Below are 57,404 nucleotides of genomic sequence, written 5' to 3'. Positions count from 1 at the left end.
TATTGCTGGCGACCTGCCGCAAGGCCTGCTTGGTCCGTATTTCAACGATGAGTTCGGCGACACCTTCATCACGCTGCATTCGATCAGCGGCGATGGCTTCAGCTATCCCGAGCTGAAGAAGTTCGCCATCCAGGCGCGCGACATGCTTTTGACCACGCCCGGCGTCGAGAAGGCCGTCATCATCGGCGACCAGCCGGAAAAGCTCTATATCGACATCTCCTCCAAGGCGCTCGCCGAACGCGGTCTGACGCTGACCGATCTGCAGAACGCGATCAAGGGACAGAACAATGTCGACCCGGCCGGCTCCGTCGACACCGGCACCAACTCGGTGCGCATTTCGGTCGAGGGCGACGTCAGCAAGGTCGAGGATATCCGCAACCTGCGCTTGCGCGCCGGCGGCCAGGTCACCCGGCTCGGCGACATCGCCACGGTGACGTCGGGGCTGGAAGATCCTTTCCAGCGCAAATACCGCTTCAACGGTCATGACAGCGTGCAGCTTGGCGTCGTCATGGCCAAGGGCTTCAAGGTCACCGATGTCGGCAAGGAGGTCGAGGCGACCTACAAGCGCTTTGAAGAGGCGCTGCCCTATGGCGTTTCGGTCGACCAGATCTCCGACCAGCCGGGCGTCGTCACCGATGCGGTCGCCGAATTCATGCACGCGCTCGGCGAAGCGCTGCTGATCGTGCTCGTCGTCTCGTTCCTGTCGATCGGCTGGCGTTCCGGCCTTGTCATCGCCATCGCGATCCCACTGGTGCTGGCCGCCACTTTCGCCATCATGTACGAACTCGGCATCGACCTGCAGCGCATCTCGCTCGGCGCGCTGATCATCGCGCTCGGCCTGCTCGTCGACGACGCGATGATCGTCGTCGAGATGATGGAGCGCAAGCTGGAGGAGGGGCTGGTCAAGATCGAGGCGGCGAGCTTCGCCTATTCCTCGACCGCCTTCCCGATGCTGACCGGCACGCTCATCACCACCGCCGGCTTCATCCCGGTCGGCTTCGCCGCCTCGACGGCCGGCGAATATGTGCGCACGCTGTTTTATGTCGTCGGCATCGCGTTGATCGTCTCGTGGTTCGTCGCGGTCTATTTCACGCCGTGGCTCGGCTACATGATCCTCAAGCAGCGCAAGCATGCCGGTAGCCATCACGACGTCTTCGACACGCGCTTTTATCGCCGGCTGCGCTCGACCGTCGGCTGGGCCGTGCGCCACCGCATCATCGTGCTTGTCATGACCCTGGTGACCTTCGGCACCAGCCTGTGGGCGTTCCAGTTCATCCCGCAGAATTTCTTCCCGCAATCGTCGCGACCGGAGATCCTCGTCGATCTCTGGCTGCCGGAGGGCACCAGCATCAAGGAAGTCGAGGTGCAGGCCAAGGCGCTTGAAGCCAAGATGATGGACGACAAGGACAAGCGTTTCATCGCCACCTATATCGGCGAAGGCGCGCCGCGCTTCTTCCTGCCGCTCGACCAGCAGCTGAGCAATCCGAACTTCGCCCAGCTTCTGGTGATGGCCAATGACGAGCCGGCCCGCGAACGGCTGATCGTCAAGCTGCGCACCGTCCTGGCCGAGGACTTCCCGTCCATCCGCGCCAAAGTCGACCGCCTGTTCCTCGGCCCGCCGACCGGCTGGCCGGTGCAGATGCGTGTCATGGGCCCGGACCGCCAGGAGGTGCGCCGCATCGCCGACCAGGTGAAGGCCAAGTTCCGCGAAGATCCGCTGCTTGGCGCCGTCCATGACGATTGGCTCGAACCGGTGCCGGCGATGAAGCTGGTCATAGACCAGGATCGCGCCCGTGCGCTTGGCGTGACCTCGCAGCGCATCCGCCAGATGCTGCAGGCGACCATGTCCGGCGCGCCGCTCGACGACTTCCGCGACGGCGAGGAGACTGTGTCCATCGTCGCCCGCGAGCCGGATACCAGCCGCAGCCTGCTGTCTTCGGTCGACTCCGTCTATATCCCGACCGATTTCGGCGGCTTCGTGCCGCTGTCGCAGGTCGCAAAGGTGGTGCCGGTGCTGGAGCAAGGCATCGAATGGCGGCGTAACCGCTTGCCGACCATCAGCGTGCGGGCAACGCTGCCCGACGGCGTGCAGTCCAACGACGTCGTCACCAAGTTGTACAAGGACATGCAGGGTCTGCGCGATGGGCTGGCACCTGGCTACAAGATCGAGATCCAGGGCGGTGCCGAGGATTCGGCCGAAAGCCAGGCTTCGATCGCCGCCAAGGCGCCGATCATGCTGGCCATCATCGTCGTGCTCTTGATGATCCAGCTGCAGAATTTCGGCAAGGCGATGCTGGTGCTGGCGACCGGCCCGCTCGGCATCATCGGTGCTGCAGCGGCCCTTCTGATCAGCGGTGCGCCGTTCGGCTTCGTCGCCATCCTCGGCGTCATCGCGCTGCTCGGCATCATCATGCGCAACTCGATCATCCTGGTCGACCAGATCGACCAGGACATAGCGGCGGGCATGGAGCGATCCGAAGCGATCATCGGCTCGGCCGTGCGCCGTTTCCGGCCGATCACGCTGACCGCCTTGACGGCGGTGCTGGCGCTGATCCCGATCTCGCGCGCCGTCTTCTGGGGGCCGCTCGCCTACGCCATGATGGGCGGCATTCTCGTTGCCACCGTGCTGACCATCCTGGTGCTGCCGGCGGGCTACGCCCTGTTCTTCGGCCGCGAGCCCAAGAAGCACCAGGCCGCGGAGCAGACGGACGATCTGGAACTGATCCCGGAAGCCGAGAAGCCACAACTGGCGCTGGCCGCCGAATAGATCGACTACGCCAGTTGAAAAGGATCGGGCGCGCCGAAGCGCGCCCGATCCTTTTCATTTCCGAGGTCAGATGACGAAATACCAGTTGGCGAGCAGCATCACCACCACGCCGGCGATCAGCGTCAGGTAGGGCAGCATGCCCGCCTTCTTGACCGCCAGATCGGACGAACTCATGCCGAGGTCGGCCAGCATATGGTCCGGGAACTTGCCGCCGTCCTGGATGTAGTGGCGGTAGCAGAACACCGGGATGATCAAGGCCGCGGTGATCAATCCGGCCCACAGCGCCATCGGATTCCACACCTTGGCGCCGGCGCCCATGAAGATCGCGTTGACATAGGCGAAGATGGCGCCGACGCCGAGCAGCCAGCTCGGCGCCTTCCATGGCCGCGCGATATGGCCGTTGTCGATGCGGTGGATCCAGCCGGCGTTGAGGTTGAGGAAGTTGAAGATGATGTAGCCGCAGTTCGACACGGCGAGGATGAAGAAGAAGCTCGTCGCGTCGGCCGAAGCGATGGCCAGCACGATCAGGTTGAAGCAAAGGTCGGTCCACATGGCCCGTGTCGGTGCGCCATGCTCGTTGACGTGGCTGAGATAGCGCGGCAACCAGCCGTCGACCGAGCCCTGGTAGAGCGTGCGCGAAGAACCCGCCATCGCCGTCATGATGCACAGCACAAGAGCCAGGATCATCAGCATCACCAGCAGGCTGTGGATCAGCGCGCCGCCACCGACCATGCCGGCCAGGGCGTCGGCGACACCGGAGCCGTCGACGATCGGCGTGGCCAGCATGCCGTTCAAGCCGAGCACGCCCTGGAAGGTGAATGGCACCAGGATGAACAGCAGCATGCAGAGCAGGCCGGAATAGAAGATGGCCTTGAATGTGTCGGTGCCCGGGTTCTTGAATTCGGATGTGTAGCAGACGGCGGTCTCGAAACCGTAGGTCGACCATGCGGCGATGAACATGCCGCCGAGCACGAGCGTCCAGCCGGCAATGTTCCACGCGCCGGGCTCAGGCGCGTAGGCGGCGGCCAGCGGCACCAGCGGCGAAAAATTCGCCCAGTTGATCTGGCCGGTGAAAATCGGCACGACGCCGACGATCAACATCGGGATGATGACCAGCAGGCCGATATATTTCTGCACATTGGCGGTGCCCAGAATGCCGCGATGCTGGATCGAGAAGATGATCAGCATCAGCACCGCGCCGATGAAGAAGGTGGCATTGAAGGTGAAGGAGACCGGGCCGAGCGTGTGGCTGTACAACGTCCAGTTGCGGATCGCCGGCGTCGCGGCAGCGGTCACCGCCGTGATCGCATCGGCGGCGCTCGTGCCGGCATGGGCTGCGATATAGGCGACGACATCGGGCGAGGTTTCGGTGAACAGCGGCACCGGCGCCAGCGCGTTGAGGATATAGGCGGCGGCGATCGAGCAGCCGAGCGACAGCACCGGCGACCAGGCGAACCAGTTGCACCACACCGACAGCGGCGCGATGAACTTGGAGTAGCGCAGCCAGGCAGTGGCGCCATAGATCGAGGCGCCGCCCGACTTGTTCGGGAACAGGCCGGCGATCTCGGCATAGGTGAAGGATTGCAGGAAGCCCATGATCATGGAGGCGATCCAGATCGCGAAGGCCAGCGTGCCGGTCGTACCGGCGATGCCGCCGATCGAGAACAGGACGAGGGCAGGGACGCCGCTGGCCACCCAGAAGGCGCCGCGCCAGTCGATATTCCGGTGCAGCTTGCTCTCGGCAAGCGGCTCCAGCGTAGTGCTTATCGTGCTCATGTGTGTGGGTTCCCCTTTTTGATGTTCCCCGTCCGTGACGGCCGCGACTTCGCGAGGCTTCGTCATCGACGCATGCGTTGGGCGGCTGCCGGTGTTTCCACTCAGTCGCATTTTTTTCTTAGCAGTGAAGATTGATCCGGCGCGCTTTCACGTCAAGCGTTTTGTGAAACCATACACATCACGCTTGCGAAACATGTCAGCTTCGCACTGCTGCGGGGGGAATTGTTCGAAAGGACCAGAGGCCTGAAATGAAAAAACCCGCCTGAAGCGGGTCACGGCGCAAATCAGCACCATCCCCAAACCAATAGCACAACTGCCGGCACTTGTCGATCGGGTAGTGTCTCGCAAAGGTCTTCCATCGACCAGAGCGTCTTAGACACGCCGACGGCCGGTAATGTCTCAGTTTGAATTTTCCCCTAGCTTTCTCAAGAACCAACTGGCTGCGATCACTGTCCCGAATCCCAATGCGGCGACGACGGCAGCGAAAGACGTCACGCCAATCGTCATGTAGGCGAATGCTCCAATCGCAAAGCCGAGTGTTGTAACCCAATTGGGCAACGATTGGCCTAGGTGATTTTCAAGGATGATTTCACTGCCGAATAAAACGCCATATTGAAAGACAAACAGCCAGAATAGAACTGCAAAGAACCAAAATTTTCTCGCAAAATAGAGTCGTTCAAGGCCATACGGGATGGCGACTGCTACAAAGGACAAGATCAGAAAAACATCTAACTGAATTAGCATGACGAAACAAAATGTCCAATGCCGCCCTATTCTCCAAGACGCCTTTTGTAAGGGCCGCGCACCATTGGCTTCTCGGCTTCCTTCAACTGACCCACAACCCCCAACCACGGCGATCGCTCAGACTGCCCGGCGCAGCTTTCAATGTCTTGTGGGTGAAGCGCGGTCAGGAGCGGGGTCTGGTCTTCTGGCGATCGTAATGGGCAAAGGCGACGACGCGCGCCGGCAGCCGCTTGGCATGGCCGTCGAGCTTGCCGATCTCGACCTCGGTACCAACAGCCGCGTGGGTGACGTCGAGCCGCGCCAGCGCGATGGTCTTGTTCAGCACCGGCGAGCGCATGCCTGACGTGACCACGCCGATCTGGGCGCGGCCGACATGCACGCAATCGCCATGGCCGACATCGACATTGGCGTCGATGTCGAGGCCGACCAGTTTTGTCTGCGGGTTGTCCTTGCGCCGGATCAGCGCCTCGCGGCCGATGAAGTCATCGGTCTTGGTCTTCAATGGCACGGTGAAGCCGATGCCGGCCTCGAAGGGGTCGGTCTGGTCCGAAAATTCGTAACCGGCGAAGATCAGCCCGGCCTCGATGCGCACCATGTCGAGCGCCTGCAGCCCCATCGGCTTCAGCCCGTGCGGCTGGCCGGCCTCCCAGATGGCGTCGAAGACTTTTTCGGCGTCGCGTGGGTGGCACCAGATCTCGTAGCCAAGCTCGCCGGTGTAGCCGGTGCGCGAGACGACGACCGGGATGCCGTTGCCGCCACCGATGCGGGCGACGGCGAAACGGAACCATTCGAGCTCCTCGATCGACGGCTGCAGCGGCGAGGTCCAGATGACCTCCCTCAGGATGTCGCGGCTCTTCGGGCCCTGCACTGCGATATTGTGCATCTGGTCGGTCGACGAGCGGACCAGCACGTTGAGGCCGAGCTTTTTCGCCGTTTCGCGCAGCCATTCGCCGGACAGATCGTCGCCGCCGACCCAGCGGAAATTGTCCTTGCCGAGCCGCAGCAGCGTGCCGTCGTCGATCATGCCGCCATGCTCGTAGCACATGGCGGAATAGACGACCTGGCCGACGCCAAGCTTCTTGACGTCGCGGGTCAGCGTGTATTGCAGCAGCGCCTCCGAGTCCGGCCCGGTGACCTCGAACTTGCGCAGCGGCGACAGGTCCATGATCACGGCATCCTGCCGGCAGGCCCAGTATTCGTCGATGGGGCCTTGCTTGGCGAAGGAATTGGCCAGCCAGTAGCCCCTGTACTCGACGAAGTTGCGGGTGTGCTTGGCAAAGCTCGAATGAAAGGAGGTCTCGCGGGTCATTTTCGGTTCCGAATCAGGCGTCATGCGTCTGGCGATCGCTCGCGAAAATTTGTGCTGGCCGGAATAGGTGCGCACATGGATGTCGGTCAGGTTCCAGCCATTGGCCGGCGTCGTGTCGTCGGGGCAGGCTGAGGAAACGCAGACGATGTCGGTCAGCGCCTTGAGCAGCACATAGTCGCCCGGCCGCGACCACGGCTCGTCCGACACCATGACGCCATGCGCGTCGATCGCCGTATTGAAGAAGAAGTTGATCGCCATCCAGCCGGCACGTGGCGTGACACCTTTGTCCGACAGCGCGCGATTGAAATTCTCGGAGCAGTTGGTGTGACCGGGATAGCCGATGTCGTCGTAATATTTGGCCGCACAGGCGAGCGCGAAGGCATCGTGCCGGCCGCACGTGTCCTGCACCACCTCGACCAGCGGCTCCATGTCCTGGTCGTAGTATTTCGAATGCAGGCCAGGCATCGGATAGCTCGCGCCCATCAAGGTGCGGGTCGTCGTCACGTCGAGCGGATGGTCGCGACCCTTATCCAGCTTGCGTGCCGAAAAGCACTGGAAGTCGGTGCATTGGCGCCCCTCGACATCGATGATCTGCAGATAGTTGCCGGCCTTGACGAAGTAGGATTCCGCCGTCGCCGAGTGGACGCGCAGGTCAAGCACCGGATCGGCGAGCGGGTCAGCCAATTGCGAGTTCGCCGCAGGACGGATCGTGGCGCGCCGGACGATGACGCTGAGCGGCGTCGCCGTGTCGTGGCCATCGACCAGCATCGGCCCGCCGGGCGCGGCGATGACCATCGCGCCGTCGCGTGCAACGGTGAAAGCCTGTTCCGTACCGGCCGGCGTAGCGCCGCCGAAAACACGCACTGCCTTGGCCTGATCAATCTGAACCTGCCGGCGCGCAAGCCCGCGCCGAAGTGCTGCGAGACTGTCGTCGCCCTCGGCCAAAAGCGCCTTGATGCCGGCGGCATTGTTGTTCCATGTTTCGCCAAAAATGCCGGGATCGGTCACGCCGGCCTTGTCCCACGCCAGCAGCTCGCAGGCCTGGCCGCCTTCGACATTGCGAACCGTCAGGGTATCGCCGGCTTCGACTTCGATGAGAACGGCGCCGTTGCCCTGGATGGTATAGCGCTCCATGCCCGACGGCAGCGCGATCTGGCCGGGCCTCAGGATGAGGCTTGGCCGGGGCGGTCCGGCGGCGACGGCAGGGTAGGGCGACTGGCTCATCTCAGCCTTGCGTTTCGAGACATCGGTTCGAGAAACAAGTTTGCCTGTGTGTAAAATTATTTTAGCAGGAAGAATAGGCGGCAAGGCCGGATTTGGCAAGCGAAGGTGGCCCTTCTTGTCTGTTCCGCGCTACGCCAACTCCTCCGAATGCGCGATCGTCACGCCGTACTCAGCCGCCGCGTCGAGCATCGTGTGCCACAGGCTTTCGGCGAAGGTCGCAAAAACCAGCAGATTGAACACGCCCTGCCCGTCCGGCCCGTCACCGCCGCGCCAGAGCGTGACGCTGGTGTGATCGATCGAAGTTGCGGCGGCGGCGCCAATCGGGAATGCCGACGGGTGCAGATCGATCGACGACAGCTTGGCCAGCATGGTGCGGGCCCTGGCCCCGGAAATGCTGACCAGGGCGCGCGCATGCGACTGGTCGGACAGGGAGGCAGGGCCGGACAATGCCGGCGCCAGCGTGTCCATCGTGTGCTTGCCGCCCTTAGACAGGACGAAGAACTGATCCGGCCCGGACCAGATCAGCGTGGCGTCCTGGCTTTGCACCGCCTTCGGCGTATTCTGAGCCGCCACGCCGAAACGGCCGTTGGCAGCCCGCGCCAGTTCGGCCGCTTTGCCGCGCCGCGCCATCACCTGGATCAGGTCGAAATTGCGGACTTCCGTCAGCGAGACGCCGGCTTCGACGCCGCGTGCGCCATGCGCACCGGTGACAAGTGCATGCTCGAGCGGACTGCGGGGAGACCAGGAAAACTCAGCCACGCTGGCGCCCTCCATCCGGATCGTAGAAGACGGGATTGCACAGTTCGACGTCATAGTCCTCACCGCGCAGCGGATCGTGCGCATGGACGATCTCGCCGATGCGTTCGCGGCCGCGCTCGACCAGTCCGAGCCCGATCCACTGGTCTGATGTCGGCGAGAAGCAGACCGAGGTGACATAGCCCTGGTCGTTGCCCGGGCCAGGTGTCTGCCCCTTCGGAATGATATGCGCGCCGGAGCGCAGCCTGCGCGCCTTGTCCACCGGCTTGATGCCGACCACGACCTGACGGTTCGGTGCAACCAGCGCCTCGCGCCCGGCCATGACGCGGCCAATGAAATCCTTTTTGGTCGACATCATCTTGCCGAGACCAAGATCCGCCGCCGTCGTCGTGCCGCTCAGTTCCGGTCCGGCGATGTGACCCTTTTCGACGCGCATGACGCCGAGCGCCTCGGTGCCGTAGGGCGTGACGCCGAATGGCGCGCCGGCCAGCATCAGATTGCGTGCCATGGCATCGCCGAAGCGTGCCGGCACCGAAATCTCGAACGCCATCTCGCCGGAGAACGAGATGCGGAACAGCCGCGCCCTGATGCCGCCGCGCAAGCGGACTTCGCGCGCGCCCATGAACGGAAAGCCTTCGTTGGACAGGTCATCTGCCGGATCGACAATCTCCTTGAGCAGGTCGCGGGTCTTCGGCCCGGCGATAGAGAACTGGGCCCACTGGTCCGAGACCGAAGTCAGTTGCACGTCGAGTTCGGGAAACAGCACCTGCCGGCAGAATTCGAGATGCTGCATCACCAGCCCGGCCTTGGCCGTCGTGGTGGTCAGGAAATAATGATCCTCGGCAAGCCGCGACGTGGTGCCGTCGTCATAGACCATGCCGTCCTCGCGCAGCATCAATCCGTAGCGGGCCTTGCCGACGGCGAGATTGGAGAAGGTGTTGATATAGACGCGGTCGAGGAAAGCGCCGGCATCCGGGCCGTGCACGTCGATCTTGCCGAGCGTCGAGACATCGCAGAAACCGACGCCGCCGCGCACCGCCTTGACCTCGCGGGTCACCGATTCAAGCCAGTCCTTCTCGCCGGCGCGCGGATACCACTGCGCGCGCTTCCACAGTCCGGTGTCGACGAAAACAGCGCCCTGTTCGGCGGCCCAATGATGCGACGGCGTCAGCCGCGTCGCATGGAACGTCTCGTCGCGGTGATGGCCGGCAAAGGCGCCGATGGCGACGGGCACGTAAGGAGGACGGTAGATCGTCGTGCCGGTATCGGGAATGGACCGGCCGCTGACCGCGGCCATGATGGCGAGGCCGGCGACATTGGAGGTCTTGCCCTGGTCGGTCGCCATGCCGAGCGTCGTGTAGCGCTTCAGATGCTCGACCGATTCAAAGCCCTCGCGTTGCGCCAGTTCGATGTCGGAGGCGGTGACGTCGTGCTGGTAGTCAACAAAGGCCTTGCCCTTGCCGGCAACGTGCCAGAGCGGCGTAAGCGAGAACGCCTCGTCGTCGGCGACAGGGGCCGTGCCTGCCTTGCCGCTGTGCCCGGTGTCATGCGCGGCTGCGTTACCCGCGGCAAAGCCCTGAGCCAGGCAGGCGCCGAGCCCGAAGGCGCCGTTGGCGGCGCCCACGGCCACCATTCCGGGAGGCGCGCCATCCGGCACGAAGGCGGCGATGTTATCCAGCCATTTCGGCCGGCCGCGATGATAGGAGGTCAGCCCGACAGCCGGGTTCCAGCCGCCGGAAACGGCAAGCCCGTCGGCTTCGACCTCGGCGCGCGCGCCACCGGTGAGTGACGCAGCGATCTTTTTGACGCCATCCTTGCCGCCATCGACCCCACTGACGGAACCGTGCAGCACGGGGAAGCCACCCTTGGACGCCAGCGAACGATGGGCGGGCGATACGTCAGGCCGCGCGTCGATGACCGCCGCGATCTGCAACCCGGCACCGAGTGCGGTCTCGACCGTGCGCCAGCCATCCTCATTGTTGGTGAACAGCGCGATGCGTTTTGCCGGCGTCGCCGCATAGCGCGCGACATAGGTCCGCATGGCGGACGCCATCATCACGCCGGGGGTGTCGTTGCCGGCAAAGACGATCGGCCGTTCGATGGCGCCGGCCGCGACCACGCAGCGCCTGGCCACGATCCGCCACAGCCGCTGCCGCACCTGATGCTCCGGCGGCGAGGGCAGGTGGTCGTTGACCCGCTCGATGGTGCCATAGGTGCCGCCGTCATAGACCCCGAACAGCGTCGTGCGGGTCATGATGCGGACGTCTGGCAGGGTAGCGAGCTCAGCCAGCGTCCGCGAAAGCCATTCGGCTGCCGGCAGGCCATCGATCGTGCCGCCATCCGACAAAAGACGCCCGCCCGGCGAAAAATCCTCCTCGCACAGGATGACACGGGCCCCCGAGCGTCCGGCTGCCAAGGCCGCGGCCAGTCCGGCCGGGCCCGAGCCGGCGATCAGCACATCGCAATGGGCCCACGCTTTGTCGTAACGGTCGGGATCGGCAACGCCCGCAGCACGACCAAGTCCGGCGGCACGGCGGATCGCCGGTTCGTAGATTGCTTCCCAGAATTTCGCCGGCCACATGAAGGTCTTGTAGTAGAAGCCGGCGACGAAGATCGGCGCGAACAGCTGGTTGACCGACATCACATCGTGGCGCAGCGATGGCCAGCGGTTCTGGCTGGCGGCCTCTAGCCCTTCATAGAGCTCGGCCGTGGTCGCCTTGGTGTTCGGTTCGCGCCGCGCGCCAGTGCGCAATTCGACCAGCGCGTTGGGCTCTTCCGAGCCAGCGGTGAGGATGCCGCGCGGGCGGTGGTATTTGAACGAGCGGCCGACAAGCTTGACGCCATTGGCGATCAGCGCCGAGGCGAGCGTGTCGCCTTGGAAGCCTGAGAAAGTCTTGCCGTCGAAACGAAAATTCAGCGGCGCAGAGCGGTCGATAAGGCCGCCCTTGTCCAGCCGGTTTGTCTGCGCGCCGGCCATCACGCACCAACCTTCGCAGCACCGGCACCCGCGGCCGGCTCAACCGAAGAAATCTCGTGCGTCAGCGTGTTGCGCGTGACCTTCAGCCAGGCTCGGCAGCCGCCGCCATGGTACCAGTATTCGCTAGTCTGGCCGGCGACATTGTCGCGCAGATAGACATAGTCGAAGACCTCGTCTTCCGAAGCGCCGGCCGCCGGCCGCACCGGCTTGGCGTCGCCCAGATAGGTGAACTCGCCGAGTTCGCGTTCGCCGCAGAAGGGACAGACAATGCGCATGGTTTCCTGTCCGTCCTCAGTGCAGGTTCGGTTGGGCGCCCTGGCCCTTTTCGTCGATCATCGCGCCAGTCCGGAAGCGGTCGAGGCGGAACCGCGCGGCTTCTTCGTGCGGCGTGTCGCGGGCTAGCAGATGGGCAAAGACAAAGCCCGATCCCGGCGTCGCCTTGAAGCCGCCATAACACCAGCCAGCGTTGAGATAGAGTCCGTCGACCGGCGTCTTGTCGATGATCGGCGATCCGTCCATCGACATGTCCATGATGCCGCCCCACTGGCGCAGCAGGCGCACACGGCCGATCATCGGCATCAGCGCCATGCCGCCCTCGCAGACATCCTCCATCACAGGCATGTTGCCGCGCTGGGCGTAGGAATTGTAGCCGTCGATGTCGCCGCCGAAGACCAGCCCGCCCTTGTCCGACTGGCTGACGTAGAAATGGCCGGCACCGAAGGTCATGACACCGGGGATCAGCGGCTTGATCGCTTCGGAGACGAAGGCCTGCAGCACATGGCTTTCGATCGGCAGGCGCAGGCCCGCCATCGCCGCGACTCGCGACGAACTGCCGGCGACCGCCATGCCGACCTTGCCGGCGCCGATCTTGCCGCGCGAGGTCTCGACGCCGGTCACCTTGCCGTTGGCGTCGCGGGTAAAGCCGGTCACCTCGCAGTTCTGGATGATGTCGACGCCGAGCGCGCTCGCCGCATGGGCATAGCCCCAGACCACGGCATCGTGGCGCGCCGTGCCGCCACGCCGCTGCAAGAGCCCGCCTTGCACGGGAAAGCGCGCATTGTCGAAGTTCAGGAACGGGATCATCTTCTTGACCGCGGCGAGGTCGAGCAGTTCCGCATCGATGCCATTGATGCGCATGGTGTTGCCGCGCCGCGCATAGGCGTCGCGCTGTGCGTCGGAATGGTAGAGGTTGATGACGCCGCGCTGGCTGACCATCGTGTTGTAGTTGAGGTCCTGCTCCATTCGCTCCCACAGCTTCATCGACAATTCGTAGAAGCCGGTGTTGCCGGGCAGGCCGTAATTGGAGCGGATGATGGTGGTGTTGCGGCCGGCATTGCCGGAGCCGATCCAGCCCTTTTCCAGCACGGCGACATTCTTGATTCCGTACTCGCTGGCGAGGAACCAGGCGGTCGCCAGGCCATGGCCGCCACCGCCGATGATCACCACGTCGTAGCGATCCTTCGGCGTGGCGTCGCGCCAGGTGCGCTGCCAGTTCTTGTGGCCGGACAGGGCGGCGCGGGCGAGCGAGAAGATCGAGTATTTCATCAGTTCATTCCGAGGTCGCTCGCATTCGCTGGGAGTTAGATATCCAGCGTGTGGTCGCGCTCCCATTGCGTGAAGTGCGAAGCATAGGAATTCCATTCCTGGTGCTTCAGCTTTAGGTAGGCCGACGAGAATTCCTCACCCAGCGCCGCCTTCAGCGATTTGTCCTTGTCGAACTCGCGCAGCGCGTCGAGCAGGTTGAGCGGCAGCTTCGGCGCGCCCTTCACGGTATGGCCGTGCTGGTACATGTCGATGTCGTAGCGCTTGCCGGGATCGGCCTTCGAGCGGATGCCGTCGAGGCCGGCGGCGATGATGACCGCCTGCAGCAGATAGGGGTTGGCCGCGCCGTCGGGCAGGCGCAGTTCGAAACGGCCGGGGCCGGGCACGCGCACCATGTGGGTGCGGTTGTTGCCGGTCCAGGTCACCGTGTTCGGTGCCCAGGTCGCGCCCGAAATGGTGCGCGGTGCGTTGATGCGCTTGTAGGAATTGACCGTCGGGTTGGTGATCGCGGCAAGCGCGGAAGCATGCTTCATGATGCCGCCGAGGAAATTCTTGCCCTTGGCCGACAGGCCGAGTTCCATCGCATTGTCGGCAAAGACGTTGGTCTTGCCGGCCTTGTCCCACACCGAGATATGAGCGTGGCAGCCATTGCCGGTCAGGCCCTGGAAGGGTTTCGGCATGAAAGTCGCGCGCAGGCCATGCTTTTCCGCGATCGACTTGACCATGAATTTGAAGAAGGAATGCTTGTCGGCGGTCGCCAGCGCATCGTCGAAGGCCCAGTTCATCTCGAACTGGCCGTTGGCATCCTCATGGTCGTTCTGGTAGGCGCCCCAGCCGAGCGCCAGCATATGGTCGCAGATCTCGGCGATGACATCGTAGCGGCGCATCACTGCTTGCTGGTCGTAGCAGGGCTTCGACGCCGTGTCGTATTCGTCGGAAATCGTCTTGCCGTCCGGCGAGATCAGGAAGAACTCGGCCTCGACGCCGGTCTTGACGTGCATGCCGTCGCTCGCCGCCTCGGCGATCAGCCGCTTCAGCGTGTTGCGCGGCGCCTGGTCGACCTCCTTGTCGTCCATGATGCAGTTGGCGGCGACCCACGCGACTTCCGGCTTCCACGGCAACTGGATGACGGAGTCTGGATCCGGTACCGCCAGCATGTCGGGATGTGCCGGTGTCAGATCAAGCCAGGTGGCGAACCCGGCAAAGCCGGCGCCGTCCTTCTGCATGTCGGCGATGGCCTGCGCCGGAACCAGCTTGGCACGCTGGCCACCGAACAGGTCGGTGTAGGAAATCATGAAATATTTGACGTTTTTCGCCCTTGCGAATTCTGCAAGATCAGCTGTCACGGAAGTTCCCCATTTTTTGTCGATTGGTGGCCCCAGAGCGTGTGGGCTTCGGCCCTTCGTTGATTAGAAGCCGTTCTTTCCCGGTATCCAGTTGGTGCCGGCCAGCGGCACGCCGGCCATGGCGGCGGCCTCGATCGTCAGCGCGACGAGGTCCTCGGGTTCGAGATTGTGCAGGCTGTTCTTGCCGCACGCGCGCGCGATAGTCTGAGCTTCCAGTGTCATCACCTTGAGATAGTTCGCCAGCCGGCGCCCGGCGGCGACCGGGTCGACGCGCTTCATCAGTTCCGGGTCCTGGGTGGTGATGCCGGCCGGGTCGCGGCCCTCGTGCCAGTCGTCATAGGCGCCCGCCGTGGTGCCGAGCTCGTTGTACTCGGCCTCCCAGCGTGGATCGTTGTCGCCGAGCGCGACAAGGGCAGCCGTGCCGATCGAGACCGCATCGACGCCCAGCGCCAGCGCCTTGGCGACATCGGCGCCGTTGCGGATGCCGCCGGAGACGATCAGCTGCACCTTGCGGTGCATGCCGAGATCCTGCAGTGCCTGCACCGCCGGCCTGATGCAGGCAAGCGTCGGCTGGCCGACATTTTCGATGAACACTTCCTGCGTGGCCGCCGTGCCGCCCTGCATGCCGTCGACGACGACGACATCGGCGCCGGCTTTCACGGCAAGCGCCGTATCGTAATAGGGGCGGGCGCCGCCGACCTTGACGTAGATCGGCTTTTCCCAGTCAGTGATTTCGCGCAGTTCGAGGATCTTGATCTCGAGATCGTCGGGCCCGGTCCAGTCGGGGTGGCGCGAGGCCGAGCGCTGGTCGATGCCTTTCGGCAGCGTGCGCATTTCGGCGACGCGGTCGGAAATCTTCTGGCCGAGCAGCATGCCGCCGCCGCCGGGCTTGGCGCCCTGGCCGACGACGACTTCGATGGCATCGGCACGGCGCAGGTCGCGCAGGTTCATGCCGTAGCGCGACGGCAGGTATTGGTAGACCAGCGTCTTCGAATGGCCGCGCTCTTCCTCGGTCATGCCGCCATCGCCCGTCGTGGTCGAGGTGCCCGACAGGGTCGCGCCGCGTCCGAGCGCTTCCTTGGCCGGGCCGGATAGCGAGCCGAAGCTCATGCCGGCGACGGTGATCGGGATCTTGAGTTCGATCGGCTTCTTGGCATGGCGCGAGCCGAGCACGACGCTGGTGTCGCAGCGCTCGCGATAGCCTTCCAGCGGATAGCGCGAAATCGAGGCGCCGAGGAACAGCAGGTCGTCGAAATGCGGCAGCTTGCGCTTGGCGCCGGCGCCACGGATATCGTAGATCCCCGTCGCCGCGGCGCGGCGGATCTCGGAAAGCGTGTAGTCGTCGAAGGTCGCGGATTTGCGCGGCGTCGTCGGCGGGTTCCTGTAGGTCATGCTGCCTCAATACGCATCGGCGTTGTCGATATTGAAATTGTAGAGCGTGCGCGCCGAGCCGTAGCGTTTGAAGTCCGACGGCTTGACGCCGGTTACGCCGGCGCGGTCGAGCAGGCCTTGCAGCAACTCCAGGTGTTCGGCCCGCATCTCCTTGGCGATGCAGTCGGCACCGAGGCTGTCGACCTTGCCGCGCACGAACAGTCGCGCCTCGTAGATGGAATCGCCCAGCGCATCGCCCGCATCGCCCAGCACCACCAGATTGCCGGACTGCGCCATGAAGGCCGACATGTGGCCGATATTGCCGTGCACGACGATGTCGATGCCTTTCATCGAAATGCCGCAACGCGACGAGGCATTGCCTTCGATGACCAGCAGGCCACCCTTGCCGGTGGCGCCGGCATACTGGCTGGCATCGCCCTTGACGGTGATCGAACCCGACATCATGTTCTCGCCGACGCCGGGCCCGGCCGAGCCATGCACGGTGATGGCGCTGCCGGAATTCATGCCACCGCAATAATAGCCGACGCTGCCGCGCACATCGATGGTAACAGGCTGGTCGACGCCGACGGCGACCGAATGGTTGCCTTTCGGGTTGAGCACTTCCCACGCCGTCTCGTTCGAGCCGGGCGCCAGATTGTGCAGCGCCTGGTTGAGCTCGCGCAACGACATCTGGTCGAGGTCGAAGACCCGGGAAGCGTGGTCGTGCGCCGCCGTCTTTGAAAGCTTGGTTGCCGGCATGAACTCAATGCTCCCAGAAATAGACGGTTGCGGGCTCGGGTTCCCAGACCCTCGCATTGTCTATGCCGGGCAGTTTGGTCAGCGCGCGATACTCCGAGCCGAAGGCGACATACTGGTCGGTCTCGGCCATCACGGCGGGCTTGCAGGCGATCGGATCGCGCACGACGCCAAAGCCGTTCTTGGTGCCGACGACGAAGGTGAAGAAGCCGTCGAGGTCGGAGAGCGTGCCCGCCAGCGCTTCGCCGAGATTCTTGCCATGCGCCATCTGCGAGGAGAGATAGGCGGCCGCGACCTCGGTGTCGTTCTCGGTCTCGAAGGTCATGCCTTCGCGGATCAGTTCGCGGCGGACATTGTTGTGGTTGGACAGCGAACCATTGTGCACCAGGCACTGGTCGGCGCCGGTCGAGAACGGATGCGCGCCCATCGTCGTCACCGCCGATTCCGTCGCCATGCGGGTATGGCCGATGCCATGCGTGCCGGTCATGCTGCGGACATCGAAGCGGTCGACCACCGCCTCCGGCAGGCCGACCTCCTTGTAGATTTCGACCACGTCGCCGGCGCCCATGATGCGGATGTCGGGGCGCAGCGCCTGGATCGCCTCGCGCGCCTCGTCGATCTTGGCAGGCGTGGTCCTGACGACCGCATGGGTCGATTTGACAGTGATCGTCACCGGCGTGCCGATGGCCTTGGCGAGTTCGGCCTCGAGGCCGCGGAAATCGCGCTCCGGCTTGGCCGACTGGATGGTGATCTTGGCCTCATTCCTGGAAGGCGCGCCATAGATGGCGATGCCGGCGCTGTCCGGACCGCGATCGCTGAGCGAGATCAGCATCTGCGACAGCATCGAGCCAAGCTGGGGTTCCAGCGACTTGTCCTTCAAAAACAGTCCGACAATTCCACACATGTCAGCCTCCCGGTGTTTGCAGCTCTGAGATGATGTACCGAATGAGTCTCCCGAATTCAATCGTATGAAAAAAATATTCCTCCAGTTACGTATGTGTCTCAATGCCGCTCTGCGCACCATCATTGTCTCGCCGAACCTTGTGAACCCATTTGGCGGTGCGGATGCGGGCTATTCTGTAGGCGTCGAGGATCGACAGCGCATAGATCAGGAAGCCGCCGGCATGACGGCCGACGAAGCTGGCGTCCGGCGGCGCGATCTTGGCGGTGACCCATGCCAGGATCACCATGAAGAAAAGAAATTGCAGGCCGCGCACCGGCACGCCCAGAATGACATGTCCGCTTGCCGGCAGCACGATTGCCGCGCCGAGCACCAGATACGGGTTGGGTGGGGCGGGTACAGTGACGGAACTGCTCATGCGGCCTGCCGATCGCTTTTGTTGATGGCGTCGCGAAGCGCCGACACCGATACCAGCAGTCTTTCGATCAGCGTTGCATCGAGTGTCGAATCCCCAAATTCGGCTTGCCGGAACACGCCGTAGCGTGCCCGCTCGGCCTCCGCGAGCAGCCAGACGATGCGTATGCCCTTGGGCGTGATCAGCAGCTCCTTGGCGCGCCCTTCGGAGAAGATCTCGACATGGCTGGCGATGATAGCTTGGGGAAAACGCGCGCCCCTGCGGTCGGTGCGCAGCACTGCTTCGGCCGGAAATCCAGGAGCCTTCGGCAGCGTATGGTCGAGATGATCGAAATTGGAGAAGGTCGTCGGCGAGCCGGGCCGCATCATCATGTCGAAGGTGCCGGGCACCGACACGGCCTCGGTGATCGAGACGCTCAGCCAGCGTGCCGGAAGTTTTCGTGTTGCCAGCGTATCGACGATCGTGCGCACCTGGACGTGTCGGCCCTTCCAGGAACCTTCCCATGTGATGACACCGGCGGTGCCGTCCGAAACATCGGCAGCGTCGGCAATGACGGTACGAACGCTGGCATGGCCGATGGCGAGCGCCACTGACGCCCTGTTGCGGCTGGCGCGTGCCAGCCAGGCAAGATGAAGGACGAGGGCCAGGACAATTGCCCCGGCAAAGAGTGCTGACGTCACCTCGGACATTTTGTCATGCCTGGCCCGTCCAGGTTCCGGACGGGCCTACTCCCATCAATAACCCTGCGGCTTCGGCCACGGCATGGTGAACTGATCGCCACGCCGCACGAACTTGTAGCGGTAGAAATGGAACCATAGCGAGATCAGGAAATAGAAGGCGACCATGGCGATCAGCTGCGAGCCGAAGCCGAGGAAAATGGCGAAGAAGGTCACCACACACAGGCAGAACAGCACGATCGCCGGCAGCGGATGGAACGGATGCGTGTAGCCGCGGCGGATCGAGCCGAGCGGCCATTTCTTCCTGAACATGATGATGTTGATGCTCATGAACGTGTATTGCAGCACGCCCGACAGGATCGAGAAGGTGATCGCCTGGTTGAGGTCGGCGATGAAGGCGAAGGCGAGCGCGATCGGCAACAGGAACAGGATCGAGCGATAGGGCGTGCGATATTTCGGATGCACGGCCGAGAACCATGTCGGCAGATAGCGGTCGCGGCCGAGCGAGAACCAGGCGCGCGCCGCGTCGTTGATGCAGCCATTGGCGGAGGCAAGTGCTGCAAGCAGCGTCGCGATGAACAACAGGTTCTCGAGCAACGGGCTGCCGGTCAGCTTGCCGGCGTCCCACAGCGGGTAATAAGTGATGCCCAGATATTCCCACGGCATCATCGAGGCGCAGACATACCAGGTCATGGCGGCGGCGATCAAAAGCGTGATCATGCCGGCCATCGTGCCGTAGGGCAGCGAGCGGGCCGGCGAGCGCACTTCCTCGGCGGCCTGCGTCGTGCCCTCGATGCCGAGATAGTACCAGATGCCGAACTGGAAGGCGGCGATGACGCCGATCCAGCCATAGGGCAGGGCATTGGCGGGCGTGACCAGTTCGTTGAGCTTCAGCACGGCGCCCTGCGTCCACGGGCTGACCGAAAAGAACAGGATGACGATAGAGATGTAGGCGATTGCGGTGATGACGAAGTTGACGTTCAGCGTCATCAGCACGCCGCGATAGTTCAGCCACGCCAGCACCACGATGGTGGCGGCGATGAAGGAATTGTGGGTGAGCCCTTCGACCCCCGCCTTGGCGACGATGGTGTCGCCGAGCAGGATGGCGTCGGACACTTCGAGCATGGTGTAGGCAAAGACCAGGAACAGCGCGACATTGAAGGCCATCAGCGGCCCGACAATGTGCTTTGCCTGCGCATACTGGCCGCCGGCGGCGGCGACGGTCGATGTCACTTCGGAATCGATCATCGCGACCGAGGTGTAGAGCAGTCCGACGAGCCAGCAGACGATCAGCGCGGCGAGTGCGCCGCCCTTGTCGGCGGCAAAATTCCAGCCGGTGAATTCGCCGACCAGCACGATGCCGACTCCGAGCGCCCAGACATGGGCCGGGCCGAGCACCCGCAGCAGTGAGACCCTGTCCCCGTGGATTACCGGTTCAAGTGTGATCGTCATTGTTCAATCCCCACTCATATCCGGTGTTTTTCGGAAACGGCTTCCAATTCGCCTTCGCGCGACGAGGTCAGCACCTCTTCTGAGAAGGTCGTGTCGACCTTGAACCAGTCGTAGAGCATCCACAGGGCAAGCACGATCGAGATGCCCCAGCATGCGTAGGAGAGTGCCATCCACATGATCGTGTCCCCCGATTGTTTTTGGAAAGTTTTTACTTGTCGTCGAACTTTTCGTTGATGACTTCGCGATATTCGCGGTCGGAGGCGCGGAACAGGAAGACGAAATAACCGACAAGCACCGCGGCCATGATGATCAGCGTCGGCCAGTCGATGACATAGTGGAAGCGGTTCTGGATGATGTCGTGCGCGGTCTCGGGCGTGTAGCCGAGCTTTTCCCAGATCGAGGCCATGGTCGCGTTCTGGCCGAGCGCCTCCCAGGTCTTGGTATCGAGTGCGTCGATCGATTTCGCCGCACCCGCCAGCCCGAGTTTCAGCGGCAGCCACAGGGCGACGAAGATGGCGACGACAACGACGACGATATCGAAAATCTGTCCGGCCTTGCTCTGCTCCGGCGGTTTGTAGCGCGACATATCTTCTACCCCTTCAGGACTTGCGGTTGCGGAACGCGTCGGCGTTCTTGATGTCGAGCCCGTAGATGAAGTCCTTGTCTTCCTTGTAGTGCTTGACCATCGCCAGGATGGCGGCCGTGTTGAAGATCAGCACGGCGGCCGCCGCGATCGCGACGACGACCTTGATGCCGCTGTCGGGGATGTATGGCCACGTCATGAGGAGGACGAAGAGGATCGTCGCCCACAGGCAGACGATCAGGAGCACGGATCCGCGCACATCGGAACGGTACAGCGCTTCAATGCGCTGCTGCATGTCTGACATCGGTTTTCCCCTTTTTCCGACGCCCGGTTCCGAATCCACCGCGCGTCGCCATCTTTCAAGAGAGTGAAATTTTTTTCATAAATTCCGTCCGATTTCAGCAATTGTCAAGCCGATTTTACGTTGGGTTAACCGTTTGCTGCGTGCGACCGATTTTGCCTGACAATGAAATTAATTGCTTATGGGTATTGCGGCGCCCGAATGTTTGCGGTCAATATTCGGCCAAAGCCCCCGCCACTGCGCAGGGGGCAGGGAACAGCAAACGATTTTTCGAAACGGAGGACGAGCGGATGACGGCATCCTGGAGATTTTCAACCCTGGCGGATCGCCATCGCGCCCTTGGTTCGAAGCTCGAAGACTGGAGCGGCATGGGGACTGCCTGGACCTACGACAAGGACGCCGACGAAGAGTACGTCGCCATCCGCACCAAGGCCGGGCTGATGGATGTTTCGGGCCTCAAGAAGGTCCACATCATCGGGCCGCACGCCTCGCACCTGATCGATCTGGCCACCACGCGTGACGTCGAGAAGATCTATCCCGGCAAGTCGGCCTATGCCTGCATGCTGAACGAGGCGGGAAAGTTCACCGACGACTGCATCCTCTACCGCACCGGACCGAATTCCTGGATGGTCGTGCATGGCTCCGGCACCGGCCATGAGGAGTTGCAGCGCGCTTCCGTCGGGCGCGACGTCTCCTTGCGCTTCGATGACAATCTGCATGACCTGTCGCTGCAGGGGCCGACCGCTGTCGACTATCTGGCCAAGCATGTGCCTGCTATTCGCGATCTCAACTATTTCCATCACATGCAGACGCAGCTGTTCGGCTTTCCGGTGATGATTTCACGCACCGGCTACACCGGCGAGCGCGGCTACGAGATCTTCTGCCGTGGCCAGGATGCCGGCACGATCTGGGACAGGATTCTCGACGAGGGCAAGAGTGCCGGCATCATTCCGTGCCGCTTCACCACGCTCGATATGCTGCGCGTCGAGAGCTACCTCTTGTTCTATCCCTACGACAATTCGCAGAAATACCCGTTCGACAACGAAGGTCCCGGCGACACGCTGTGGGAGCTCGGCCTCGACTTCACCGTCAGCCCCGGCAAGACTGGCTTCCGTGGCGCCGAGGAGCACTACCGCCTCAAGGGCAAGGAACGCTTCAAGATTTATGGCGTTCTGCTCGACGGCAAGGAGCCGGCCGACGAGGGCGCGCCGGTCTATCGCGACGGCAAGAAGGTCGGCGTGGTGACCTGCGCCATGTATTCGCCACTGGTGAAGAAATCCATGGGCATCGCCCGGCTCGACGTCGACTGCGCGGTCAAGGACACCAAGCTCGAGATCCGCAACAAAAGCGGTTCGATCAAGGCGACGGCGCAGCCGCTCCCCTTCGACGATCCCAAGAAGACCAAGCGCACGGCCAAAGGTTGAGGCATAATCAACAGCGAGGGGTTCGAGGCACGAAGACTTAAATGGCAGCCAAAAGCATCATCAGCCGGCCCGTTTACGGAACGCTGTCTCCACAGCCCGGCAAGCACCATCTTTTCGTTGCAGATGCGGAGGGCGCGCTGGCGATAGGGAAGATGGCCGAGCGGACCCCGCCAGGGTTTTTCGACGGGGCCGAAATCGTCTTCATCCCTGGCCCTGACCGCAAACACGTTGCCGCGCTCGAAGCGCTTAAGCCGGCGCAGTTTCATGAGGCGCCGTCCTTTGCCAGCCTGCTGCCGCGGCTCAGGCAGACGCTGGCCAATGCGCATATGGGCCTGCGCCTCTATCTCTCCGGCACCGAAGGCCTGATCGGCCAGGCAATGCAGGCCGCCCTTGAAGACGGCATCGATCACACCTCGATCCAGACCGAGCATCGCGGTTCGCTGGCACGGCGCATGCAGTGCGTGCATTGCAAGGGCATCACCGAGAACGTGACGACGCAGCCGGCGACCTGCGCGCATTGCGGCCTGCTGCTCCTGGTGCGCGACCATTATTCCAGGCGCATCGCGGCGTTCCAGGGTGTCTGCATCAACGCCGAGGATCGCAGCGAGATTCCTCCGATGGAGGAGATTTTTCGATGAGCACCGGAACAACAAAACTCGATGTCGTGGTCAGCGATGTGGTCCCGGTCAACGACCTCGTCACCCGCTTCCATTTCCGCCGCCGCGACGGCCAGCTCTTGCCGACCTTTTCCGGCGGCGCCCATGTCGTGGTCGAGATGCGCGACGGCGAGCGCACCCGGCTCAATCCCTATTCGCTGATGGGCTCGCCGCTCGACACGCGCGAATATACGATTAGCGTGCGCCGCGACGATGTCGGCCGCGGTGGCTCGCTGTTCATGCACAGGAATGTCAAGCCTGGCCATGAAATGGTAGTCAGCTATCCGGTCAATTTGTTCTCGCTCGACCTGCGCGCCAAAAAGCACCTGATGCTGGCCGGCGGCATCGGCATCACGCCGTTCATGGCGCAGACCGCGCAGCTGGCGGCGGAAGGCGGCAATTTCGAACTGCACTACACCTGCCGCACCGCCTCGCTCGGCACTTATGCCGAACTGCTGCGCGAGCGTTACGACCGGCGGATAAGGCTCTATCATGACGACCTTGACGAGCGCATCGAGCTCGACCGGCTGTTGTCGTCGCAACCGCTCGGCACGCATCTCTATGTCTGCGGTCCTGCCGGCATGATCAACTGGGTGCGTGAGCGCGCCGCCACCCTGGGCTGGCCGTCGGAGACCGTGCATTTCGAGCATTTCGCGGCACCCCAGCCCGGGCTGCCGTTCGACGTGACGCTTGCCGTCAGCGACAAGACGATCAGGGTCGATGAACAGCAGAGCCTGCTCGAAGCGATCGAGGCAGCCGGCGTCGATCCGCCTTATCTCTGCCGTGGCGGCGTCTGCGGCCAGTGCGAAACCAATGTCATCTCGTATGACGGCAAGTTCATCCACAACGACCACTGGCTGAGTGAGGAAGACCACCGCTCGGGCTGCAAGATCATGCCGTGCGTGTCGCGCTTCGAGGGCCGGTCGCTGGTGCTGGAAAGATAGGAGGCGAGCTTGGGAATCACCTTTCGCAAGGAAACGTTCCGCGACGATTTCACCTTCAAGAACAGCCCGGAGCACATCCGGCGGTTCCCGTTCCCGTTCCACGAAGACGCCTACATGTATGCGGTCAACATCGAGCCGCATGTCGTTGGACCCAAGGGCAGCGTGCTGGAAAACCTGATCGACGTCGACGAGCACTATGTTGCCGAGATGCAGGACCGTGCGCTGGTGCTGGCCGAGGATCCGCTGCGCTGCCAGTCGCTGCCGCACATGACGCTGGCCGGCTGGGACCTGCTGGAACTCCTGATGGAGCAGCAGGCGCTGGGTTATCCCGAGCATTTCACGCTGACGCGCGACGGCGATCGCTGGCGCTGGATCAACCGGCCGCTCGGCATCGACGACACCTTCACCTTCGGCGACACCTCGACGCTGCCCTACGGGCCGATGGAGTACATCACCCGGCAGAGCCAGGGCGATTTCTGCATCCTCGACCAGCGCGACGGCAATCTGTGGATGGATGCCGGCATGGTCACCACCCAGGCCGACTGGTCGCTCGACTTCGACATCGGCATGAACTTCTTCGAATGGCACGCGCCGGTGCCGCTGGCGCATGAAAAGGGGATTTTCACCCGGGCGCTGAAATTCCTCACCAACATCCAGCAAGGCAAGCCGGCGCGGCGCCTGAATTGGACGATGACCATCAATCCGCGCCTCGATACCAGCCCGGAAAATTATCACAAATGGGGTCCGGACCGGACGACGGTGACGCCGGAGAATGTCGGCGACAAGGTGCACCTGCGCGTCGAGTTGCAGAGTTTCTGGCGGCTGCCGCGCTCGAACGGCATCGTCTTTCCGATTCGTTGCTATCTGATCAAGATGGACGAACTGGTGACGCAGCCGAAATGGGCACGGCGCCTGCACCGCGTCATCCGAGACCTTCCGGACGAACTCGCCAACTACAAGGGCCTGACGCGGTATCGCCCGACACTGGTCGAGTGGCTGTCGAAGCTCGACGACGGCAGTCCGACATCGCCGGGCTTCGGGCCGGACTAACCCGCGCTGTTCTGCGGATAGCAGATGATCGAGAGGTAGCGCATCGGGAGCTGCGTCAGCTGTTCGGGCCCGTGCGGCGCGTCTGCGTCGAAGAACAGGCTGTCGCCGGGCTTCATCGGATAGAGGTTGCTGCCATGCCGGTAGACGACCTCGCCTTCGAGCATATAGAGAAACTCCATGCCCTCATGCTGGAAGGTCGGGAACACGTCCGAATCCTCGGTCAGCGTGATCAAATAGGGTTCGACGACGACGCCGCTGGTGTTGGAGCCGATATGGCCGAGCAGATTGTACTGGTGACCGGCGCGCGTGCCGCGACGCTCGACGTCTAGCCCTTCGCCGGCCTTGACGAAGACGGCGCTGCGCTCTTCCTCGAAGCGGCGGAAGAAGGCGGTGACCGGAACGCCGAGCGCCCGCGACAGCGCCTGCAAGGTGGTCAGCGACGGCGAGGTGATGCCGTTCTCGATCTTCGACAGCATGCCCAGCGAAATGTCGGTGGCGACCGCCAGATCGGCGACGGTGATGCCGAGCTTCTTGCGGAACGCCCGCACCTCGCGGCCGATCGCGACCTCCAGCACTTTTTCGCGGGTGTCGCGAATGGCGTGCGGGTTCTGCGTCAGCGGCGCCCGGATGGTCTTGCCGTCCGACGAAACCTTGGGCAGCGGCTTGGCCTTTGCGCCGGCATGGCCGGCACCAGGCTTGGGATCGGAAATCTTGTTCGCCATGTCGCCCTCGGACTCTGCGGATTTATTTCACTCTAGGTGAACATGTCAGGTGCCGATACATGAGCGCAACCGCGACGGCAAGTCGCCTGAAGGCGCATGCACCCGATCCCGTGTTTGGTCGCGCGAGGTTTTGCGCGAAATCCTCACAGCTGAAACGCTGTTTCGACACAGGAACTGTTGACAGCACGAACGGGCCAATTACTGTCCTGTGAGTGAAATTTGTTTCGTAAGAGCAATTCCAGGAAAAGTGTGAAACGGTTTTCCGTCCGGGATTGCGTCAAACAAAAAGTCGAAATCAGATCGGGAGGCCTGCAATGAAAAGTCGCGTTGCCGTTATCGGAGCCGGGCCGTCCGGCCTGGCACAGCTCAGGGCCTTCAAGTCGGCCGCCGACAAGGGCGCCGACATTCCCGAGATCGTCTGCTTCGAAAAGCAGTCCGACTGGGGCGGCCTGTGGAACTACACCTGGCGCACCGGCCTCGACGAGCATGGCGATCCCGTGCACGGCTCGATGTACCGCTACCTCTGGTCGAACGGACCGAAGGAATGCCTGGAATTCGCCGACTACACCTTCGAGGAGCATTTCGGCCGGCCGATCGGCTCCTATCCGCCGCGCGCCGTGCTGTGGGATTACATCAAGGGCCGCGTCGAGAAATCCGGCGTGCGCAAATGGGTGCGCTTCAACAGCCCGGTGCGCATGGTGACCTTCTCCGAGACGACGAAGAAATTCACCGTCACCGCGCATGACCGCACCAACGACATCACCTATTCGGAAGAGTTCGACAATGTCGTCGTCGCCTCCGGGCATTTCTCGGTGCCCAACGTGCCCTATTTCGAGGGGTTTTCGACCTTCAACGGCCGCATCCTGCACAGCCATGATTTCCGCGACGCCATGGAATTCAAGGGCAAGGACATCCTGATCATCGGCCGCTCCTATTCGGCCGAGGACATTGGTTCGCAGTGCTACAAATACGGCGCCAAATCGATCACCTCCAGCTATCGTTCGAAGCCGATGGGTTTCAAATGGCCGGAGAACTGGAAAGAGGTGCCGCTGCTGCAAAAGGTCGTCGGCAAGACCGCCCATTTCAAGGACGGCAGCACCAAGGATGTCGATGCCATCATCCTGTGCACCGGCTATCTCCACTCCTTCCCTTTCCTCACCGAGGATCTGAAGCTCAAGACCGCCAACCGCATGTGGCCGGACGGGCTCTATGAGGGCATCGTCTGGGAGAAGAACCCGAAGCTGTCCTTCATCGGCATGCAGGATCAGTTCTACACCTTCAACATGTTCGACGCGCAGGCCTGGTTCGCCCGCGACGTCATCATAGGCCGTATCAAATTGCCGTCGGCCGAGGCGATGGCCGCGCACGGCGCAAAATGGCGGGCGCGCGAGGAAACGCTGGAAGACGCCGAGCAGATGATCTGGTTCCAGGGCGACTACACCAAGGAATTGATGGACCAAACCGATTATCCAGGCTTCGACGTCGAGGCGGTCAACAAGACCTTCATGGAGTGGGAGCACCACAAGGGGGAAGACATCATGAGCTTCCGCGACCACGCCTATCGCTCGCTGATGACCGGCACCATGGCGCCGCTGCACCATACGCCCTGGCTTCAGGCGCTGGATGATTCCATGGAGAGCTATCTCGAGGTGAAAGGCGTCGCGGCGGAGTAGCGAGGCGCGCCGGCTTCAATCCAGCGGATAGTCGGGCGGAGCGTCGGTCTCCGTCACCTTGAGCGACAGCACGTCGCTGGTGTTCGCAAAGTTGGGGCCATCGCCGCGCAGTGCCAGCGTGTCTGCCATCAGCAGGAATGTCATCGCGGCTAGGGCAGGTCCGCCCGGCTCTTCGGGCCATGCGAAGATGCCGTTGGCGTTGGCGCCGAATTTCACATCGTGGCAGACAAATTCGATCTCGATCTTCCAGCATCGCAGCGGCCTGATATCGCCTGGCAGTGGATGTGGCGGGTCGGGAAGCTCGAAATGATTGGCGACAAGGATTTTGGTCGGCACCGCCGGCACGATGCCCTTGCGATTGAAGGCGGCGATGGCGTCGTCACGGAACCGGTCGAGCAGGCCTTGCCCCGACAGCCTGTACGGCTCGCGGAAAAAGCCTCCGGCCCAGACCGACTCGTCATTGTCGTTGGAGATCAACAGGGTGGCACGGAAGCGGCGCAGCCTTGGCGCCAGCGCCTGCCAGTCGCATTCGGCAGGCGTCGCCGGCGTTGCGATGAATTCGTCGAGAAGATCGCCGCCGCGCACCGGATTGCCCAACACCGAGCAGTCTTCGCCGTAGAGATGCCATAGCTGGCGCAGCTCAGCGGCCGCGATGCCGGGTTTGCGCAGCTCCTCCACCGAGGCGCGAACCCGCGCGACGGCGAAGGCCGTCGCCGCCTCCAGCGTGTCGAAGCCCAGGACGAGATGTTCGCCGTCCGGCTCGCCGGTTCTGGCCATGTCGAAAACGAGGACGGTAAAGGGCGGCTCGCCTGGCTCAGACATTCGGCACCAAATTGGACTAACCCAGCCTTGCCCGCGCCTTCGCCGTCCAGGCGTTGAACAGCCGGTCGGCGACGATGCCGATGAAGGCGATGGCGAGGCCGGCGACGATGCCGCGGCCGGAATCGGCCTTGGACAGCGCGATGAACACTTCCTGGCCGAGGTCGCGGGTGCCAACCATGGCGCAGATGATGATCATCGCCAGCGCCATCAGGATCGTCTGATTCACGCCCAGCATAATTTCGGGCAGCGCCAGCGGCAGCTGCACACGAAAGAAGGTCTGGCGCGGCGTGCAACCCGACACTTTTGCCGCCTCGATCAGCGCTGGCGGCACCTGGCGGATGCCGTGATTGGTGTAACGGATGGCCGGCACCACGGCGAAGGCGACCGTTGCGATCATCGCGGTGACGTCGCCGACCCGGAACAGCATCACCACCGGGATGATGAAGCAGAAGGATGGCAGCACCTGCAGCGTGTCGATGATCGGCGTGACGATCTTCTCGAAACGGTCGCTGCGCGAGGCCATCAGGCCAATGGGGATGCCGATCAGGCAAGCGATGAAGGCCGAGATGCCACAGAGATAGACCGTCGCCATGGTCTTTTCCCACAGCCCGGTGATGGCGCAGAAAGCGGTGAGGGCGGCAACCAGGGCCGCGAGCCGCAGGCCGGAGAGCTGATAGCCGGCAAGGGCGAGCAGGCACACCGCGCCCAGCCACGGAAAGCCTTCGCAAAAGGCGCGCAGCGGGTTCAGCACGTTGAGGATCAGCGCCACGCGAAACGCCTCGATCGCGTCGAAGAAGTTGATGGTGATCCAGTTCACCGCTGCCTTCCACAGCGGCGCGGTGGTGAAGGTGATCGCCTTCGGCACGGCCGCGAAGGCGGGCACGAACAGGCCGAGCAGCGTGGTGACTACAAGGATGGCGATAGCCAGCGTCAAATTGGGATAGCGCCGCCAAAAGCTGGGGCTCACTTCCCGGTGGACATGGCCCTTTGCCTGCTTGTGCGCGATCGCCTGGCTCAGCCGGTCGAGTGCAATCGCCAGCGCGACGATGGCGAGACCGGCTTCCATCGCCTCGCCGACCTTCAGCGCGCGTAGCGCCAAGAGCACGTCGTAGCCGAGCCCGCCGGCGCCGATCATCGAAGCGATGATCACCATGTTCAGCGCCAGCATGATCACCTGGTTGACGCCGACCATCAGCGTCGGCCGCGCCGAGGGCAAAAGCACCCGCCACAGTTTCTGCCGCGCCGTGCAGCCGGCCATCTCGCTGAAATCGTCGATCTCGGAGGGCACCCGCGACAGCCCAAGCATCGTCGCCCGCACCATAGGCGGCGTGGCGAAGATGGCGGTCGCGATCATCGCCGAAACCGGGCTGTTGCCGAACAGGAGCAGCATCGGGATCAGATAGGCGAAGGTCGGGATCGTCTGCATCAGGTCAAGGGCAGGGGAGACGATGAGCCTTTCCGCCCATGGTTTGCGCCATGCCCAGATGCCGGCGAACAGGCCGGTGACGATGCAGAAAGGCACGGCGATGGAGATCAGCGCCAGCGTCAGCATGGCGCTGGTCCATTGGCCGAACAGCGCGATGTAGAGGAAACAGCCGCCGACCAGCATGCCGAGATTCCGGCCACCGGCGGCATGCCCGGCAAGGAAGGCAGCAGCGCAGACGCCGACCCAGGACAGGCGCGGCAAGACATAGGCGTCGGCGCCGTGACCGATCTTGAAGTTCTTGGCCAGCAGGTTGAGCGCGAAGTCGAGCGGCACGCCGAGCACCGCGGTGATCGAGCGCGTCAGCCATGACAGGTTCGACTTGATCCAGCCCATCAAGGCGCTGACCCAGTCGGCGACCGGCACGATTGCGCTGGCGGGATAATTGACAGCCCAGGGCAGGCTGTCCTGCAGCAGGAACACGACAAGCACGGCGGCAAGCGCCGAGGCCCAGACGATCAGCCAGATCTGAACCGGACGCGCCCTTGCCTCGCTGGCGCCAGCCGTCACCGTCATGCGCCGGCCCTCGAACGATCGATGCCGGCCAGCAGGTCGATCACCGCTTGCGGCGTGACTTCGCCGATCGGCTTGCCGGTGCCGTTGACCACCGCGAACGGCTTGCCGGCCGAGACGATGCTGGCCGAAAAGCTTGCGATCTTGGCATCCGGCGCAACGGTGCCGCCATGCTCGGCGCCGTCGCAGGCGCGCATCAGGCTACGCGCCGAGATCACCTTGGCGCGGTCGACATCGCGGGTGAACTCGGCGACATAGTCGGTCGCCGGGTTGACCACCAGCTCTTCCGGCGTGCCGATCTGGATGACCTCGCCGTCCTTCATGATGGCGATGCGGTCGGCCAGCCGGATCGCTTCGTCGAAATCATGGGTGATGAAGACGATGGTCTTGTGCAGCATGGTCTGCAGCCGCATCAACTCGTCCTGCATCTCGCGGCGGATCAATGGGTCGAGCGCCGAGAACGGCTCATCGAGAAACCAGATTTCCGGTTTGGTCGCGAGGCTGCGGGCGATGCCGACACGCTGCTGCTGGCCGCCGGAAAGCTCGCGCGGGTAGAAATGTTCGCGGCCACGCAATCCGACGAGCTCGATGACCTCACGCGCCCGCGCTTCGCGCGTCGGCCGGTCTTGTCCCTGGATGCTGAGCGGAAAGGCGATGTTTTCCAGCACGTTGAGATGCGGCAAGAGCGCAAAATTCTGGAACACCATGCCCATCCGGTGGCGCCGCAATTCGATAAGTGCCGCATCCGAGATTTTCAGCAGGTCGTTGCCTTCGAATTCGACCTTGCCGTGCGTCGGCTCGACCAGCCGCGACATGCAGCGCACCAGCGTCGACTTGCCGGAGCCTGAAAGGCCCATGATGATGAAGATCTCGCCCTGGCGGATTTCAAGGTCGACTGCCCGCACGGCCCCAACCAGCCCGGCGGCAGTGACGTCGGCCATGCTGGCCTTGCCATCGCGCTCGCGGATGAAATTAGCCGCGTTCGATCCGAACAATTTCCAGACATTGCGGCAGGCGAGCTTTATCGGGCGGGCATCCTTGCCCGGCTGTGTCGGTGCCTGTTCAGTCCTATCCGTCATCCAATCGTCCTTCTGGAATATCAGGAATCGAGACCCGGCCGATCAACAGCCGGGTCTCATCTCTCCAGTCGGAACAATCACTGCGCCCAGGCTTTCCAATCTGCCTCGTGGGCAGCGATCCAGGCGGCCGCGACGTCTTCCGGCGTCTTGCCGCCGAGGTCGATCTCGCCGCTCATCTTGTTGAGCTCATCGGTGTCGATCGTATACGCCTTCGCCACCTTGTAGGCGACCGGCCATTTGTCCTTCATGCCGGACCAGGAGTACTTCCAGATCTCGCCATGCGGCTTGCCGCAATCATATTTGGCGTCCGGGTTCACGCCCCATTTCGGGTCATTGTAGCATTCGGGTGTGTATTCGGGGAACTGCACCCATTCGCCCTTGTACTTGGCCGGTGCCCAATGCGGCGAATAGATCCACAGCATGATCGGCGCCTTGCGCTGGTAGGCCGAGTCCAGCTCGGCGAACATCGCCGCGTCGGTGCCGGCATGGATGACGGTGAAGGGCAGTTTCAGCGCCTCGACACGCTCGTCGTCAAAGCCTTCCCAGGTCACCGGGCCGCCGAGATAGCGACCCTTGGGTGCGGTCTCCGCCGTCGAAAATGCTTCGGCGCATTTCGGGTCCTTCAGCGCTTCCCAATTGGGCAAGCCCGGGCACTTTTCCTTCATGTAGTCGGGAAACCACCACTCTTCCTTGGCCTTGGGCCCGAGCTTGCCGAGCCGTTCGGTCTGGCCGGTCGCGTCTGAGGCTTTCATGGCTTCGCCGGCGGTCGTGTCCCAGAACTCCAGGCCGACATCGAGGTCGCCATTGGTGAGGCCGGTGGTCAGGCTGGAGAGGTAGTCCGCGGTCGGGTATTCGACGGTATAGCCGAGCTTTTCCAGGATGCCGCCGAGGATCTTGGCGTTCAGGTTGACACTGGTCCAGTCGAACAGCGCGATCTTGATCGGGTCGTTGGATTCGGGTGCTGCGGCTTGGGCGGAAGGTGTCAGCAGGCTTAGGGACGCGAGCGCGACCGCGCCCATCGACAGTTTCGAGATCTGGCTGCGAAATGACATGCTTGTTCTCCTTCAAGCTGTGAAAATTATCGTTCGTTCCCTTCTTGCGGCTTTTCTTGATTGTGTTGGAAAGGCTGGTCGTTGCGCAAGGCCGTCGGCGCCGAATTGTCGCCCTGGCTTTGGCCAAGGCAGGCAAGACAGTGCTCAATTCTGCTGATGGTCGAATAGGACTGGAGGGTCAGCGTCATGGCTACCGACGGATCGCTGCGGAAGCGATCACCTGCGGATCAATTTCCAGTCTTGCGGCGCCCTGCAAGGTGCGAGCCATCAAGGTCCCATGATCTCGGCTGTCGGCCCGGCAAGCCCCATCTCGCCAGGACCGTTTCATAGGATGAAAGTATATATACCAACGTTCATGTCGTGCAACGACTAACGCCCGCGAGTTGCAAAATTTCAGACCCCAAGCGAAGTCGAGCCCGGTCGCCGATCTTCCATCTTACCAGCAGACATAGCCGCCATCGACAATCAGGTCGAGGCCGGTGACGAAGCTCGACGCGCGGCTGGCCAGGAACACCGTCGGTCCGACCATTTCCTCCGGCGCCGCCATGCGCCCCATCGGTGTGTCGCGCTTGAAGATCTTGACCTCTTCCGCCACCTCCGGCCGCTTGTTCATCGGCGTCAGCGTGTAGCCAGGGCTGACGACATTGACCCGCAGCCCGCGGTCGGCCCACTCCATGGCGAGGCTCTTCGACATGTGGATGACGGCGGCTTTCGAGGAGTTGTAGTGCGCTTGCGTCAGGCCCCGGTTGACGATGGTGCCCGACATCGAGGCGATGTTGATGATCGAGCCCTTGCGCCGCGCCAGCATCTTGCGGGCTTCGGCCTGGCAGGACAGGAACACGCCGGCGACATTGACCTCGTGCACCTTCTGCCATGTCTCCAGCGACAGCGTCTCGGCCGGTTCCGAACCGGCGATGCCGGCATTGTTGACGGCGACGGTCAGCGCACCGAGTTCACTCTCAAGGCGATCGATCGCCGTCGCGAGATCGCTCTGCGATGTCACCGTGCCGGTCAGCACCAGCGCCTTGCGGCCGAGCGCCGTGATCCGGTGAGCGGTTTCGTCCAACCCGCCTTTCGAAGCATGGCCGAAACAGGCGACGTCGGCGCCTGCCTCGGCCAGTCCGATCGCGATTGCCTGGCCGATGCCGCTGCCGGCGCCGGTGACCAGCGCGACATCGCCGTCCAGTTTGAAAAGATCCATCGATAGCCCTCCCTGCCTCGGAGAGGGTACGCGCTGAGCCGTGCTCCGATCAAGCGCTCTGCATCGTTCAGAAATAGCCGTCCGACGCGGCCGTGGCTTCCTTCGGGATTTCGACGCCGTCGACGAGGATCTTGTCGACCAGTTCGTGGTGGAAGCAGACCAGCCCCTTGATCCGCTCCGCCTCGTGCACCGGCTCTGGATAGTACCAGACGAGGTTCTCGTGGCGCTTGGCCTTGGTCGTCACGTGATAGTAGTTGGAGATGCCCTTGTAGGGGCAGCGTGAGATGTAGCGGCTGGGCGCAAACATATCGAGCCGCGTATCGGAGATCGGCAGATAGTGGCGCACCGGATGTCCGGTTTCGAACAGGAACACGCCACGGCGTGAATCGGCGACCTGCTCACCGTCGAGAATGACCTGCACGCGCCGTGACGACGGCAGGCAGTCGACGCGGCGGAACGGATCGCGGGCATGCACGAAGATCTCCTCGTCCTCCTCGAACCAGTGGCCCATCTTGCTCCAGTAGAACGACATGTAGTCGGCGAGCGGCGGGCTGCCCTTCACCGGATCGGCGTAGCGCCAGGCTGCGTCCTCGACCAGCGTCACGCCGGTGTTGAGTGAGTAGTGGGTCGCCACGCCCTTGAACGGGCTCTCGGTCGTCGTTGTGCTCGGCAACAGAAACTCTTCGCGCACGTCGCTCATCGGGAAATAATAGACCGGCAGGTGGTCGGACTCGTAGAGCACCAGCGCGTTGACCGTGTCGGCGACAATCATCGACCCGACCTGCACCCGCAGCCGCTTCTGCGTCGGCATGGTGAAGGCGACATAACCCGGCTCGAAATCATATTGGGTGATGCTGTCGAGCAGCGGAAAATGCGGCCCGCGGCCGCGCAGATGACGCTTGCGAATGGTACTCTCCCGGTTCTTGGTCTTGGTGATCACGTTCATGATCAGCCTATGGATACGCGATCGAGCAGCAGCCCGGCGGCGATCGGCGGCAGTCCGCTGACATTCTTGCGCACTGGTACCAGCAGGTCGGGGAAATAGCTGAAAATGACCGGCGTCTCGTCGAGCAGCAGTTTCTGGATGTCGGAAGCGGCGCTGCGCTGTGCGCCGATGTCGAGCGCCTTCAGATAGCTGGTGACCATGCCGTCATAGGCCGGGCTCTTGAAATGCGCCGCGTTCCAGGGGCCGTCGCTGACCAGCGGGCTTTTGAGGAAGACATTGGGCACGCTGCGATGCGCGTAGTCGGTGATGCCGAGCGGGCTGTCCAGCCAGTCCGACTGGCCGAATACCGCCTTGCCGTAGTACTTGTCCTGGTCCTCGATGTTGAGCGCGATGCGGGCGCCGATTTCCTTGGCGAAGTTCTGGAACAGCTGCGCGTAGCCGGGAATGTCGGAATAACGCAGCGTCGTCAGCGTGATGTCGAAGCCGCTGGCCACGCCGGCCGCTTCGAGCAGTTGTTTGGCCTTGGCGATATCCTGGACGCGTTGCGGCACCGTCTTGTCGGTCGCCGGGAAGGCAGGCGCGAACGGGCTGTCATTGCCGGTCGCCGCCATGCCGCGGCACAGACCATCGACCAGCTTGGAGCGGTCGATGCACAATGCCAGCGCCTGGCGCACGCGCTTGTCGGTGAAGGGGCCGGTGTCGCAGCGCATGTGCAGCTGGCGATGCGCGGTCGATGCCACACGCAGCACCGTGATGTCGGGGCTGTTCAGCACGACCTGGCTGACGTCGAGCGGAACGGCGTCGAGGATGTCGACCTCGCCGGCCTGCAGCGCCAGGATGCGCGGCTGCACGTCGCCGTAGAACTTGAATTCGAGACGGTCCGGCAGCGCCTTCTCGCCCCAATAGTCGGGGTTGCGTACGAAGGTCGCGCCGACCTTCGGCGTGTAGGTCTCCAGCCGGAACGGTCCGGTGCCCTCGAACGTCTTTTCGTAGTCGCCCTTGTAGCTCGCCGGCAGGATGACGGCGTTGTAATTGTCGATCGACACCGAATAGGGAAAGCTGCCGTTCGGCGCGTCGAGATGGAAGGCGACGGTATGGTCGTCGACCTTCCTTGTGCCGCCCTTCGACAGCAGGCCCTTGAACACCGACAGCGCGTTCGAGGCGCCGCTCGGATCGGCCAGCCGGTCGAAGGTCGCGACGACGTCGTCGGCCTTGAAGTCCTCGCCATTGTGGAATTTCACACCTTTGCGCAGCTTGAAGGTCCAGACGCTGCCATCCTCGTTCGGCGCCCAGCTTTCCGCCAGCACCGGCTTCAAGGTGAGGTCCGCCTGGGTGATGCAGAGAAACTCGGCGGTCTGGAAAACCAGCTGGTAGCTGCCGCTGTCATAATAGGTGACGGGATCGATGGCGCCGCCCGGCGTGGCCACGCCGGCGCGCACCGTGCCACCTGGCTTGCCCTCGGCGCGGGCCTGTTGCGTGCCGAGGCCGGCTGCCGCAACGAGGCCGCCGAGGAACGGCAGGGAGAGGCCAAGCACGCTGCCATGGCGCAGGAAATCGCGCCGGCCCATCCTGCCGGCGAGCAGTTCATCGACAGCGGAATTTTCGATTGCCGTGAGATTCCGGCGAGCGGCGTCGATCATCCTGAAATGCTTTGGCATGGCTGCATTCCTCGCTTGGCTTGGGGTTTGCCATCTAGTTCATTGTTGACTGCCGCCGCAAAGCGATATTTTTTGATAGGGGCCATCGAAATTTTCGATGCGAGGGGTGAGGCATGGACACTGAAAATCTGCGCAGCTTTCTCGAAGTTGCCGCCCATGGCAGCTTCACCGTCGCGGCCAGCCGGCTCAACCTCGCCCAGTCCACCGTCAGCGCGCGGATCCGGGGACTGGAGGAACAGTTGGGGCGCCGGCTTTTCGTGCGCGACCGCGATGGCGTGACGCTGACGCCGGCCGGCCGCCAGTTCCTGCCGCATGCCTCCTCCATCACCCGCACCTGGGAGCAATCGCGGCAGGACATCGCCGTTCCCGATGGCTACGAGACGCTGCTGCGGCTGACCGCCCCTGCCTATCTGTGGGACCGCATCACCTCGCCATGGGTCGACTGGATGCGCGCCAGGCGGCCGAACGTGGCGCTGCGCCTGGAGGGCAGTTTCCCGGATCTGGCGATCGACCAGCTGGCGGAAGGCCTGCTCGACATCTGCATCCTCTATCTGCCGCGCCCGCATCCAGGCATCGTCTACGAAACGCTGGCGGTCGACCAGGTCGTGCTCGTTCAGCATGCCGCGCAGACGAAGTCCTGGACCGAAAACTACATCCTCATGGACTGGGGGCTGGAATTCCGCATCGAGCACGACCGCGCCTTTGCCGGCATGGTCAAGCCGGCCATCTCGGCCGGACTGGTCTTCATCGGTCTGCAGCATGTGCTGTCTCGGCAGGCGGCGGCCTACCTGCCGCTCAGTGCCGTCAGCACGCATATCGAGCGCGGCGAAATGCGCCGCATCGACAACGCGCCGGTGTTCCAGCGCCCGATCTACCTTGCCTATCCCAGCAATCCGGTCTCGTCGGATGTCCTGGATGTCGCGCTCACCGGGCTGCGCTCGCTGGCTGGAGATTGGGCGGAAGGTCAGGGGTTTTCGGAAGGCGACCGTTCCCTGGGCATGACCGGCCAGATGTGACGGGTCAGGCCGTATCCATGGCCATGCCCGCTACGCCGGTTCGGTCACCACTTCCTTCTGCAGCCGTGCCAGTTCCTCGTAGGGGATATGGCAGCGGATCGAGTGGCCGGGCTGCGCTTCGCTAAGCGGCGGTTCCTGCTGCTCGCAGATCGCACCGATCTTGCGCGGGCAGCGCGTGTGGAACACGCAGCCCGACGGCGGGTTGGTGGCGCTGGGGATTTCGCCGTCGAGGCGAATGCGCGCCGTCTCGGTCTGATCGAGCTTGGGCACGGCCGACAGTAGTGCTTCGGTATAGGGATGATGCGGGCCGGAAAAGACGTCTTCCGACGGTCCGAGTTCCATGATGCGGCCGAGATAGAGCACGGCGATCTTGTCGGAGAGGTAACGCACCACGGCAAGATCATGCGAGATGAAGATGTAGCTGACGTCTTCCTTCGACTGCAGGTCGGCGAGCAGGTTGAGGATCGCCGCCTGCACCGACACGTCGAGCGCCGAGGTCGGCTCGTCGCACACCACGATGCGCGGGTCGCCGGCGAAGGCGCGCGCAATGGCGACGCGCTGCTTCAGGCCGCCAGAGAGCTGGCGTGGCTTGACGGCAAGATGCCGGTCGGTCAACCGGACTGAACGAACGAGGTCGTTGAGCCGAGCCTCGAGCGCCTTGCCGCTCAAGCCGGCAAGGCGCTTCAGTGCGCGGCCGATCAGGTGCCGGATCGAATGCGAGCGGTTGAGTGCCGAGTCCGGATTCTGGAAGACGATCTGCATCGCCTTGATCTGGTCGTCGCTGCGGTTTTCCAGCCGCGGCGCCAGCGCCTTGCCTTCGAGCACGATCGTGCCGCCGTCATCCGGCGGCACGAGGCCGAGCAGCAGCCTGGCGAAGGTCGTCTTGCCGCTGCCGGACTCGCCGACCAGCCCAAGCGTTTCGCCCGGGCGCAAATCGAGCGAAACGTCCTTCACGGCGCGCAGCGCGTGGCCATGGCTGGAATAGGTCTTGTTCAGCCCGGCGACGCGCAGCACCGGCACGGCTGCCGCCTTTGGTGCGGGCGCGACATCGCTCGGGGTTGCGCGCGGCAACGCCTGCGCCTTCTCGTGATAGAAGCAGCGCGACAGCCGGCCGCCCAGATCGTAGAGCGGCGGCAATTCGCTGCGGCAGCGGTCGTCGGCGAGCGCGCAACGGTCGGCGAACGCACAGCCCTTGATGTCGGCGCCGATGCCGGGCAGGAAGCCCGGAATGGTGTCGAGCCGACCCTGGTCCTTGCGCTGACCGCCGCGCGGCAGGCAGCGCAGCAGCGCGACGGTATAGGGATGGCGCGGATCGTTGAACACGACCTCGGTCGGTCCTTCCTCGACCAGCATGCCGGCATAGAGCACACCGACCCGGTCGCACATGTTGGCGACGACGGCGAGGTTGTGGCTGATGAACAGGATCGAGGCCGACAATTCCTGCCGGAGTTGTGCGATCAGGTCGAGCACCTCGGCTTCCACCGTCGCATCGAGGCCGGTCGTCGGCTCGTCGAGGATCAGCATCGACGGATCGTTGGCCAGCGCCATGGCAATCGCCACGCGCTGCTGCATGCCGCCGGAAAGCTGGTGCGGGTAGCGCTGCATGACGCTTGTCGGGTCGGAGATGCGCACCCGGTTCAGCATGGCGACCGCACGATCCTCGGCCGTCTTGCCTGTTATGCCGCCAAGTCCAAAAATCTCGGTCAGCTGGCGGCCGACGCGGATCGACGGGTTCAGCGCCTTGCCCGGATCCTGGTAGACCATGGAGACGCTCTCGGCCCGCGCCCGCCTGAGCGCCTCGGCATCCAGCTTCATCACGTCCTGGCCGTCGAGCGAGATCGCGCCGCCGGTGATCGAACCGTTTCGCGGCAGATAGCGCACGACGGTGAGCGCCACGGTGGATTTGCCGCAACCGGACTCGCCGACGAGCCCGTAGGCTTCGCCCCGACCGATGTTGAGGCTGAGGTTGCGCAGCACCGCGCGGTTGCGGCCGGCGACGCGATAGGCAACCGACAGGTCTCTGAGTTCGAGCGCGTTTTCTGCTTTCGTGGATTTAGTCATTGAGCGCTCCGTGAACGCCATCAGCCGCCAGGTTGACGCCAATCACCAGCGAGGCGATGGCCAGCGCATCAAACAGCACCGTCCACCAGAAACCGCCGCCGATCATGCCGTAATTGTTGGAGATCGACAGCCCCCAGTCGGGCGAGGGCGGCTGGATGCCGAAGCCCATGAAGGAGAGCGTGGCGACCGCGAAAATGGCATAGCCGAGCCGCACGGTGGTCTCGACCAGGATCGGCGGGATGACGTTGGGCAGGATCTCGACGAACATCGTATGCGCAGCACTTTCGTGCCTGAGCTGTGCGGCAGCGACATAATCGAGTTCGCGCTCGGCAAGCACCGCCGATCGCACCGTGCGCGCGATGATCGGCGCGAAGCTGAGGCCGATGACGACGATGACCGTCGTCTTGGATGTGCCGAGCGCAACGATGGCCAAAAGCGCGACGATGACCACCGGGATCGCCATGAAGGCTTCGAGGATACGGCTGACGACATCGTCGACGAGGCCGCGAAAATAGCCGGTGAGTAGGCCGAGCGCCGTGCCGGCCACGGTCGCCAGCAAGGTTGCCAGCGGGGCGACGGTCAGGATGTCGCGCGAGCCGACGATGACGCGTGAGAAGACGTCGCGGCCGATCTGGTCGGTGCCGAACCAGTGTTCGGCCGAAGGCGGCGCCAGCGCGTTGATGATGTCGTCGGCAAGCGGGTCGTAAGGCGCGAAATGCTCGCCGAACAGCGCGCAGGCAACCCAGAACATCACGATGGCGAAACCGGTCAGGAAGGTGCCGGAGCGCAGCAGCGACAAAAGCACCTCCGCCAGCGGGCCGCGCCTGCGCGTGTCGTCGGGAGTGGGGGAGGTGGTCTGGACGGCGCTCATTGATCTGACCCCAGCCGGATGCGCGGATTGAGCACTGAATAGAGGAAGTCGGCGACAAGCGTCGCCACGGCATACACGATGCCGATGGTGAGAATTCCCGATTCCAGCATCGGGAAATCCTTGCCGCGCGCCGCGGTGAAGATCAGCGAGCCGATGCCCTGGTAGCGGAACAGCGTCTCGATCACGACAAGGCCGCCGATGAGATAGCCGGTCTGCGTCGCGATGACGGTGATGGTCGGCAGCAGGGCGTTGCGCAGCACATGCCGCCAGATCACCGTGCGCCATGGCAGGCCCTTGAGCACGGCTGTTCGTGTGTAGTCGGAATCGAGCGCCTCGATCATGCCGGAACGCGCCATGCGGGCGATATAGCCGAACAGCACCAGGAACAGCGGCAGCGAAGGCAGGATCAGGTAATAGAGCTGGGTGAAGAAGCCGGCATTGCGCGGCCAGGCGGCCGATATCGGCAGCCAGCGCAGCCAGACGCCGAAAATCAGGATCAGGATGATGCCGGTGACGAATTCGGGCAGCACGGTTACCGACAGGCCGCCAAGGCTGATGATGCGGTCGAGCGGCCGGTTGAGGTTGAGCGCGGCAACGACGCCGCCGAGGATGCCGATCGGCACCACCAGCACGAACGCGACCGCCGCGAGCTTCATCGAATTGCCGAGCGCATCGATGACGAAGGGCGCGACCGGTGAGCGGAAGATGTAGGAAGTGCCCATGTCGCCCTGGACGAAGTTCGAGATCCAGCCCCAGTACTGCACCAGCAGCGGGCGATCGACTCCGAGCGTGTGATTGAGCGCGTCGACGGCACGCTGGTCGGCGAACGGGCCCAGTATGGCACGTCCGACATTGCCGGGCAGCACCTGGCCGCCCAGAAACACCATGATGCTGAGCAGGAACAGCGTCACCAGCGACAGCGAGACACGCCGGGCAAGGAAGGAGAGAATGGCATCGACTCCTTATGTAAGATCCATCGGCCAAGGCATGCCGGACACGTCGGGTAAACTCACTGTGACAGGCGGATCGAATGCTGTCACCGGGGGAACGGCTCCGTCAAATCGCGACACCTCGACCAGCGTCGAATTGCAGGTCGGCGATTGGGCAAGGCGCGACGTCCCCCGATCGGGTGTCAGCACATTCGGATTGCCATGCTTTTCCAGACTGTTCGGCTGTCCGGGCGAGGAGGGGTCGAACCATGCACCGGTGGGCAGCTGGACGACGCCTGGAATCAGGCCATCCGTCAGCACGGCGCCCGCGAGGCACGCACCGCGATCGTTGAAGACGCGCACGACCGTGCCGTCCAGGATGCCGCGCGCGGCGGCATCGGTAGGGTTGATCCACAGCGGCGCGCGGCCCGACACTTTGCCCGCCCGGCTCACCGAGCCGTGATCGTACTGGCTGTGCAGCTTGTCCGCCGGCTGCGGGGACAGAAGATGCAGCGGGAATCTGCTGGCAAGGTCGCTGCCCAGCCATTCCCGCGGCTCGCGCCAGACAGCGTGACCCGGACAGTCGTCATAGCCGAAGGAATCGATTGTCGGCGAGAACAGCTCTATGCGGCCTGATGGCGTCGCCAGCCGATGCCGCTTCGGATCGGCGCGGAAGGAACCGAGCAGTGTCTGCGACGTAACCTGCCGGGCAAGGTCGGCGTGGCCGTCATGCCAGAAACGGTCGAAGGGTGGCATCTCGACCCCGGCCGCGTCCGCATTGTCCCTGGCTTGCTCGTAAAGCACCCGGATCCATTCGCTGGCTCCGCGCCCTTCGGTGAAGGCTTCGCTGGTGCCGAGCCGGGCCGACAGGTCTGCAAAGATCCGATAATCGTCGCGGGCTTCTCCAACCGGGTCGATCGCTTGCTTCATGGCGACGACGAGGTTTTCCCGGTTCGAAAAGGCGAGATCGTTTCGCTCCAGCGGTGTGGTGACTGGCAGCACGATGTCGGCATGGCGCGCCGTCGCCGTCCAGAAGGGCTCGTTGACGATGATCGTTTCAGGCCGCCGCCAAGCCTCGACCAGCCGGTTCAGGTCCTGGTGATGGTGGAACGGATTGCCGCCGGCCCAGTAGACGAGCCTGATGTCGGGGTAGACAAGCGCGGCGCCGTTGAAGTCGAACGAGCCGCGCGGATCGAGCAGCATGTCGGCCATCCGCGCGACCGGGATGAAGTCCGGCACCTGGTTCCTGCCTTGCGGCACGGACGGCCACCGGAATCCCATCTCCGGTCTTCCGGCGCCATTTGTCGACGAATAGCCGAAGCCAAGGCCGCCGCCCGGCAATCCGATTTGGCCCAGCAGAGCGGCAAGCGTGATTGCCGCCCAATATGGCTGCTCGCCATGGTCGGCGCGCTGCAGCGACCAACTGACCATCATCATGGTGCGTTTGGCGGCCATTTCCCTGGCCAGCGCGACAATCTTTTCTGTGGCCACGCCGCTCAGGGCAGCCGCCCATCTGGGGCTCTTCGGCTGGCCGTCGCTTTCTCCCAGGATATAGGCCCGCACGACCTCGAAGCCGATGCAGTATCGCGCCAGAAATGTCTCGTCATGACGGGCCTCGGTGATGAGGACATGGCATAGAGCCAGCATCAAGGCGGTGTCGCTGTTTGGCCGAAGCGGCAGCCATTCGGTCTCGACGCCGCGCGGGGCATCGTCGCGCACGGGCGAAACGTTGATCAACTGGGCGCCGTTGCCGACGGCGTTGCGCAAGGCCGCCGACGCTTCGTGACGTGCCGCGCCGCCCCCCTGTATCTGCGCATTGCGCCAGGGCAGGCCGCCAAAGGCGACGATCAACTCGCTATTCCGTTCGATCCCGTCCCAGGTGGAATGATTGCCCGTCAGGCCATCGGTCCCGCCAAGCACGTGCGGCAGGATGATCTCGGCAGCGCCATAGGAATAGCTGAGGACCGAGCTTGTATAGCCGCCGATCGTGTTGAGGAAACGGTGGACCTGGCTTTGGGCATGGTGGAATCGCCCCGCACTCGCCCATCCGTAGGACCCCGCATAGATCGCGGCATTCCCATGTTCAACGCGAATTCGGTCCAGTTCGGCCGCCACGATATCCAGTGCGGTTTCCCATGGGACTTCGACAAAGGGTTCGCTGCCGCGCCCGCCCTTGGCGCTGGACCTGTCCCCCTCCAGCCAGCCACGCCTGATGGCGGGACGGGAGACGCGCAGGTCACCCTGTACCGTACCAAGCATGGATTTGCCGATCGGCGATGGATCGGGGTCGCCGCTCCATGGCTCGACGCCGACGAGCCTGCCGTTCTCGGCACGGACTTCGTAAGTCCCCCAATGCATGGTGGTGAGCAGGGTCTCGGACTCCATGGGACAATGATAAATCGCCCGTAACGCGGGGTTTCGCGTCAGGCCGACGCGCAGCGCCTTGCCTCGCCTTGCAGCGAAAGCGCCAGCCCCCGCAGGGGCTGGCAGTTGCGGGATGGCCTTGTCTGCCTCCGTTCAGGCCTTCGATGCCTTGTCTAGGAACAGCTGCGACATCGCGGTCGGCTGCACGCCGGCCACGCCTTTCGCCGTGGCTGTCAGATAGTCGTAGAAATAGCCGAAGATGACCGGCGTTTCTTCGAGCAGCAGGTTCTGGATCTTGCCTGCGGTCGCCTTCTGCGCCTCGAGGTCGAGTGCGGCGATATAGCTGGTCGCCAGCGTGTCGTAGTCCGTGTTCTTGAAATGCGCGGCGTTCCAGGTGCCGTCGCTCTTCAGCGGTGCTGCAAGATAGACATTCGGCACCCCGCGGTGGCCATAGTCGGTGATGCCCATCACCGAATCCAGCCAGTTCGACTTGCCGAACACCGCGTCTCCGTAGTAGCCGCCCTGGTCGAGGATATTGAGCTCCAGCTCGATGCCGATCTCCTTGACCCAGTTCTGGATCAGCTGGGCGTATTCGGGGATTTCCAGATAGCGCTCGGTGGTCAGCGTCACCTTGAAGCCCTTGCCGGCGCCCGCCGCTTCCATCAGCTGCTTGGCCTGCGCGATATCCTGCTTGCGCTGCGGCACGCTCGCATCGGTTGACGGATAGGCCGGGGCGAACGGGCTGTCATTGCCCGGCGATGCCCGGCCTTTCATCAGACCGGCAACCAGCTTGTCACGGTCGAGGCTGAGTGCGATGGCGCGGCGCACGCGCGGGTCCTTGAACGGGTCGGAATCGCAGCGCATATGCAGTTGCTGGTGAGCGACCGATTTCAGGCTGATGATGTCGACGTTCGGATCGTTGAGCAGCGCGACACCGGACAGCACCGGCAGCTGGTTGATGATGTCGACCTGCCCGCCCTGCAGTGCCAGGATTTGCGGCTGCGTGTCGGTAAAGAAGGTGAATTCGGTGCGCTCCGGCAACGCCTTCGTGCCCCAATAGTCTTCGTTGCGGACGAAGGAGGCGCCGACCTTTGCCGTGTATTTCTCGATCTTGAACGGCCCGGTGCCGTCGAAGCTCTTCTCGTACTGGCCCTTGTAGCTCGCCGGGATGATGACGGCGTTGTAATTGTCGGACGACAGCATGTAGGGGAAGTTGCCGTTCGGCGCGTCGAGGTGGAACTCCACGGTGTAGTCGTCGACCTTCTTGCTGGCGCCCTTCTGCAGGATGCCGTTGAACACCGACAGCGCGTTGGACGAGTTTGCCGGATCGGCAAGGCGGTCGATGCTGGCCACGACGTCGTCGGCCTTCATCTCGCCGCCGCTGTGGAATTTCACGCCCTTGCGCAGCTTGAACGTCCAAACCGTGCCGTTGTCGTTCGGCTTCCAGCTTTCGGCCAGCGCCGGCTGCAGCACGAGGTCGGGGCCGTCGACGCAGAGGAACTCGGCAACCTGCTGCATGACCAGGAGGCCGCCGGCGTCGGCAATGGTAACCGGGTCGATCGTTGCCGCCGGCACGCTGCTGGCGATGCGGATGGTGGCGCCGGGCGCGCCCTGGGCGCGCGCCAGCGACGGCATGCCGCCGAGGCCCGCTGCCGCGCCGATGCGGCCCAGCAGCGGCAGCGACAGGCCGAGCAGGCTGCCGTGACGGATGAAGTCGCGGCGGCTGACCCTGCCGTCGACGAGGCCATCGATCAGGTGATTTTCAAGCGGCGAGCGATTGCGCCGGATCAGGTCGAGAATGTGATAATTCTTGCTCATGGGTTTTTACCCTTTCCCCTATGTTTTTATGGCTGACGAATTTTGCTGATAGCCCCATTTTCCGGCCGCCAGAATAGCCCGTGACCGGGACTGTAGCATGCGATCTTGTCCGGTCCATCCAGTCCTTGGCGTGGATGCGCCGGATTCCTGGCTGCACTGCTTTCACCCGTCTTTGTCCAATCTTCCCGACCGAAGTCGCGGCGGTTGGCTTCTCGTTTCTTGGTCACCTGCCGTCATCTAGTTCAGCGGCAAACGGCGATAGGTTCCGGGCTTTGCCGGGTCATGATACTTGTTGCACGGTCCCCTCTCGGTAAAGTCTCTGTGACAGGCAGCGAGGTTTTCACGTGACAACGTGACGCCGAGACCGGGGCCTTCCGGAACGCGCACGACGTTGTTCTTCGGCGAAAACGGCCCTTCCTCAATGACGTCCATCGGCAGCATGCGAAACAGCGACTGGTTCGGCTCCCTGATCCAGCCGAGCGCCGCGCACAGATGCAGGTAGGCCGCGCTGCCGATGCCGCTGTCGCCACTGTAGCACCAGAAATCGATGCCTGCGTGCTCGCAGGCGCCGACGAAGCGCAGCAGGCGGCCGATGCCGCCATGCGTCGTCGGGTTGCCGACGAAAGCATCCGGCACCTTCATGTCCATGGCGCGCGCAATATCGATGTTGTGGGTCGAGAACGGGATCGAGCAGTGGCGCCGCAACTCGCGCATCTCCTCGATGGTTGCCACCGGATCCTCCCAGTTGCGGACGCCCAGTTCCTCCAGTGGCCGCGCAAGGCGACGCGCCGTCGCCAGCGAATAGGCCTGGTTGGAATCGATGCGGATCATCGCATCGTCGCCAAGTCTTTCGCGGATCAGGTCGACCATTTTCAGCGAGACTTTTGGATCCTGCGTCGAGAACTTGCCTTCGAAGAAGGTCGTCCCATGGGTCTCGTGCAGCTCGACGCAATAGTCGGCGACCTCTTCCGGCGTGGTCTCGCCCTTGACCTTTGGTCCGTCGCCGCGCAGCGAAAAATAGTCGGTGAATGGGATGTCCTTGCGCACGGCACCGCCGAGCAACTGGTAGAGCGGCTGGTTCCATGCCTTGCCGCGCAGGTCCCAGAGCGCCATCTCGATGGCGCCGAAGGCCATGATGCGGGTGCGGTCGTTGATCGACTGCACGCCGGTCCAGTAGGGCAGGCAGACATTCTCGGCGCCGGCAATGTCGAAGGCATCGCGGCCGACAAGACGCGGCACCAGGACATCATTGATGATGGTGGCCGCAGCCGGTGTCGGCGCCTCGCCGAGGCCTATCAGACCATCCTCTGTCTCGACCTCGACGATGGTCGGCGAGAACCCATCGAGTTCACCGAATACCCAGGCGTAGGGCGCTTCGAGGCGAAGGTTGATCGGCGTGGCCTTGATGCTGCGGATTTTCATCTCAGCGGCCGATTTCGAAGAACGGCGCGCCAAGCAGGTCGGGAACCACGTCGATGCCGAGGCCGGAGCCATCCGGAATGCCCATGCGGCTGCCGGTGACCGGCGGCTTGTTCGACGCCGTGCGCACCGTCACCCATTCGTGGAAGGCAATGGCGTGCAGGCGGCGTTCCTCCGGCGTCGACAGCGACAGATGCGCCATCGCCGCGGTGTCGATCTCGGCGCCGCCGGTGTCCTCGACGGTGATCATGAAGCCGAGGTCGACGGCGAGATCGCGGATCTGCCGCGTCTTCGTCACGCCGCCAAGCCGCGAGATCTTCAAAGTCAGCCCGTCGGCTGCACCCTTGCGATGGATATCGAGCATGTCGTCCAGCGAGGCGACGGATTCGTCCAGCACCATCGGCTTGTCGAGCGAGCGGCGCACCGACATGCATTCGTCGATTGTCGTGCAGGGCTGCTCGAACGTGTAGTCGATGGCCCGCGTCGCGTCAGCGAACTGGCGCGCCTGGTAGGGCGTCCAGCCGGCATTGGCATCGCAGAAGATCACCGTGCCTTTCGGCACCGAGGCGGCGACCGCCGTCACGCGCTCGATGTCGTCATGGACATTGCCGCCGACCTTGACCTGCAGCCGGTGGAAGCCATCCTTGACGATGCGCTTGGCCAGTGCCGCCATGGCCTCGACGCTGCCGTGGGTGACGACCTTGTAGAGCTCCGCCGTCTCGCTCTCCCGGCCGCCGAGCAGCGTCACCAGCGGCACATCGGCGGCGCGCGCCGCCAGATCCCAGCAGGCCATGTCGAGCGCCGACTTGATGTAGGGATGGCCCTTGAACACCGTATCCATCAGCCGGCCGATGCCGGCCAGCCCACGCGGATCGTGGCCGATCAGATGCGGCGCGATCTCGACCACGCCGGCACGAACGCCGGCCGCGAAGGCGGGCGAGTAGAAATTGCCGAGCGGCGCCATCTCGCCCCAGCCGGTCAAATCGCCATTAGCAGTGATGGACACGATCACCGCGTCGAAGGCATCGGCAGCGCGTCCCTTCGACATGCGGTAGGGCCCGTCCACGAAGGGCTGCACGACATGGTAGGCTTTGATGGTTTCGATCTGCACGTGTCTGTCCATTGTCTGCGGTGGTGAGGAACGGGTCAGGCGCCTTTCGACGGGCGCTGTTCGAGATCGCGCGCGTAGGAAAGAAGCTCCTCGAAATCGAGGTCGATATGCTCGCGGGCATGGCGCTGGGCAGCGCGCATGTCGGCGCCCTTGAGCAGCGACACATAGGTCTCGTGAACGTCTTCGGCCGGCACCGCTTCGTTGCGGGCCTGCTGGTGCAGGGCGAAATACATCTGCAACCGGCTGGTCAACCGCTGCCAGGTTTCCAGCAGCACAGAATTGTCGGCCCATTCGTAGATCAGGCCATGCAGTTGCAGCGCCGTTTCGATCTGGCGGGTGGTGTCGCGGTTGCGGGTCGCCTGTTTCACCGCCTCGTGGCGTTGGTCGAGCTCGTCGAAGAAGCGCTGGTCGCGCAGCGGCCAGGTGCGTTCGATGGCGAATTCGTCGAGCACCTTGTTGAGCGAATAGGCATCGTCGATGTCCTTGGCGGTGACATCGACGACGAAAGTGCCGGCATAGGGAATGCTGGTCAGGATGCCTTCCTGCACCAGCTCGCGCATCGCCTCGCGCAGCGGCGCGCGGCTGACCCGCATCTGTTCGGAGATCCGGAGCTCGTTGAGTTTCTGGCCCGGTTCCAGCTGGCCGGTCAGGATCGCGCGCCGCAGCAGCGCGACGATCTCGGCGCGGCGCGTGGTGTCCGCGATCGGACTGAAATCCGCTTTGCCCATTCGGCCACTCCAAAGGAAACCGAGAGCAAGACAAGCAGATTGTCGACAATCTAACAAGATACTATTTTCGTTTTCTTCGATTGCCTCACCGTCGGGCCTCAGGCCGCGCGGCCGTAGAAGCCGACCCGTTCCTCGGCGCTGAACATCACGCCTGGCTTCTCGTAGTAGGAGAACACTGCGATCATGCGCTCGCACTCGCCTTCGACGGTGGTGACGCGATGCGCGGTGTTCTTGCCGCGAAAGACGTTGAGTGTGCCCGGCTTCATGCGCAGGATCTTGGCTTCGGGGTCACGCCCTTCGAGCAGCCTGGCGACGCCGTCATAGTTCGGATTGTCGTCCGACCGCAGATCCGTGCGGTATTCGAGGTCGCCGCCTCGTTGCGCCTGCTGCAGCAGGAGGGTCGTGGTGAATTCCGAACGGTCGAAATGCCAGTTGAGCGCTTCGCCGGCGCGATAGGCCATCACATTGGTGCGCGCCAGCGGGTCCTGCATGACATGCAGTCTCGTCTTGCCCATCGCCGCCGCCAGGAAGCGCAGCAGCGGCTCGTATTCGTAGATCGCAAGCACCACGCTGCCCGGGATCTGGTCGGCGCAAACGGTGTGACTGATGGTCTCGACCTTGCGCAGCGCCGGATGGTCTGAAGCAAGCTCGGGTATGTCAGGCTTGAAGTAGATGTTGTGCATGCGCTTGTGCACATGCGACCGCGCGGCCATGACCGGCTGGATTTCCTGGACGGCCTTTTCAGCGATGCCGGGCCGCAGAAACCCCTCGAGGTTGAACATGCCGTCGGCTTCGAGCGCGGCGATGGATTGTTCTACGAGGCGCTTCCATTCGGCGCTGCCTTCGCGGTCGAGCGGATAGCGGTCGAGATCGAGAATGTCTTTTATTGTTATGGGCATCGTCATTGGGCTCCGAGGTTCTGAGCCTATGAGACGGCAAAAAAATCTTTCCCTCAACGCGGAAAATAATTAGGATTGGGCAAGAAAAACTTTTGGGAAGATCAATGTGGAACGGCTGCCTCCGCTGAATGCGATCAAGGCCTTCGAGGTCGCGGCGCGCGCCGGCAGTTTCACCCTGGCCGCGACCGAGCTTGGCGTGTCGTCGGCGGCGGTGAGCCAGCAGATACGCAATCTCGAAACATGGTTCGGCAAGCAGTTGTTCGTGCGTGCAGGCAACCGCATCGCGCTGACCGATGCCGGCCACGCCATCTATCCGCAGACCGCGCGGGCGCTGGGCGACATAGCGGCGATCGGCCGGCGCATGCTGGAAGGCGGTTTGCGAACCCGCCTTGTCGTCAGCGTGCCTTTTTCGCTGGCCGAACTGTGGCTGGCGCCGAAGCTGGCCGTACTTCTCGATGCCTTCCCGCAGATGGCGATCGATGTCCGGGTCGAGGACGATCCGGTCGACCTGATGCGCCAGAACATCGACCTGCGCATCAGCTATGGCGACTATCATTATCCCGGATTGAAGCTCGTCCGGCTTGTCCATGATGACGTCTTGCCGGTCTGCGCGCCCGAATTCTGGCACAGGCACGGCAATGGCGATCCGGGTCTGGCGGACCTGCATGAAAGCCTGTTCATCCACACCAATTGGGGGCCGAGTTATGCCTCGCACCCGACCTGGGCCGATTGGTTCGCGGCATCCGGCGGCGGTCGCTCGCCCGACCCGTCGCATGGGCGGCGCGTCGGCCTGTCCAGCCTGGCAATCACCTCGGCGAGGCTGGGTCTCGGCATTGCGCTTGGTCAGCAGGTCATGGCGCGCGCCGATCTGGAGGCAGGCCGCTTGATCGCGCTCTCATCCGTCTCGGTCCGCCTCGGGCATCCCTATTGCGCGTTCATGCCGCCGGCCAAGGCCGATCGTGCCGATGTCGCGGGCCTGGTGGAACTGCTCATGAAAGCGGCGCCCGCGACCTGTGGGCAGGTCGGGGCGCCGCGCTGAAGCCGGACCTGACGGGGGTGTTCAGGTTGCCGGCTTTTCCGGCAGCGGAGAAATCGGCATTCCGGGTCCGATCTTCTGCAGATTGCCTGTTATCACCTGATCGCCTTCGGCCACGCCGGTCAGGATCGCTACCTGGCCGCCGCTGGTCGGACCAAGCGAGACCAGTCGCTGGTCGACCGTGTTGCCCTTGCCGACGACGTAGAGATATTTGCCGAGCTGGCTCGAGCCCAGCGCCGTCTGCGGCACCATCAGCGCATCGGCCTGCTCCTTCACATGCAGCCGGACGCGGACATATTGGCCCGGCAGCAGCGTGAACTTGCCGTTGCCGATCGTCGCCCGCGCCGTGATGGTGCCGGTCGAACGGTCCACCGTATTGTCGATGAAGGTGAGTTCGCCCTTCTGGCTGGCCTCGGTCTCGCCGGGAAGCAGGACCTCGACCTCGATCGGACCGGCCGCGCGAGCCTGCTCGATCTCAGCCAGGTCCGTCTCGCTTGGATTGAAGGTGACGTAGATCGGATCGAGCTGCACCAACGTGTTGAGCACGGTGCCGGCAACGCTGACCAGCGTTCCGACCGAGGCCTGGTTGCGACCCAGGCGTCCGGCAAACGGCGCGCGGATTTCGGCATAGCTCAAATTGAGCTCGGCCGTGCGGACCGCCGCCTGGTTGAGCGCCAGCGACGCCTGTGCTTCGCGCAAGGTGCTGGTGCGCTGATCGAACCCGTCCTTGGCGAGATAGCCGCTCTTCGCAAGCTCGGTGCCGCGCCCGAGATTGGACTGGGCATAGTCGAGCGTTGCGGTATCGCGCTGCACCTGCGCCTTCGCCTGGTCGAGAGCCGCCTGGAAGTCATCAGGCGAGATCTTGTAGAGCAGATCGCCCTGGCGGACGTCGACACCGTCGGCAGCGGCCTGCTCCTGCAGATAGCCCGGAATCCTGGCCTGCAAGGTGATGCTGCGGATCGGCTCCGTCCGCGCGGCGTAGTCGAGGTAGATCGGGATCGTCTTCTTGACGACGCTGACCACCGGCACCGGCATGACGAACGCCGCCGGGGCGGGCGCCGCACCAGCGGTGCCGGCATTGAGGCTGACGTTGCCCATGTCGAGCAGATGGACGCTGGCCACCGAGATCGCTCCCAGCGCGACGGCCGTTCCCAACGCGATTTTCCATTTACGCATGATTAGTCTCCAATCTTATTCGGCCGCTTCCGCAAGGGGAGGGAAGGCGGTTTCGGCAGTTGGTTCAGTGTGTTCGTCAGCGGCCGCCTCGTCATTGCTGCCGCGTTCGCGCAGCTGTTCGATGACCGCGTAGAAGACCGGTACGAACACCAGCGACAGGATGGTTGCGGCGACCATGCCGCCAAAGACGGTGGTGCCGATCGACTGACGGCTTGCGGCACCGGCGCCGGTGGCGAACATCAGCGGCAGCACGCCGAGGATGAAGGCGAAAGCCGTCATCAGGATCGGCCGCAGCCGCAGCCGTGCCGCCTCCATCGCCGCGTCGACGATGCTGAGGCCCTCCTCGCGTCGTCGCCTGGCGAACTCGACGATCAGGATGGCGTTCTTGGCCGCCAGGCCGATTAGCATGACGAAGCCGATCTGCGAGTAGACGTCGATCTGCATGCCACGCGCCCACAGCACCGCGAACGCGCCGAACAGGGCGAGCGGCACCGCCAGCAGCACCATGAACGGCATCGCCCAGCTCTCATACTGCGCCGCCAGGATCAGGAAGACGAAGACGATGGCGAGGCCGAAGACGATGGACGCGATCGATCCTGCCTTGAGTTCCTGGAAGGTGATGCCGGTCCATTCGAAACCGAAATCCCTGGGCAGTGCCGTGGCGGCGGCCCGTTCCATCGCAGCAACCGCCTGGCCCGAGGAGAAGCCCGGTGCGGCACCGCCATTGATCGAGGCCGACGCGTTGTTGTTGTAGTGCGGCACGGTTTCGGGGCCGACGAACGGCACGAGCTTGCCCAGTGTGCTCAACGGCACCATGCCGCCGGAGGCATTGCGCACATAGAGCCGGGAAATGTCGGCAGCGCCCGCACGTGCATCCTTGTCGGCCTGGATGGTCACCCGGAAGGTGCGGCCGAACAGGTTGAAGTCATTCACGTAGAGCGAACCGAGATAGATCTGCAGCGTGTTGAACACATCCGGCAGGTTGAGGCCGAGCAGTTTCGCCTTGCTGCGGTCGAGGTCGTAGTTGAACTGCGGCGTCGAGGTCGAGAACGGCGAGAACAGCTGCTGCGGATTGATCTCGGGCTGCTTGCGCGCCTCGGCGATCACGGCTTGCGTCGCGTCGTTGAGGGCGGAACTGCCCCGACCAGTGAGATCCTCGACGACGAACTCGAAGCCGCCCGTGGTCCCGATACCGGGGATCGAGGGTGGATCGAAGCTCAACGCGAAGGCTTCCGGGATCTGCAGCAGCTTGCCGCGCACATCGGCGACGAGCTTCGACGCGCTCTGGTCGGGACTGCGTTCCTCCCAGGGCTTCAGGATGGCGAATTCGACCGCCGAGTTCGACTGCGCCGCACTGGTCAGGAAGTTCAGGCCGCTGATCGAGCCGACGATGTCGACGCCGGGTGTCGCCTGGAGGATGTCGCGCGCCTTTTGCGCCACCGCGTCGGTGCGCTCCAGCGAAGCGCCGTCGGGCAGCTGGATGACGACGAAGAAGTAGCCCTGGTCCTCGACCGGAAGAAACGTCGAGGGCAGGCGCTGCCAGACGAAGTAGGTGGCGACAAGTCCGGCTGCAAACAGGCCAAGCATGATCCAGCGCAAGCGGATGAGGATGCGCACGCCGTGCGCATAGGCATGCGACAGCCGGTCGAAGCCTGTGTTGAACCAGCGGAACAGCACGAACTGCGTTGGCTCGCGATGCCGCAGGAAGGCGGCACTGAGCGCGGGGCTCAGCGTCAGCGAATTGAAGGCGGAGATGCCGACCGAGATCGCCACCGTCAGCGCAAACTGGTTGTAGAGCTTGCCGGAGACACCGGGAATGAAGGCGACCGGCACGAACACCGCCATCAGCACGGCGGTGGTGGCGATGATCGGACCGGTGACCTCGGCCATCGCGGCCTTGGTCGCCGCCAGTGGCTTGAGCCCGGCCTCCAGTTGTCGTTCGACGTTCTCGACCACCACGATGGCATCGTCGACGACCAGGCCGATCGCCAGCACCATGCCGAGCAGGCTCAGCATGTTGAGCGAGAAGCCAAGCATCTCCATGACGACGAGCGTCGCCACCAGCGACACCGGAATGGCGATGGTCGGGATGATCGTCGTGCGCCAGCTCTGCAGGAAGATGAACACCACGGCGACGACAAGGACCAGCGCTTCACCGAGCGTGATCAGCACGTCATGCATCGACGCCGAGACGAAGCGGGTCGTGTCGTAGTGCATCGCATAGGAGACGCCCTTCGGGAAACGGGCCGACAGCTCCTGCATCTTGTCCTTGACGCGCTGCTGCAGATCGAGCGCGTTGGAGCCGGGCATCTGGTAGACGGCGAGCACCACGGTCGGGTCCTTGCCGAAGAAGGCCGACGATGAATATTGCAGCGCGCCGAGCTCGATGCGTGCGACGTCGCGCAGCCGCACCAGCGAGCCGGTGTCCGTGTTGGCGCGCACGACGATGTCGCCGAACTCCTTGGGATCGCTCAAGCGGCCGACGGCGTTGACCTGCATCTCGAAGGCGGTGCCGGCCGGGGCCGGCGACTGGCCGATCTTGCCGGCCGCCACCTGGACGTTTTGCTCGGCAATCGCGTTCTGGACGTCGACGGCGGTGATGCCGAGATTGGCGAGCTTGTCCGGATCGAGCCAGACGCGCATCGAATAGCGCCGCTCGCCGAAGATCTGCACGTCGCCCACACCGGGCAGCCGCTTCAGCGGATCGACCACCTGCAGATAGGCAAGGTTGCTCAGCGCCACCGGATCGACCGAACTGTCGGGCGAGGTCAGGTTGACGATGAGCACGAAGTTCGGATTCTGTTTCTTGATCGTCACGCCGCCCTGATTGACGATCGCCGGCAGCGACGAGGCCGCTTGCGAGACGCGGTTCTGGACGTCGACGGCGGCGGTGCTGAGCGAATAGCCGACATCGAAGGTGATGGTGATGGTCGAGGAGCCGTCATTGGAGCTCGTCGACGACATGTAGGTCATGCCTTGCACGCCGTTGATCTGCTGCTCCAGCGGCGTCGTCACGGTGTCGGCCACCACCTGCGCGCTGGCGCCCGGATAATGGGCGCTGACCACGACCTGCGGCGGTGTGATGTCGGGAAACTGCGAGACGGGCAGCAGGAAATAACAAATCGTCCCGGCGAGCACCATGATGATGGCGATCGCCGAGGCGAAGATCGGACGATGGATGAAAAAGTTTACCACGAAACACACGCCTCCCCGACTGCTCTTGCCTTGCCGAAGGCGCTGGCAACGCTGGACAGCCTTTTGCCGCGCCCGTCACCGGGCTCTTCCAGCGAACGCAGCAACGGCATCTCGCTGTGCTGCGCATCGGCGAGCGAGCGCAGCATCCTTTCGAATGCGCGCGGGTCGACGCCATCTGCTTTCATGACCAGCCGGATCATCGGATCCCGGACGGCTTCATCTATGGTAAGATCGCGGCGCTGTGGCATTGGCCGGCTCCTTGTCTGTCGGTTCGCAGCCCATGCTCACGAACCGTTTTCATCTCTTCACCGGCCGAGGCCGCATGAACTGCAATTGTTCGCCCATCTCGCTCTGGCCCCTCTCGATCTGGCAGGACCAGTTCACTGTCTTGTGATTGACGGAGGGCGACATAGGTGTTACCAGTAAGTAACATTCGTGACGTTACAGACCGGTAACACCCTAGTCAAGAGGCGTACCGAGGGATTTTTGGGAAACCAAGGAGGTTTTGATGGAAGACGGCACTGTGGAACGCGTTCGCCCCCGGGACAGGATCCTGGAGACGGCGCAGGACATGTTTCACAAGCATGGCATCAAGGGCGTCGGCATCGACGCCATCACTGAGGCCGCCGGAACCAACAAGATGACGCTCTATCGTCATTTCGATTCCAAGGACGATCTCATCATCCAATGCCTGCGCGCCACCGCCTGCAAGGCTGGTGCGATCTGGGAGAAATTCGAGATTCAGCATCCCGGCGACAAGCTGGCGCAATTGCATGCCTGGGTTCGCATGGCCGCCGATTGCCTGACGGCTGACGGCCGCGGCTGCGACATGGCCAACGCAGCCATCGAGTTGACCGACGCGGATCATCCGGCCAGGCGCGTCATCAAGGAACTCAAGGAAGCCCAGCGCGATCGCCTTGTCACGCTGTGCAGGGATGCCGGCATCGGCCAGGCTGAGCTGCTTGCCGATACGCTGTCGCTTCTGCTTGAAGGCGCCCGTGTCAGCGTTCAAAGTGTCGGTACCGAAGGCCCGAGCGCGCAGTTCGTGCGTATGGCGGAAGGGCTGATCGTCTCCTTCCGCGGCACTGCTGCCGGCTGAATTCTCCCCGGCAATCTTTTCGATCTCGCGACCGAGAATGAATTATGCCTCACGCCCTTGGCGTGAGCGCAATTGCGGTCGCATTGATTGGAACGAAAAAAGCCCGCTGCCGGGAGGAGGTGGCAGCGGGCTCGATTTCGAGTGTGGCGCGGGAGGAGGTGCACCCCACTCAGCGTCGGCATCGCATCTGGGAGGAGTAGATGGCCGACAACCGCAAAACTAGGGGTTGCCCAATGATTCGGCAATCGTGGATCGTGCATAGCAGCTGTGCAGATTCGCTGTATCACCCGCGAAAGTTGCCGAGTGTGACCGGAAAAGCGCAGGCCAGCTTCACTGCACCGGGACGTTTTCCCTGAAGATCAAGCGCGGCTCGATGAACTTCCGCGTCAGATAGGGCGCCGAGGATGCAATCGAGCCGAGCAGGCGAATGACCGACTGCTCGGCGATCAGCCTGGCATTCTGGTCGATGACGACATCGAGCAGGTCGTCGACGAGATAGCCCCGCGTGTCCCTTGTGAGGTCGTGACAGATGAACACCGGCTTGCGGTTCGGCCTTAATTCCCGGATCGCCTTTGCAACGCCCGAATGTCCGGCTCCGACGCAATAGATGCCGAGCAGTTCGGGCTCGTTGTGCAGCGCCTTCATGGTCTCGGCATAGCTGACGTCGGGCTCGTCGTTGATCTCGACGGCGCTGCTGACGGTCAGGTTGGGAAACTCCTCGTTGAGCACCGAGCGGAAACCCATTTCGCGCTCTTCATGGCCGCGATAGGAGCGCGAGCCGACGACCATCGCCAGGTGGCCAGTGCGACCGCCAAGGAAGCGTCCCATCAACAGCGCCGCCGTTCGTCCCGCCACCCGGTTGTCGATGCCGACATAGGCCGATCGCGGTGCGGCCGGAACATCGGACACCAGCGTGACTAGGCGCATGCCGGCGTCGACGATGTCGCGCAGGATGTTGCGCGTGCGCGGATGGTCGACGGCGATGACACCGACGCCATTGGCCCGGAGCGAGAGGTTTTCGACGGCGGCCTGCAGCGCGTTCGGCGAGATTCCGGCGAGGTTATGGATCCGGCACGAGGCGACAAGCGGCAGCCGCGCGGCGTAGTCCTCGATATGTCCGGCGAGATCGCGCATGAAGGCATTGCTGCCGATCGGCAGCAGGAATTCGAGATGGGCGGGCCGCGAGGGCAGCGTCACCTGATCGGCGACCGGCAGGTAGCCGAGCTGCTTGGCGGCTTCCATGACGCGCTGCCGGTTGGCGGCACTCGCGCCCGGCCGGTTGTTGAGCACCCTGTCGACCGTTGCCGTCGACAGCCCGCAATTGCGGGCGATATCCGAGACGGTGGCTTTCATGCCGTAACCCTATGTCCCGATGCGATGCCGCGCCAGACGAGCGATGCGATTTGAGGGGACGGTTGATTGCCACCCCATCAGCCGGACCGTCATTCGGCGGCCTCGACAAGACGGCTGCCCCGGACTCAGTGCGATGGCTTGCCATCGGCGATGGCATCGCGGATTTCCTTGTCCGACATACCGGTGATGATCCGTTCGACTTCCGCCAC

49 protein-coding genes (2 of these 49 cut by a window edge) are annotated in these 57,404 nt (G+C 63.5%); 9 read left to right on the top strand and 40 right to left on the bottom strand.

The annotated features are described in order from the left end of the window. Positions 1–2,767, top strand: the 3' portion of a protein-coding gene (locus AC07FD_RS04180; protein WP_478348767.1) for an efflux RND transporter permease subunit. It extends 380 nt beyond the left edge of the window; 2,767 of the gene's 3,147 nt are visible here — the last part of the coding sequence; the start codon falls outside the window, past its left edge; it ends in the stop codon at positions 2,765–2,767. A 66-nt stretch (positions 2,768–2,833) separates the two neighbouring features. Here AC07FD_RS04180 and AC07FD_RS04175 read toward each other — a convergent pair whose 3' ends face one another. The 17 genes from AC07FD_RS04175 to AC07FD_RS04095 form a co-directional block, all read right to left on the bottom strand. Then, positions 2,834–4,543: an APC family permease gene (locus tag AC07FD_RS04175; RefSeq protein WP_478348766.1), complete on the bottom strand. Its 1,710-nt coding sequence runs from the start codon at positions 4,541–4,543 to the stop codon at positions 2,834–2,836. Positions 4,544–4,942: 399 nt separating this feature from the next. Continuing rightward, a complete protein-coding gene (locus AC07FD_RS04170) occupies positions 4,943–5,287 on the bottom strand; it encodes a hypothetical protein (RefSeq protein ID WP_478348765.1) in 345 nt (114 codons plus the stop codon). A 163-nt stretch (positions 5,288–5,450) separates the two neighbouring features. Then, entirely contained in the window at positions 5,451–7,820 is a 2,370-nt protein-coding gene (locus tag AC07FD_RS04165; RefSeq protein WP_478348764.1) for a DUF1989 domain-containing protein, read from the bottom strand. Between the two features lie 129 nt (positions 7,821–7,949). After that, positions 7,950–8,579, bottom strand: a complete 630-nt coding sequence (locus tag AC07FD_RS04160) for a sarcosine oxidase subunit gamma (protein WP_478348763.1) — start codon at positions 8,577–8,579, stop codon at positions 7,950–7,952. Continuing rightward, positions 8,572–11,553, bottom strand: a complete 2,982-nt coding sequence (locus AC07FD_RS04155) for a sarcosine oxidase subunit alpha (protein WP_478348762.1) — start codon at positions 11,551–11,553, stop codon at positions 8,572–8,574. Before AC07FD_RS04155 ends, AC07FD_RS04160 begins: the two co-directional genes overlap by 8 nt. Beyond that, the gene (locus AC07FD_RS04150; protein ID WP_478348761.1) at positions 11,553–11,828 is read right to left on the bottom strand and encodes a sarcosine oxidase subunit delta; all 276 of its coding nucleotides are present in this window, start codon (positions 11,826–11,828) and stop codon (positions 11,553–11,555) included. The genes AC07FD_RS04155 and AC07FD_RS04150 overlap by 1 nt, the downstream gene beginning before the upstream one ends. A 16-nt stretch (positions 11,829–11,844) precedes the next feature. Beyond that, a complete protein-coding gene (locus AC07FD_RS04145) occupies positions 11,845–13,098 on the bottom strand; it encodes a sarcosine oxidase subunit beta family protein (protein ID WP_477300724.1) in 1,254 nt (417 codons plus the stop codon). Between the two features lie 35 nt (positions 13,099–13,133). Beyond that, positions 13,134–14,441 (bottom strand): type III glutamate--ammonia ligase, encoded by a 1,308-nt coding sequence (gene glnT, locus AC07FD_RS04140; protein WP_478348760.1) that lies wholly within the window; start codon positions 14,439–14,441, stop codon positions 13,134–13,136. A 63-nt stretch (positions 14,442–14,504) separates the two neighbouring features. Then, positions 14,505–15,833 (bottom strand): FMN-binding glutamate synthase family protein, encoded by a 1,329-nt coding sequence (locus tag AC07FD_RS04135; RefSeq protein ID WP_027023053.1) that lies wholly within the window; start codon positions 15,831–15,833, stop codon positions 14,505–14,507. Positions 15,834–15,839: 6 nt separating this feature from the next. Then, positions 15,840–16,571, bottom strand: a complete 732-nt coding sequence (locus tag AC07FD_RS04130; protein ID WP_095088211.1) for a GltB/FmdC/FwdC-like GXGXG domain-containing protein — start codon at positions 16,569–16,571, stop codon at positions 15,840–15,842. Between the two features lie 4 nt (positions 16,572–16,575). Then, on the bottom strand, positions 16,576–17,472 hold the full coding sequence (locus tag AC07FD_RS04125) for a class II glutamine amidotransferase (protein WP_478348759.1): 897 nt from the start codon (positions 17,470–17,472) through the stop codon (positions 16,576–16,578). 85 nt (positions 17,473–17,557) lie between these two features. After that, complete coding sequence (locus AC07FD_RS04120) at positions 17,558–17,887, bottom strand: hypothetical protein (protein ID WP_478348758.1); 330 nt, start codon at positions 17,885–17,887, stop codon at positions 17,558–17,560. Continuing rightward, positions 17,884–18,573, bottom strand: a complete 690-nt coding sequence (locus tag AC07FD_RS04115; protein ID WP_478348757.1) for a hypothetical protein — start codon at positions 18,571–18,573, stop codon at positions 17,884–17,886. The genes AC07FD_RS04120 and AC07FD_RS04115 overlap by 4 nt, the downstream gene beginning before the upstream one ends. Positions 18,574–18,618: 45 nt before the next feature. Next, positions 18,619–20,013, bottom strand: coding sequence for an APC family permease (locus tag AC07FD_RS04110; RefSeq protein ID WP_478348756.1), 1,395 nt, complete (start codon positions 20,011–20,013; stop codon positions 18,619–18,621). A 14-nt stretch (positions 20,014–20,027) separates the two neighbouring features. Then, positions 20,028–20,189, bottom strand: a complete 162-nt coding sequence (locus AC07FD_RS04105) for a hypothetical protein (RefSeq protein WP_095088222.1) — start codon at positions 20,187–20,189, stop codon at positions 20,028–20,030. Positions 20,190–20,221: 32 nt separating this feature from the next. After that, the gene (locus AC07FD_RS04100) at positions 20,222–20,599 is read right to left on the bottom strand and encodes a hypothetical protein (protein WP_478348755.1); all 378 of its coding nucleotides are present in this window, start codon (positions 20,597–20,599) and stop codon (positions 20,222–20,224) included. A gap of 13 nt (positions 20,600–20,612) precedes the next feature. Then, entirely contained in the window at positions 20,613–20,900 is a 288-nt protein-coding gene (locus AC07FD_RS04095; protein WP_095088227.1) for a hypothetical protein, read from the bottom strand. Between the two features lie 287 nt (positions 20,901–21,187). On the opposite strand from AC07FD_RS04095, the gene AC07FD_RS04090 reads away from it, so the two are divergent. From AC07FD_RS04090 to AC07FD_RS04075, 4 genes are read left to right on the top strand one after another with little or no spacing between them, the layout of a single operon-like run. Beyond that, positions 21,188–22,321: an aminomethyl transferase family protein gene (locus tag AC07FD_RS04090; RefSeq protein ID WP_478348754.1), complete on the top strand. Its 1,134-nt coding sequence runs from the start codon at positions 21,188–21,190 to the stop codon at positions 22,319–22,321. A 41-nt stretch (positions 22,322–22,362) separates the two neighbouring features. Further along, positions 22,363–22,959, top strand: a complete 597-nt coding sequence (locus AC07FD_RS04085; RefSeq protein ID WP_478348753.1) for a dimethylamine monooxygenase subunit DmmA family protein — start codon at positions 22,363–22,365, stop codon at positions 22,957–22,959. Further along, on the top strand, positions 22,956–23,921 hold the full coding sequence (locus tag AC07FD_RS04080) for a PDR/VanB family oxidoreductase (protein WP_478348752.1): 966 nt from the start codon (positions 22,956–22,958) through the stop codon (positions 23,919–23,921). Before AC07FD_RS04085 ends, AC07FD_RS04080 begins: the two co-directional genes overlap by 4 nt. Before the next feature lie 9 nt (positions 23,922–23,930). Next, positions 23,931–24,971: a heme-dependent oxidative N-demethylase family protein gene (locus AC07FD_RS04075; RefSeq protein ID WP_457153360.1), complete on the top strand. Its 1,041-nt coding sequence runs from the start codon at positions 23,931–23,933 to the stop codon at positions 24,969–24,971. Here the strand turns inward: AC07FD_RS04075 and AC07FD_RS04070 are convergent. Then, positions 24,968–25,693, bottom strand: a complete 726-nt coding sequence (locus tag AC07FD_RS04070) for a helix-turn-helix domain-containing protein (RefSeq protein ID WP_478348751.1) — start codon at positions 25,691–25,693, stop codon at positions 24,968–24,970. The two genes, AC07FD_RS04075 and AC07FD_RS04070, sit on opposite strands and share 4 nt — an antisense overlap. 314 nt (positions 25,694–26,007) lie before the next feature. Here AC07FD_RS04070 and AC07FD_RS04065 point away from each other — a divergent pair, with 314 nt between their 5' ends. Continuing rightward, a complete protein-coding gene (locus AC07FD_RS04065) occupies positions 26,008–27,366 on the top strand; it encodes an NAD(P)-binding domain-containing protein (RefSeq protein WP_478348750.1) in 1,359 nt (452 codons plus the stop codon). Between the two features lie 15 nt (positions 27,367–27,381). On the opposite strand, the gene AC07FD_RS04060 is transcribed toward AC07FD_RS04065, so the two are convergent. From AC07FD_RS04060 to AC07FD_RS04025, 8 genes are all read right to left on the bottom strand, one after another. Further along, positions 27,382–28,188 (bottom strand): hypothetical protein, encoded by an 807-nt coding sequence (locus tag AC07FD_RS04060; RefSeq protein WP_478348749.1) that lies wholly within the window; start codon positions 28,186–28,188, stop codon positions 27,382–27,384. Positions 28,189–28,204: 16 nt separating this feature from the next. Further along, complete coding sequence (locus tag AC07FD_RS04055) at positions 28,205–30,187, bottom strand: ABC transporter permease (protein ID WP_478348748.1); 1,983 nt, start codon at positions 30,185–30,187, stop codon at positions 28,205–28,207. After that, positions 30,184–31,263 carry a quaternary amine ABC transporter ATP-binding protein gene (locus AC07FD_RS04050; RefSeq protein WP_478348747.1) on the bottom strand — a complete coding sequence of 360 codons (1,080 nt, stop codon included), beginning with the start codon at positions 31,261–31,263 and terminating at the stop codon, positions 30,184–30,186. Before AC07FD_RS04050 ends, AC07FD_RS04055 begins: the two co-directional genes overlap by 4 nt. 77 nt (positions 31,264–31,340) lie before the next feature. Continuing rightward, positions 31,341–32,315: an ABC transporter substrate-binding protein gene (locus AC07FD_RS04045; RefSeq protein WP_478348746.1), complete on the bottom strand. Its 975-nt coding sequence runs from the start codon at positions 32,313–32,315 to the stop codon at positions 31,341–31,343. A 26-nt stretch (positions 32,316–32,341) separates the two neighbouring features. Further along, a complete protein-coding gene (locus AC07FD_RS04040) occupies positions 32,342–32,503 on the bottom strand; it encodes a hypothetical protein (protein ID WP_478348745.1) in 162 nt (53 codons plus the stop codon). Positions 32,504–32,751: 248 nt separating this feature from the next. Continuing rightward, positions 32,752–33,516 carry an SDR family oxidoreductase gene (locus tag AC07FD_RS04035; RefSeq protein WP_477300694.1) on the bottom strand — a complete coding sequence of 255 codons (765 nt, stop codon included), beginning with the start codon at positions 33,514–33,516 and terminating at the stop codon, positions 32,752–32,754. Between the two features lie 67 nt (positions 33,517–33,583). Next, positions 33,584–34,462, bottom strand: a complete 879-nt coding sequence (locus AC07FD_RS04030; RefSeq protein WP_478348744.1) for a DUF427 domain-containing protein — start codon at positions 34,460–34,462, stop codon at positions 33,584–33,586. A 2-nt stretch (positions 34,463–34,464) separates the two neighbouring features. Continuing rightward, on the bottom strand, positions 34,465–36,120 hold the full coding sequence (locus AC07FD_RS04025; protein ID WP_478348743.1) for an ABC transporter substrate-binding protein: 1,656 nt from the start codon (positions 36,118–36,120) through the stop codon (positions 34,465–34,467). Between the two features lie 113 nt (positions 36,121–36,233). On the opposite strand from AC07FD_RS04025, the gene AC07FD_RS04020 reads away from it, so the two are divergent. After that, positions 36,234–37,136: a LysR family transcriptional regulator gene (locus tag AC07FD_RS04020; protein ID WP_478348742.1), complete on the top strand. Its 903-nt coding sequence runs from the start codon at positions 36,234–36,236 to the stop codon at positions 37,134–37,136. Between the two features lie 30 nt (positions 37,137–37,166). Here AC07FD_RS04020 and AC07FD_RS04015 read toward each other — a convergent pair whose 3' ends face one another. The 9 genes from AC07FD_RS04015 to AC07FD_RS03975 form a co-directional block, all read right to left on the bottom strand. Further along, entirely contained in the window at positions 37,167–39,197 is a 2,031-nt protein-coding gene (locus tag AC07FD_RS04015; protein WP_478348741.1) for a dipeptide ABC transporter ATP-binding protein, read from the bottom strand. Beyond that, positions 39,190–40,068, bottom strand: a complete 879-nt coding sequence (locus AC07FD_RS04010) for an ABC transporter permease (protein ID WP_477283832.1) — start codon at positions 40,066–40,068, stop codon at positions 39,190–39,192. Before AC07FD_RS04010 ends, AC07FD_RS04015 begins: the two co-directional genes overlap by 8 nt. Continuing rightward, entirely contained in the window at positions 40,065–41,018 is a 954-nt protein-coding gene (locus AC07FD_RS04005; RefSeq protein ID WP_478348929.1) for an ABC transporter permease, read from the bottom strand. Before AC07FD_RS04005 ends, AC07FD_RS04010 begins: the two co-directional genes overlap by 4 nt. 12 nt (positions 41,019–41,030) lie before the next feature. After that, positions 41,031–43,382: a molybdopterin guanine dinucleotide-containing S/N-oxide reductase gene (locus tag AC07FD_RS04000; protein WP_478348740.1), complete on the bottom strand. Its 2,352-nt coding sequence runs from the start codon at positions 43,380–43,382 to the stop codon at positions 41,031–41,033. Positions 43,383–43,514: 132 nt separating this feature from the next. Then, on the bottom strand, positions 43,515–45,179 hold the full coding sequence (locus AC07FD_RS03995; RefSeq protein ID WP_478348739.1) for an ABC transporter substrate-binding protein: 1,665 nt from the start codon (positions 45,177–45,179) through the stop codon (positions 43,515–43,517). A 237-nt stretch (positions 45,180–45,416) separates the two neighbouring features. Continuing rightward, positions 45,417–46,601, bottom strand: a complete 1,185-nt coding sequence (locus AC07FD_RS03990) for a mandelate racemase/muconate lactonizing enzyme family protein (RefSeq protein ID WP_478348738.1) — start codon at positions 46,599–46,601, stop codon at positions 45,417–45,419. Between the two features lies 1 nt (position 46,602). Beyond that, positions 46,603–47,709: a mandelate racemase/muconate lactonizing enzyme family protein gene (locus AC07FD_RS03985; RefSeq protein WP_478348737.1), complete on the bottom strand. Its 1,107-nt coding sequence runs from the start codon at positions 47,707–47,709 to the stop codon at positions 46,603–46,605. A 35-nt stretch (positions 47,710–47,744) separates the two neighbouring features. Further along, a complete protein-coding gene (locus AC07FD_RS03980; protein WP_478348736.1) occupies positions 47,745–48,437 on the bottom strand; it encodes a GntR family transcriptional regulator in 693 nt (230 codons plus the stop codon). 98 nt (positions 48,438–48,535) lie between these two features. Beyond that, positions 48,536–49,336, bottom strand: a complete 801-nt coding sequence (locus AC07FD_RS03975; RefSeq protein WP_478348735.1) for a HalD/BesD family halogenase — start codon at positions 49,334–49,336, stop codon at positions 48,536–48,538. Positions 49,337–49,442: 106 nt separating this feature from the next. Here AC07FD_RS03975 and AC07FD_RS03970 point away from each other — a divergent pair, with 106 nt between their 5' ends. After that, positions 49,443–50,375 carry a LysR substrate-binding domain-containing protein gene (locus tag AC07FD_RS03970; RefSeq protein ID WP_478348734.1) on the top strand — a complete coding sequence of 311 codons (933 nt, stop codon included), beginning with the start codon at positions 49,443–49,445 and terminating at the stop codon, positions 50,373–50,375. Positions 50,376–50,396: 21 nt separating this feature from the next. On the opposite strand, the gene AC07FD_RS03965 is transcribed toward AC07FD_RS03970, so the two are convergent. From AC07FD_RS03965 to AC07FD_RS03955, 3 genes are read right to left on the bottom strand one after another with little or no spacing between them, the layout of a single operon-like run. Beyond that, a complete protein-coding gene (locus AC07FD_RS03965) occupies positions 50,397–51,548 on the bottom strand; it encodes an efflux RND transporter periplasmic adaptor subunit (protein WP_478348733.1) in 1,152 nt (383 codons plus the stop codon). Positions 51,549–51,563: 15 nt separating this feature from the next. After that, complete coding sequence (locus AC07FD_RS03960) at positions 51,564–54,743, bottom strand: efflux RND transporter permease subunit (RefSeq protein WP_478348732.1); 3,180 nt, start codon at positions 54,741–54,743, stop codon at positions 51,564–51,566. Further along, positions 54,737–54,991, bottom strand: coding sequence for a hypothetical protein (locus AC07FD_RS03955; protein WP_478348731.1), 255 nt, complete (start codon positions 54,989–54,991; stop codon positions 54,737–54,739). Before AC07FD_RS03955 ends, AC07FD_RS03960 begins: the two co-directional genes overlap by 7 nt. A gap of 260 nt (positions 54,992–55,251) precedes the next feature. Here AC07FD_RS03955 and AC07FD_RS03950 point away from each other — a divergent pair, with 260 nt between their 5' ends. Beyond that, positions 55,252–55,842 (top strand): TetR/AcrR family transcriptional regulator, encoded by a 591-nt coding sequence (locus AC07FD_RS03950; protein ID WP_095091861.1) that lies wholly within the window; start codon positions 55,252–55,254, stop codon positions 55,840–55,842. 330 nt (positions 55,843–56,172) lie between these two features. Here the strand turns inward: AC07FD_RS03950 and AC07FD_RS03945 are convergent, their stop codons facing one another. Beyond that, on the bottom strand, positions 56,173–57,195 hold the full coding sequence (locus AC07FD_RS03945; RefSeq protein WP_478348730.1) for a LacI family DNA-binding transcriptional regulator: 1,023 nt from the start codon (positions 57,193–57,195) through the stop codon (positions 56,173–56,175). Positions 57,196–57,320: 125 nt separating this feature from the next. Next, positions 57,321–57,404 carry the 3' portion of an ATP-binding cassette domain-containing protein gene (locus tag AC07FD_RS03940; protein ID WP_457154340.1) on the bottom strand. Its footprint extends 708 nt past the window's final position, so 84 of the gene's 792 nt are visible here — the last part of the coding sequence; its start codon lies beyond the right edge, outside the window; the stop codon is at positions 57,321–57,323.

Source organism: Mesorhizobium waitakense, from assembly GCF_056431085.1.
The sequence above is the reverse complement of the archived record's forward strand: the minus strand, read 5'-3'. Positions and strand labels throughout refer to the sequence as shown.

What these genes read in the sequence shown, in the direction of transcription:
- AC07FD_RS04150 (WP_478348761.1), bottom strand. Translation starts at nt 11,828, where the DNA reads ATGCGCATTGTCTGTCCCTTCTGCGGCGAACGCGAACTCGGCGAGTTC.
- AC07FD_RS04045 (WP_478348746.1), bottom strand. Translation starts at nt 32,315, where the DNA reads ATGTCATTTCGCAGCCAGATCTCGAAACTGTCGATGGGCGCGGTCGCG.
- AC07FD_RS04110 (WP_478348756.1), bottom strand. Translation starts at nt 20,013, where the DNA reads ATGACGATCACACTTGAACCGGTAATCCACGGGGACAGGGTCTCACTG.
- AC07FD_RS04085 (WP_478348753.1), top strand. Translation starts at nt 22,363, where the DNA reads ATGGCAGCCAAAAGCATCATCAGCCGGCCCGTTTACGGAACGCTGTCT.
- AC07FD_RS04055 (WP_478348748.1), bottom strand. Translation starts at nt 30,187, where the DNA reads ATGACGGTGACGGCTGGCGCCAGCGAGGCAAGGGCGCGTCCGGTTCAG.
- AC07FD_RS04040 (WP_478348745.1), bottom strand. Translation starts at nt 32,503, where the DNA reads ATGACGCTGACCCTCCAGTCCTATTCGACCATCAGCAGAATTGAGCAC.
- AC07FD_RS04070 (WP_478348751.1), bottom strand. Translation starts at nt 25,693, where the DNA reads ATGGCGAACAAGATTTCCGATCCCAAGCCTGGTGCCGGCCATGCCGGC.
- AC07FD_RS04120 (WP_478348758.1), bottom strand. Translation starts at nt 17,887, where the DNA reads ATGAGCAGTTCCGTCACTGTACCCGCCCCACCCAACCCGTATCTGGTG.
- AC07FD_RS03950 (WP_095091861.1), top strand. Translation starts at nt 55,252, where the DNA reads ATGGAAGACGGCACTGTGGAACGCGTTCGCCCCCGGGACAGGATCCTG.
- AC07FD_RS04095 (WP_095088227.1), bottom strand. Translation starts at nt 20,900, where the DNA reads ATGTCAGACATGCAGCAGCGCATTGAAGCGCTGTACCGTTCCGATGTG.
- AC07FD_RS04175 (WP_478348766.1), bottom strand. Translation starts at nt 4,543, where the DNA reads ATGAGCACGATAAGCACTACGCTGGAGCCGCTTGCCGAGAGCAAGCTG.
- AC07FD_RS04130 (WP_095088211.1), bottom strand. Translation starts at nt 16,571, where the DNA reads ATGCCGGCAACCAAGCTTTCAAAGACGGCGGCGCACGACCACGCTTCC.
- AC07FD_RS04060 (WP_478348749.1), bottom strand. Translation starts at nt 28,188, where the DNA reads ATGTCTGAGCCAGGCGAGCCGCCCTTTACCGTCCTCGTTTTCGACATG.
- AC07FD_RS04030 (WP_478348744.1), bottom strand. Translation starts at nt 34,462, where the DNA reads ATGAACGTGATCACCAAGACCAAGAACCGGGAGAGTACCATTCGCAAG.
- AC07FD_RS04090 (WP_478348754.1), top strand. Translation starts at nt 21,188, where the DNA reads ATGACGGCATCCTGGAGATTTTCAACCCTGGCGGATCGCCATCGCGCC.
- AC07FD_RS04115 (WP_478348757.1), bottom strand. Translation starts at nt 18,573, where the DNA reads ATGTCCGAGGTGACGTCAGCACTCTTTGCCGGGGCAATTGTCCTGGCC.
- AC07FD_RS04050 (WP_478348747.1), bottom strand. Translation starts at nt 31,263, where the DNA reads ATGACGGATAGGACTGAACAGGCACCGACACAGCCGGGCAAGGATGCC.
- AC07FD_RS04010 (WP_477283832.1), bottom strand. Translation starts at nt 40,068, where the DNA reads ATGAGCGCCGTCCAGACCACCTCCCCCACTCCCGACGACACGCGCAGG.
- AC07FD_RS04165 (WP_478348764.1), bottom strand. Translation starts at nt 7,820, where the DNA reads ATGAGCCAGTCGCCCTACCCTGCCGTCGCCGCCGGACCGCCCCGGCCA.
- AC07FD_RS03945 (WP_478348730.1), bottom strand. Translation starts at nt 57,195, where the DNA reads ATGAAAGCCACCGTCTCGGATATCGCCCGCAATTGCGGGCTGTCGACG.
- AC07FD_RS04105 (WP_095088222.1), bottom strand. Translation starts at nt 20,189, where the DNA reads ATGTGGATGGCACTCTCCTACGCATGCTGGGGCATCTCGATCGTGCTT.
- AC07FD_RS04000 (WP_478348740.1), bottom strand. Translation starts at nt 43,382, where the DNA reads ATGGAGTCCGAGACCCTGCTCACCACCATGCATTGGGGGACTTACGAA.
- AC07FD_RS04100 (WP_478348755.1), bottom strand. Translation starts at nt 20,599, where the DNA reads ATGTCGCGCTACAAACCGCCGGAGCAGAGCAAGGCCGGACAGATTTTC.
- AC07FD_RS04145 (WP_477300724.1), bottom strand. Translation starts at nt 13,098, where the DNA reads ATGAAATACTCGATCTTCTCGCTCGCCCGCGCCGCCCTGTCCGGCCAC.
- AC07FD_RS04035 (WP_477300694.1), bottom strand. Translation starts at nt 33,516, where the DNA reads ATGGATCTTTTCAAACTGGACGGCGATGTCGCGCTGGTCACCGGCGCC.
- AC07FD_RS04015 (WP_478348741.1), bottom strand. Translation starts at nt 39,197, where the DNA reads ATGACTAAATCCACGAAAGCAGAAAACGCGCTCGAACTCAGAGACCTG.
- AC07FD_RS04020 (WP_478348742.1), top strand. Translation starts at nt 36,234, where the DNA reads ATGGACACTGAAAATCTGCGCAGCTTTCTCGAAGTTGCCGCCCATGGC.
- AC07FD_RS04025 (WP_478348743.1), bottom strand. Translation starts at nt 36,120, where the DNA reads ATGCCAAAGCATTTCAGGATGATCGACGCCGCTCGCCGGAATCTCACG.
- AC07FD_RS04135 (WP_027023053.1), bottom strand. Translation starts at nt 15,833, where the DNA reads ATGACCTACAGGAACCCGCCGACGACGCCGCGCAAATCCGCGACCTTC.
- AC07FD_RS03955 (WP_478348731.1), bottom strand. Translation starts at nt 54,991, where the DNA reads ATGCCACAGCGCCGCGATCTTACCATAGATGAAGCCGTCCGGGATCCG.
- AC07FD_RS03990 (WP_478348738.1), bottom strand. Translation starts at nt 46,601, where the DNA reads ATGAAAATCCGCAGCATCAAGGCCACGCCGATCAACCTTCGCCTCGAA.
- AC07FD_RS04065 (WP_478348750.1), top strand. Translation starts at nt 26,008, where the DNA reads ATGAAAAGTCGCGTTGCCGTTATCGGAGCCGGGCCGTCCGGCCTGGCA.
- AC07FD_RS03965 (WP_478348733.1), bottom strand. Translation starts at nt 51,548, where the DNA reads ATGCGTAAATGGAAAATCGCGTTGGGAACGGCCGTCGCGCTGGGAGCG.
- AC07FD_RS03995 (WP_478348739.1), bottom strand. Translation starts at nt 45,179, where the DNA reads ATGAGCAAGAATTATCACATTCTCGACCTGATCCGGCGCAATCGCTCG.
- AC07FD_RS04155 (WP_478348762.1), bottom strand. Translation starts at nt 11,553, where the DNA reads ATGGCCGGCGCGCAGACAAACCGGCTGGACAAGGGCGGCCTTATCGAC.
- AC07FD_RS03980 (WP_478348736.1), bottom strand. Translation starts at nt 48,437, where the DNA reads ATGGGCAAAGCGGATTTCAGTCCGATCGCGGACACCACGCGCCGCGCC.
- AC07FD_RS04125 (WP_478348759.1), bottom strand. Translation starts at nt 17,472, where the DNA reads ATGTGTGGAATTGTCGGACTGTTTTTGAAGGACAAGTCGCTGGAACCC.
- AC07FD_RS03975 (WP_478348735.1), bottom strand. Translation starts at nt 49,336, where the DNA reads ATGCCCATAACAATAAAAGACATTCTCGATCTCGACCGCTATCCGCTC.
- AC07FD_RS04080 (WP_478348752.1), top strand. Translation starts at nt 22,956, where the DNA reads ATGAGCACCGGAACAACAAAACTCGATGTCGTGGTCAGCGATGTGGTC.
- AC07FD_RS04170 (WP_478348765.1), bottom strand. Translation starts at nt 5,287, where the DNA reads ATGCTAATTCAGTTAGATGTTTTTCTGATCTTGTCCTTTGTAGCAGTC.